The following is a 49,890-nucleotide window of genomic DNA, read 5'->3' on the forward strand; positions in this document are numbered from 1 at the left end:
CTGTGTTGGCCCGCGGCGTTCACGCAGTTTGATCGGGAAGTAGAACATCAGAATTTGTCCTTACTGTTGTGATATTCCTCGGGGAAGAAGCTATGAAACGCGATACCGCCCACACCAAGTAAAGCTATGCCTAGGCCTGCGATAGCAGTAGCGCCACTGGCAAGGCCCGTTGACGCCCCTGCCACAACCAGAGCCTTTTGCACGGCGGATACCGAATTAAAGGTCGAGTTCATCATTAAGGCTTCTTTCCCTGCATCGACGCCAAATTTCAGCGGAGTGTATTCAGTATCACGGCCGGAACGTAAACGTCGCCAGGCCGTTAATATATTGCCGCCTTGTAATCTTCCAGAGCCTATCAGTTGGTCTGGGTTCAGGCTGTCGTAATATTTATTATCCCGGTCGGTCGTAAATCCGAGGGTTACCGCTTGTTGTTCAAGGGCCGGGGCGCTGGTGGTCGCGCCTGCGAGATATAACCAGTGGCCTTTCATATTAAGCTCCTGTCCGCCCTTCATCATTAAAGCCTGATACGTAATGCCGGAGCCAGCCCCCTGAGTTATCCACTTAACCTTACCTATACCCTGAGCGCTGAGCATCAGGTCGCGGACGATAAGGGCGGACTCCCTCATTGCTGGGTCTTTATCCGCTTTGCGGGAATTAATCCGGCGATTCCCCCGGAATGAGTTGCTATCACTGGGTGTATGAACAAAGCAAACATCTTCCGCATCGGCAATTTTCATTGCTTTGACATAATGAATCGCCGCTTGCCGAGCTTCGTTAATGGTAGGCTGTCCGCCACAGATAACAACGGTCTTTCTGTCCCGAGTCTTTGTGATGGTTTGCTTGGGCTCTGGAGCAAGTTGTCCTCTTTCGTTGTACTCGAGCTCAAAATAACCCGGCTTCTTACCATCGTTCTGCATCTGCGCATAGTCATCACTGGCCTGAATCTTCAGAATCAACAGCTCACCATTCGATTCATGGCGTACGTAGGCTTCACACCCCGGCATCACGATTTTAAACAGCGTCCGGCCATCGGCGTAACGGTTGTCGACCGAGACATAGACGTTATCACCGTTGTAGCCGGAGGCCAGCGAGCGCAGGGTATTGATCGCTTGCACGGCCCAATAGTTATCGCCTTCTTTGGCAGCGTCGCTAAGCTTCGTAAATTGTTCTTCGATTATTTCGTTCTGTGCGCGAACGCGAAAGCCAGCGTTGTGGCCGGCGAGTAGCTGTGACATGAAAGATCCTTTTGGCAGTGTATCCTGAAAGGCCGCATTATGAGCCAGATGAAAGTATGAGACAAACTGGCGTTTTGTGTCTGGTCATCGCTTCAGCAGTAGCTTAATTCCTTAATCGGGGGGGCGAATCTGAAGCGTTTAAAAGCCGTAATACTCCTTTGCGGCTCTTTGCGCTTCGGCAAGTTCTGCGGAAAAGCGTTGTGCGGTTTCTTCCCCGTGAATTGTTCTCACGCTGCGGATCCAAAGACAGTCTTCGTCATCAATCATTGAAACTGAAAAAATGCACGATGTTCCATTTAAGTATGGTTTTAGTGCATCACAGTCCAGTGCTTCATTGACGGCTTTACTGATTAACTCCCAGCAGTCTTCATGAATTTCTCTCAGATAGTCGCAATATTCTGTGATATCCCCGCCGTTTTCCTGTTCGTCGAGGCAGTCGTAGAGCCGCTCCAGTGGTTCTTGGATAGGGCGAATCAGCGCGTTATATCTCGGATCTTCCAGGTGAGGAGTATCGCCCCAGATTGACCAGCGTAGATGAGGGTGTTCGAGGTTTTGCTCTGAAGAGAATGTCAGTGCGCAGGATTGAACGTCACCGTCAAGAGTAAGCCCAATGTGGTAAATGTCTAGCTCGGGATTCTCTGTGATTACGGCTGTAAAGAGGGTGCGTAAATGCTCAGGATATGTATCACTGATTTCTTTAAATATTGTTTCGTGTTTCATTTTAACAATCCTTGTTAAATCTCGGAGCAGTTCCGGGGCAGGTGGTATTTACCAACTGATGTGATGAAGGGATTTTGTGGTGGGCAGTGCCCACCACAAAATTCGTTACGCGCTGGCTTTGATTTTCTCAACCAATTGGTTAGCAAACTTACAGGCAAAGCCGTAAACCGACAGCTGTGGGTTTGCACCGATACTGGTCGGGAATACTGAACCATCAATCACGTAGAGGTTGTCGAGGTAATGGTATTTACCGTTACTGTCGACGACGCACTTATCCAGGTCTTCACCCATGGTCATACCACCCATAACGTGCGCACTCCCTACGGTGAATGCGTTTGAGCGATTGTCCAGGTTGTTGATGCCTTCGCGTGCTTCTTCAACGGTTTCGTACCAGGGGGCGTCCAGATGCGAAGGTCGAACGCGTTTCGCACCCGCAGCAAACTGAATTTCAGCCATTGAGATCATGGCACGCTGGAATGCATCCCAGATGTAATCGTTAACCGGGTAATCCACAATCGGCGAACCATCGCTGGCCAGTTCGATACTTGCGCCGGGGCTCTCTTCATCGAAGCCGTCACGGATCAGTGCCAGCAGCAGGTTGGTGTTGGGCAGATTGCCCATGTCTTCATAATGACGACCGCCGTGCCCCAGGAAGAGTACCGCTGCCAGGCCCGGATGCAGAGGCGTTGCCTCAAGCTTGTAGCCCGCAGGGCCTGTGACGTTGAGCCATTGGTAATGGTCACTGTAAATAGACTGAGGTGCACCGTAATACGGATCGATCAGCTCGTCGAACTGAGCGAAGTTAAAGGCTACCGGGTGGAAGAAGGTACGCTTACCAACGCGCTTCTTCGGGTCCGGAGCATCTGAACGCAACAGCAGTGCAGGGCCGTTGATACCACCACAGGACATCACGACGTGAGGTGCTTTCACCGAAAACGTATTGCCGTTCGGTTTGTAGTCGCTGTTCAGGGCCGTCACTTCAACGCCCAGAACTTTTTTACCTTCAATGATCAGGCGCTCTGCACGAGCATTATAAATAAGGCCAGATTGCTTATTCAGTGCCCCCGGAATGGTGGTAACCAGCATGGACTGTTTCGCATTCGTCGGGCAACCGGTACCGCAGTAACCCAGGTTCCAGCACCCGGAGACGTTACGCGGAATGACGTGCCATTCGAGATTCAGGGCTTCGGCACCACGGCTCAGAACAGCGTTGTTCGGGTTAGGTGGTACTGGCCAAGGCGCAATCTGCAGACGCTCTTCCATACGTTCAAACCATGGCGTCATCTCTTCTTTGCTGGCGCCTTCGAGTTTGAATTCATTTGCCCAGTGTTCGAGTGTCTGTTCTGGCGTATGAAAGCTCGAAGTCCAGTTGATGACTGTTGTGCCACCCACGCAGCGACCCTGTAAGATCGACATTGAGCCGTCTTTGCTCATGCGGCCGGCGCTTTCCTGATAGAGATCGTGGTAGGCCTCACGCTCATCCATCTTAAAGTCATTGGTGCTTTTAAGCGGACCTTCTTCCAGCATCAGTACATTGAGGCCAGCTTCGGCAAGAATTTCTGCGGTAGTGCCACCGCCTGCACCTGTGCCAATAATGACAACATCTGCATTGATGACGCCGCCGTCGGTAACGTCGGCTGCATCCTGAACGTTCCAGCCGCCTGCGATACCCTCCAGAATCGGATCAGGGATACCCGCAACCATTGGAATGTGTGGTGTACGTTTCATCGTGTTCTCTCTATCGGATTCTGTCGTTTTATTTGCCAGTGGCGGGGTATGGATATGGCACTTTCACCGGTGGCCCCGGATAGCCGCTGAGTGCGTAGTTTTCTGGCTGTGAATACCAGCAAATACTGATCAGCTTACACAGTCCCTGATACCCCATGCGTTTGATCGGCAGCCAGGAGTCACGCCAGCTTTCAAGAAATGCCTCGGCTTCTTCAACGGTGGCTTCCTGCCATGGATGAAGCGGCGCACCAACGGCAACACGGGTGACCGGTGAACCCATCAGATCAAATGCCATTTGTAACTGACTCAGAGCGTGCCCCTGAAGGGTCGTCATCAGAGTGTCCAGTGACTCCAGCAGGCGCTGACGTGCGTCTTTGCCGAGAGCACCGGGGTAGCCTTTGGTGGTCAGTACAGCGGGTGCAAGAGCACCAAGAAAATAGACATCCACTTCACGCAGTGTCTTAAATCCCTCTGCCGGAGTCTGCTGTGACGAGCAGCCAGTCAACATGGCTGCTCCTGAACCGATTGTCAGTGCAGCGGTGCCCATGGCACCTAGCTGCAGAAATCCACGGCGGGATGTTTTCATTCTTTTCCCCTTACCGGATGAAGAGTTTATAAACCAGATTGTGCAGACGTGTGCCATAAGGCGGATAGATCACTTTACCGCTATTAATCCGCCCTTTGCGGTGCACAGCTTTCGCTTTGGATAACGTCACAAAGCCTTCTTTACCATGGTAATGGCCCATACCTGAGGGGCCAACACCTCCAAAAGGCATGTCATCCTGCGCGATATGCATCAGGGTGTCATTGACTGCAACGCCACCTGCGTGGGTCTGCTCAAGCACTTTCTTTTCAGTATCGCGATTATAACTGAACAGATACAGCGCGAGAGGTCTGTCCCGGTCAGTGATGTAGGCCAGAGCGTCATCAAAACTGCGGTATGTGACGATCGGCAGGATGGGGCCGAACAGTTCTTCCTGCATGACGGTCATGTCATCGGTACCGTTTTCGATGAGGTGTGGTGGCATTTTCCGACAGTCAGAAAAGTTCTCATCGCGCGGATTTATCTGGGTGATTTTGGCGCCTTTTTCGTCGGCATCTTTCAACCAGGAGAACAGACGCTGGTACTGACGGTCGTTAATGATGGCTGTGTAGTCATCATTATCTTTCATGGTCGGATACATTTTGGTGAATGCCTGGTGATAGCGACCAATGAACTCCTTTTCCTTCCCTTCAGGCACCAGGACATAATCCGGTGCGATACAGGTCTGACCAGCGTTCAGTGACTTACCGAAGCAGATGCGCTCAGCAGCGTGCTCAAGGTTGGCATCCGGGGCAATCAGAGCCGGTGATTTTCCGCCCAGTTCAAGCGTCACTGGGGTCAGGTTTTTAGCGGCGGCGGCCATGACGTGTTTGCCGACAGCGGTGGAGCCAGTGAAGATCAGGTGGTTCCAGGGTACCTCTGAAAAAGCGCTGGAAACATCAACTTCACCCTCGATGATAGCCACTTCATCTTCGTCGAATACCGAAGCCAGCATGTCTTTTAGCGCGCGGTTGGTTGCGGGCGTAAATTCGGACATTTTGACCATGGCACGATTGCCGGCAGCGAGTGCCGTTGCAATCGGTACCAGTGCCAGCTGAATCGGATAGTTCCAGGGCACCATGATGCCAATGACACCGAGAGGCTGATAAACAACTTCATTCGATGCCGGAGCGAACAGCATATTGACGTGACGACCTGATGGGCGCATCCACTTGCGGACGTTCTTAACCATGTAGTTGAGTGCCTGCACGGTCGTCATAATTTCTGCAATCAGGGTGTCTCCCTCGGCGCGGCAGCTGAAGTCTTCGTTTACTGCTTTGACGAGAGAGTCCTGCTGTTGCACCAGGGCTGTTTTCAGTTTCCGTAACTTTTCGATTCGCGCAGCGGCGTCCGGCATAGGGTCTGCGCGAAATGCCTCCAGTTGCTGGTGGTGCAGGGCATGAAGGCGCTCAATTTCCTGAGCGGGCGAATGCAGGGTAGAAACTGTGGCAACCATGGGTGCCTCCGGGTGGTTAACAAATAAACAGATTCTATTATTAGAGTTATTACTCTAATTCGTCAAGAGGTGTCGTGCGTAGACAAGAAGATTGTCCGTATATACCTTTACTCAGGTTAAAGTAGAGACATGATTATTCTGGAGCGATGTTATGGGCACCCGCGAACGCATCATTGATGTGGCCTTAGAGATGTTTAATGAGAATGGTGAGCGGGCCGTTACAACCAATCATATTGCCTCGCGGCTCGGGATTTCGCCGGGCAATCTCTATTATCACTTTCGCAACAAGCAGGCGATCATCGCCAATTTGTTCGATCGTTACGAGCAGAGAGTTCTGGAGATACTGGCGTTACCGGAAGGGCGAGTCATCGAAACTCAGGATAAGCTGCGTTACCTGACCGACGTCTTCAATGAGCTCTGGGCATACCGTTTTATGCACCGGGATATGGAGCATCTGCTGAGCGCAGACCCGGAGCTTCATGAGCGCTATCGTGGTTTTTTCAGTCACTGTCTGAGGCAGATCGAGAACATCTTTCTGGCGCTCAGTGGTGCGGGGATACTCTCTGCTGATGAACAGGACTGTCAGGATCTGGCGTTGAATACCTGGATTGTCGTCACCTCATGGTTTTCGTTTCTGCAATGCAATCTGTTGTCGGGGGATGAGAGTGTGATCACGCAGGATATGTTGCAGGGCGGAATTTATCAGGTGTTCAGTCTTGAACGTCCCTATCTTACTCCAGATCATCGGGACGACGTACTTGCACTGCAGCGGGCATTTATCCCACGCCCGGACTGGATGCAGCGCCGGTGAAGTCGCTGCGTCTTGTTCTCACCCTGGTTATTGCAGTCGCGCTTTGTGGCTGCTCAGCAGGTGAGCAAGCCGCACTTGATGATTATCTCGAGCGCCTCGGTCGTGCACTACAGGTTGAACCGCCCGAGTCTGATGGTGAGGCACTTCAGGCAGTGCTCGTCGACTTGCCCGGGCGTCGCCAGTTGTCAGTCAACGAGCCCCAGTTAAGCATTAATCTTCTCGACTTTCTCTCACTCTCCTCGTGTGAGTTGGGACGTGTTCTAGGGGCTAACAACAGCTCTCTCGGTAAGCTGGCAGCGCCCAGTCAGAGACTTCATCTACAACGTGACCTGATGCTAAGTGCGCCGGAGTGCATCGACGTTCTGGGGGAGGATGATCCCGAGCTTGCTGAGAAGTTACGTCGCCTTCTGCAGCAGAAATACGATGCCAGAATGACGTATTGGTGGAATGCCTGGTTTTCGTCCGAGGAGTGGCAGGCTTTCAGTTCGCGTTCAGAGGGCTTAATTCCAATATCAGACGCTTCGTCTCAGGAAGCGGCTACATTGTTAGCAGCAACCCAGGCACTCGCGTATGTCGTGCAGCAGGGGCAGAGCTGGCAGGCTGGTGACTGGGAGTACGATTCGGCAGTGATGGAGTCTCATCAGCAACAGATGTTAGCGACAGCGGCCATCGGGCGCTGGCGTTTAACCAATCGAGCACTTATGGATGTCAGCATCAAGGGGGAACGACTTCTTGAGCAGCGTCTTGGCGAGCGCCCGCTGTGTCCGGCGGGCCGTCGCACTCCTCAGGCCGAGATTCTGCAGAACGTCTTTCATAAATATTACGCCGGTGTGCTTCAACCCTATCTGAGTAAATCAGACCGCTTCGGTGCCGAGCTTATCGGTTATCTGAGTGTCATTTCTTCTCTTGCCCCAACCGGTGTTGTCGATGTATGGCAGGTGGATGTCACAAATGTTCTGGAGGAAGAGCGGGCCGCTATGCTCAATGCCCACCGCAGGCATGTTACAAAGTGGCAGGACATTCTGGCTCAATGTGCCATGATGCCCGGTTCACAATAACGCTAAGCTGACCCAGAATAGGCCTATGAAGATAAACAGCATGCAGCGCGCAGTATCCGCCGTTTTGTTTATGACGGTGTTCGCCTCAGGTGCTCAGGCGTTCAGTTACCCCAGTCATGCGGTGGTGTGCGATCTTGCTTATCAGTATGCGGCACCTGAAACGCAGAAAATGATTTCCGGGCTGGTTCAGCAGTCGCGGGAGGCTCGTTCATTCGCGCAACTTTGCGGCTGGCCTGACCGGGTAAGAAAGATAGACGACTACAAGCACACCTCGGTGTGGCACTACATCAATGTTGCGCGCAAAGATACCTCCGTGCACCGTGCTCATTGTCCGGGCAAGGGATGTGTAACGGAGGAAATACGCGCAATGCAGAAGCGTCTAAAGAAGGCTCCGGATACCGACTGGCAAGCATTGGCTTTCCTGGGGCATTTTGTCGGCGACGTACATCAGCCATTGCACGTCAGCTACTCAGATGACCGTGGCGGTAACCAGACGCGGATATATTATCGGGGCGAGCGTACTAATCTCCATGCGTTCTGGGATCGAGATGTTCCTGGCCTGTCGGGAACTTTAACGAAAGACAGGAATCTTATCGCGTCTTTTCCTGTTGAATTGCTGCGCGAGAGTAGTCCGGAAGACTGGGCCAATGAGTCGCTGGATAAGACCCGGGAGATCTATCGGAACTATAGGAAAGGCGCCCGTTTCGAAGATGATGATATCGCTGCTGATCGTCATTGGGTCCGGTCGAGACTGCATCTTGCTGCTCGTCGGCTAGCGAAATTGCTGGATCAGTTGGCCCCCGTCAGCGGTGCAGGTTAATCAGGGAAGAATATGAACATAATAAGAATACTCCCTTTATGTTTCTTGGCGTCATTCGCAATGGCGGCAGAAGAAGAACGTACTGTCTGCGAGAGTGGAGAGGTATGGCATGCTATTCAGGTGGTATATCCACAAGGCTGGAGCTTGCCGTGTGAAGTGCATTTTACGACACCAGAAGAAAAACGGGTGGTCTGGAATGCAAAAACAGCAGAAGGATTTTGTGAGCGCAAAGCGCGGGAGATTGTGCAGCGTCGCAGAAGCGCAGGTTGGCAGTGTCACACCGAAACCCTGGTAGACAGCCCTGCTTTGACAGAGAGTAGCCTGATATCGGATTTGCCACCGATGCGGTAAAGAACAGAGACAGCGGCATGGATGCATCAACTTTTACAACGACGCTTAAAACGACCCGCCCCCCTTTTTTGATCCTGACCCCCGTTTGCCTGCTGTTGGGGTTTGCTGCTTCAGGATACTCTCCTCAATTTAATCCTGATCTGATCTGGGTTGTGATTGGTGCCTTGCTCGCGCATATATCTGTCAATATGCTCAATGAATATCAGGACTTTAAAAGCGGCCTTGATCTTGTCACCGACCGCACGCCTTTCAGCGGCGGAAGCGGAGGTTTGCCTGAGCATCCGCAGGCGGCAGGTTGGGTACTGGCCGGAGCTGTCCTGTCATTGTTGTGCGTTGTCATCATCGGTGTTTATCTGTCATTAGCATACCCCGCCTTGTGGCTGTTGGGCGGCATAGGTGTGCTTCTTGTGTGGTTTTATACCTCGGTCATTAATCGTTTACCGTATCTTTGTTTGTTTGCTCCAGGGTTGGGATTCGGTGTTTTGATGGTGACAGGGACGGCTATTGTCGCAGGGCTTGAACAGCCGGTTTGCGTGGCTTTCGGCGCGGCAGTGGTCTTTCTGATGGTAAATAACTTGCTGCTGGCCAATCAGTTTCCTGATATCGAAGCCGATAAAGCACATGGTCGAGAGCATTTGTTGATTCGGTATGGCGTTTCTGCGGGAATTCGGGCCTTTAATATCATGACCTTTTCAGTCGCCGGGTTAATTGTGATGGCGGCTATGTCAGGTGTGTGGCCACAATGGGTCTTGCTGGCACTCATTCCATGGGCGCTTACGCTGAAGACGCTGACAGCTCTGAATCAGGAACGTGAGAATATTGCAGCGGCACCGGAGGCCCTGGGTATGAATGTGATGGCGACACTGCTGACGCCTGTCGTGTTAGCGTTAGCTTTGCTGCTGAGCCGCTAAAAAGATCGCTTTTAATCGGCCTCAGAAGTTTCTTCTTCCTGTGTGCGGATCAGGCGTGAAGCAAGAACCCCTGCCTCAAAGAGCAGATACATCGGCAATGCCAGAATAGTCTGTGAAATAACATCGGGCGGTGTCACCAGCATGCCTACGACGAAGCAGCCGAGAAAAATATAAGGCCGCTTACCACTGAGAGATTCCACTGTGGTCATGCCGCTGAGCACCATCAGAAAGGTGGCGACCGGAATCTCAAATGCGATACCAAAGGCAAAGAAAATCTTCAGTGAAAAATCGAGAATATTGCTGATATCGGGCATAAATGAAATGCCCTCCGGCCCGATCCCGGTAAAGAAACCAAACACGAGTGGCAGTACTACAAAGTATGCGAAGGCAATACCTGCATAGAAGAGAAAAATACTCGACAGCAGGAGAGGAATAGCGAACTTTTTTTCATGCTGGTACAGACCCGGCGAAATAAAAGCCCATATCTGGTGCAGTATAAAAGGCACTGCAGCCAGAACGGCTAAAACAAAGGTCAGCTTGAAAGGTACAAGAAAGGGCGATGCAACACCCGTGGCGATCATCTGTCCTTCGACCGGCATCAGTACCGACAGCGGCTCAACCAGGATCAGGTAGAGATCGTTGGCGAAATAGAACAAGCCCGCAAAAATTACCAGAACGAGGAGCACCGCACGCAGCAGGCGGTTGCGCAGCTCAACCAGGTGGGCAATAAGGGGTAGTTCTTGATCGGTCATTGAGGTTTTTCTTCAGATGGCTTCTTCGAAAGCTCAGGTGTTTTTTCTGGAGCTTGGTCAGTCAGCTGTTCAGACGCGGTCTCAGTCGATGCAGGCTCTTTTTCCTGCGATGCTTCCTGAGTCACGTTTGGCTTTCTCATGGACGCAGGGTTCAGAATGTCTTCATCAAGAAAGGTTGCCGCTGGATCACGAAGTTTGGCCTTCAGCTCTTCGGTGCGGGCTTGTCTTTCAAGATCTTCCTGAAAGTTGCTGACAGAGCGACGCACACGACCAATAATCAGCCCCATCGTGCGGGCTGCTTTCGGCAGCCGCTCCGGGCCGAGTACCAGCAATGCAAGGACGCCGATTACCATCAGCTCCATGAAGCCCATATCAAACATCAGGCTTTATCCTGATCCTTGGTCTTGCTGAATTCTGCGTCTTTTTCCGGAGCTTTCTCAGCCGACTGGCTGGTCAGCGATTCCGGCTTCTTATCGTCCTCGGACACGTCTTTTTCGTCCGGCTTTTCATTCATTGCATTCTTGAAACCACGGACCGCGCCACCCAGGTCGCCGCCCATATTACGTAGCTTCTTAGTGCCGAAAATCATAATGACGATCGCCAGAATGATCAGGAGTTGCCAGATACTGATACCGCCAAGCATAGTTATTCTCCGTTATTTCTTTGTACGAGAGGCTTTTTCTTCTAAGCCTGACATGTTGAACCGGCGCGCCAGTTCGTTAACGACCGCTTCAGGGCGCTCACCCAGTTTCGCCAGTGCGACCAGGCTATGAAACCAGAGGTCGGCCGTTTCGTATATTACGTCTTTGTTGTCACCGCTGGTTTCAGCATCTTTTGCTGCCAGTATGGTTTCGGTGGCTTCTTCGCCCACCTTTTCCAGAATTTTGTTCAGGCCTTTGTGGTACAGGCTGGCGACATAAGAGGAGTCAGCCTCTGCACCTTTGCGTTCTTCCAGAATATCACCTAACTGCTGAAGAATATCGCTCATAAGAATCTCAGTATATGTCACTTGGGTCTTTCAGGACGGGATCTACGTCGACCCAGTCGTTATTGTCGTACACCTTGTAAAAGCAGCTTTCACGTCCGGTGTGGCAGGCAATGCCACCAACCTGCTCAACCTGCATGACGATAACGTCGCTGTCACAGTCTAGGCGCAGTTCGTGAAGTTTCTGTACGTGGCCAGATGATTCACCTTTGCGCCAGAGCTTCTGACGCGAGCGCGAGTAGTAAATCGCGCGCTGCTCCTTTGCGGTCAGTTCGAGGGCTTCACGATTCATCCAGGCCATCATCAGGATACGGCCGGTGGCATGATCCTGGGCAATGGCCGGTACTAATCCATCGTTATCCCACTTCACTTTATCAAGCCAGTTCATCATTCAACCCTGTTTCATCTGTTCTGAAACGCGAAGGATACCGTAGAGCGACGACTGTGCCTAATGCCAAGTCTGCGCTTGTGAATCCCTTTGTCAGCTCTTGAGTACCAACCAGATCAGGCCGGCAGCGCCAATACTTAATCCTGCAATTTCTGGCAGCGCTAATGCGTAAGACTGCCACCACAGCAGGCCGCCAGTAATGGTAGTCATGATCCCCAGTGTCTGGTGACGCTTTTGTAAACGCTGGGCTTCTAGGGCGGCGTTCAGAACTTCCAATTGTTCCTGCATTCTCAACTGATTCTCATCGAGATGGTTGAGGCGGGTCAGGGCACCGTGCATCAGGTTAGGGATTTGCGGCGCTTTTTCTACCCAGCCGGGTAGCTGACGCTTCAACTCTTTCCAGGCGGCTTTCGGGCCGAAGCGCTCACGCATCCAGCGTTCAAGGTAAGGCTTGGCCGTTGTCCAGAGATCAAGGTCCGGGTACAGCTGTCGGCCCAGCCCTTCGATGTTCAACAGGGTTTTCTGCAGGAGTACCAGCTGCGGCTGAACTTCCATATTGAAGCGTCTGGCGGTCGCGAACAGCTGAATCAGTACCTGCCCGAATGAAATCTCTGACAGAGGCTTCTCGAAGATAGGCTCACAGACACTGCGAATCGATGCGGCGAACTCATGAACTTTTGTCGTTGGCGGCACCCAGCCAGAGTCTACATGCAGCTGCGCGACCTGATGATAGTCCTGGTTAAAGAAGGCCATCAGGTTCATCGCCAGATAGTGCAGATCTTCGTCGGTGAGGCTGCCAACGATACCGCAGTCGATGGCGATATATTGTGGGCTTGATGGGTTTTCGCGCGAAACAAAAATATTGCCTGGATGCATGTCGGCATGGAAGAAACTATCGCGGAATACCTGGGTGAAGAAAATCTCTACACCGCGTTCGGCGAGTAATTTCATATTGGTGTTCTGGGCGTACAGCTCGTCGATGTTAGCAACAGGAATACCGTAGATTCGCTCGCTGACCATCACTTTGTTGCGCGTGTATTCCCAGTAAACCTCCGGCATGTACAGCAGCTCGGATTCTGAGAAATTGCGTCGTAGCTGAGTTGCATTAGACGCCTCAATCTGGAGGTTCAGCTCACCGTAAATGGTGTGACGGTAGTCTTCAACGACTTCAACAGGCTTTAAACGACGGCCCTCAGCAGAGTACTTAACCAGCAATACAGCCATAAACTCCAGCAACTGCAGGTCGCGCTCAATGGTGTCCTCTATGCCCGGACGGACGACCTTAACCACGACTTCTTTACCGGCTTCTGAATTCTCGCCAAAGAGTCGCGCGGCATAGACTTGTGCAATGGAAGCGGCCGCGAGCGGCTTTTCGGAGAACTCGGCGAACATCTCGCTGATTGGCTGGCCAAGTTGTTCTTCGATCAGCTTGAGTGCGGTCTCAGTAGGGAAAGGTGCAACGTTGTCCTGCAGGTTTTTCAGTTCTGCGACAATGTCTTCCGGGATCAGATCCGGGCGGGTGGATAGAATCTGGCCGAATTTAACGAAAATAGGGCCCAAAGCTTCCAGCGCAAGGCGTAAGCGTGCGCCGCGGCTGAGTTTGCTCGGCACCGGGCTCAGTCGCCATGGCGCCAGCCACAGCAGAATGCGGATTTTGAGTGGTAGCTGATCCGTTGGAACCAGAGCATCCAGCCGGTAGCGGGTAAATATGAAGAGTATTTTCCAGAGTCGCCAGAGGTTGCCCACGCTCAGTCCTCAGTCTTTTTCTTGTTTTCCAGACCGGCAATCCGGGCTTCTATACGATCTATCATCAGGCGCAGGTCATCTGTCTGTGTTGCAAAGTCATCGAGCATGGCCGAGGGTGTTACCGCCTGTAGCTCGTCTTCAAGGTATTCTTTCGCGGCGGTGCGATAGGTTGACCCGGTGTCACGGCTCCAGCGACTGAGGCTACGTAATCCCTTGCCGATCTGATGAGCGAGCAGGCCTCCGGTCAAGGGTTGTATGGTGGCCTCCCAGTCGATATCTAACGCTTGTACGGTGCGGGTCAGATAGAGCGCCAGTTCGGTGTCACCATCCATATCTATGTCACTGTTGATCAGCTCATGCGCTTTATCATCAGCGCGGGCCAGCTCAAGAAAATCCGCCAGCTTGCCACTCAATACCACCTCAGCGTCGGAGTCGGGTGTCATGCTCAGAGCGATGCCATCGCGCAGCAGGCGAATATTGAAGCGACCCAGCCCCTTTATATCGGCGGCGGCCATCCGCCCTTCCTGACGCGCCAGTCGTGAAAGTGTTGCCGCGTCCTGGCGAAGCGCACGATTAATAAGCCCTTCAACGGGCAGGCACATCGCCTGACTGAATACCGCCGATATCATCAGGGTTTGATTCCCCGGTGCAGAGCAACAACGCCACTGGTCATATTGTTGTAGCTGCAGCGCACAAGACCTGCGTCTTCCATCATACCTTTCAACGTTTCCTGATCCGGATGCATACGAATGGACTCAGCCAGATACTTGTAACTTTCAGAGTCGTTCGCAACAAGCTTGCCCATAAACGGCAGAGCGCTGAACGAGTATAGATCGTAGGCTTTGCTCATGACCGGGTTCGTCGGCTTGGAAAATTCGAGGATGAGAAGACGGCCGCCTGGCTTAAGTACACGCGCCATAGAGCGCAGTGCTTTGTCTTTGTCGGTAACGTTACGCAGGCCGAAGGCCATGGTGATTACATCAAAGCTGTTGTCTTCAAACGGCAGACACTCGGCGTTTGCCTGAACGTATTCGATATTACCCACGTACCCCTGATCGGTCAGGCGGTCGCGGCCGACGTTCAGCATGGACGAGTTGATATCAGCGAGTACCACCTTGCCCTGTGGGCCGACGATGCGTGAAAACTTACGCGTCAGGTCACCGGTGCCACCGGCGAGATCAAGAATCTGATTGCCCGGGCGGGCACCACTCATATCGATGGTGATGCGTTTCCAGAGGCGGTGGACGCCGAATGACATCAGGTCGTTCATTACATCGTATTTCGCAGCGACAGAATGAAATACATCAGCCACTTTTCCAGCTTTTTCGTCGACCGAAACGGTCTCGTAGCCGAAATGAGTTGTTTTATTGTCGGACATGCCTACCTCCCAATCTGGACCGACATTCTAACCAGCCGGCGTACGAATGTCTGCTTTCATTGGCAATGCAAGGTGGCACAACCGCACCTGTGCAACCGAAATAGCATCAGGCAATCTGCGTCATCATACTTTTCTGACTTCTGGTCAGAAGTTAACTAAGACTTTGCGGGAGCAATAAATGAATACCGTAGCTATGAAAGCGGCAACATTCTTATTCTGGGTACTGGCGATTACTGCGTGGCTTCAGGGCTGGGATGGCTTACTCGGCTACCTGCCGACCATCGGTCTGATTGTCGCGGGCATCCACGTACTTGAAGTGCTGCTTTTCTGGGTGGCTTTCCGCAAAAAGAGCACCAACGTAAAGCTGGACGCTGTGCAGGTCTTTATATTCGGTATGTTCCACCTGCAGCGTTTTATGCCTAAGTCCTGAGCTGGTTGGCGCAGAACACAAAGCGCAGAACAAAAAAAGGGAGGCCTGAGCCTCCCTGATAATCTACGGCGAACCGTTATTCGACGGTCAGTTCAACGCGACGGTTGAGCTGGCGGCCTTCTTCGGTAGTGTTATCAGCGATCGGCTGAGAATCACTCATCGCTTTCAGTTCAATCGCATCTTTGCTGACGCCACGCGCCATCAGATAGTTACCAATGGTTTTTGCACGTTCCATCGAGATGAACTGATTGAATTCGTCACTGCCAGTCTCGTCGGCATGACCTTTTACGATGATCTTCAGGTCTTTGTCTTCTTTCGCCTGAGCGGCAATCTGATCCAGGTAAGCCGTTGCTTTGCCTGGCATGCCCGCTTTGTTCAGCGGGAAGCGCAGCAGAGCTTCGACGGTTTTGATCAGGTCACAACCATTGCTGCCAACCATAGCTACCTTGCCAGTATCTGCACACTGGTCAACGCTGTCAGCAACGCCGTCGTTATCGCTGTCTTCGAAAGCTGATTTTGCAGGGATGCCCGCCGCGGTTGCTGGCAGATCATTGACTTCTTCCGCGGTCAGCTGGCTGTCGTCAGTCATGTTGTTGCTGGCGACCGTACTGCCTGCGGCCGCAGCAGATGCTGTCGCGGCGGCGGCTGAGCCAAAACGGTAACCCACTTCGATGACATAATTCATGTGCTCTGGGTATTCGTTGATCATGTCGTCATAACGAAGTTCTGCACGGGCAAAAACACGCTCAGAAGAATCGTATTGCACACCTGCGCCCACTGATGCGAGGGCATTTGAAACACTGCCACCGTCGGTGCGCATTTCTTCGAAGCCCAGACCTGCGGTCAGATAAGGCTTGAGAGCGTCGTCAGACAGGAAGTACAGACTGCTGAAGCGGAACTGCTCGATGTCTGCGCGTGAGTCGTCCTGAATAACAGACGGAATTACGAAGCTTCCTTCCAGCGCGAGGCTGTCTTTCAGCATATAACCAAGAGCGATTTCGTTGGTGTAGCTGTGCTTCATGTGGTCGCCGAAGTGGTCAACACTGATTTCGTTTTCAGTGTGCGCCGCGCCAACGGTAAAATAGTACGGAAGGTCCTGAGCCATCAGTGGCATGGACGTGGCAGCCAGAATAGCCGCGCTGAGTACAGAAGGTTTCATAATCAATCCCCCAATCGATTGCACACGAACTTTACCTAAGCTTGCAATTCAAAGCTACAACTGAGGAGGGTTTGCTATACATCTGGCAGGCACTTCGCAAGGAAGTTGGTCACAAAGCTGGTACTTTATTCGTACTTATTAGAAAAGCCTTAATTACCCTTCGGGCATTAATCGGCCTTTGTCGTTTGCTGACCTGATGATGAAATACTCTGAGCGCCATAACGATAAGAACTGGTACTACACCCATGGACTCCGTCACCCTGCCTTTGCGGATACCCTACATACTCCGGGCCGGAATAATCATTACGCTGGGCATCGGTGCCTGGGCGGTCGCGGCTTATATTGTGCTGGCGGAATGCCCGCCCGAGCAGCGACAGCTGGCCTCTTCGCTGGTCGCCATCAGTGTCTTCTGTTTCTGTGCACTGGCCTTTTTCGGCACTCGTGAGCTGTTAATGAACAACCTTGCCTGGCGTGTTGATAACCGGGACTGGCGATTCTGGTTGTTTCTGGTGGGGTCACATCTGTGCTCGATTATTCTCGTCGGTGTTGCTGAGGTCCCATCAGAGAACGCACCGTATGCGGTTCTTATGGTTGTGAACTCAGCCTCACTGGCTGTCCGCTTCTCGCCTAAATATTCACTCAGCTTTAATACGCTGGTGGCGATGTTGTTTGCGATCCAGTTTTCACAGGATCAGTGGCTGATCTTCTACCTGTGTGTGCTGATGCAGCTGGTACTGTGGAGCTTCGGCCTGAGTATCGTGGTGGAAATCAGTGAGGTAAGGCGGTTACGGGTAATGGGCGATGAGCTGCGCATGGCACAGGCTCAGATTGCCGAGTCGGAGCGCATGCTGGAGCGGCGTAATATCCGCCATAACCTGCACGATAATATGGGGCATGAACTGGCGACGCTGCATATGAATCTTCAGATTCTGGAGCAACAGGCAAGCCGTCTGGAGTTGTCCGATGATGTCGTTGCACCACTGGAGCGCTCCCGTGACGCCAGCAGGAAGATGTTCGCGGTTCTGGATGACATTGTATCGGGCTTGCGTCAGGTACCTTCGGCCCATTTTTACGACGCGATGACAGACCTTGTCGATCAGGCGACCACCCTGAAAGTGAAAACCTTCTGGGATGAAAAGGTGAAAATATCTGATCCTAAGTGTTGCGAGACTCTGCTTTCAGTTGTGCGTGAGTTTCTGACCAACGTCATGAAGCACTCTGCGGGGCGCGAAGTCGAAATCCGCAGTTGTTACAGTAATGGCTATATAGAGTTAACGCTCCGGGATCTTGCGGAATACACAGGGGAATTCAGTTATGGCAACGGACTCTCTGGTGTTGAGGAGAGGATTGCCGCGATGGATGGACGCTTTTTGGTATCAATGTCCGATGACAATGAGCTGACCTGGAACATCACTCTGCCGGAGGCCAGCGTATGATGAAGCTCGTTCTGGTTGATGATCAGGCGTTGGTTCAGCAGGGCGTAGCAACCCTGCTGGAGATGTCGGGGGCGTTTAAGGTCGTTGCTACTCTTGAGTCAGGGCAGTCATTGAAAGACTGGTTAGGCGAGCACCCTTCCGGGTGTGACCTGGTATTGCTTGATTTCCATATGCCCGGTCAGGACGGCATAGAAACCCTCAAGTCTCTGAAGCCAGCACTGCGCACTCCTGTGGTCTTTCTCTCGACCTTCGCGGATGCGGCGCTAAGTCGTGAGGCGCGCCGTAATGGTGCTTCAGGCTGGTTGGCAAAGAGTGTGGAGATCAGTGAACTGGTCTCGGCGCTGCAGGCGGTGGCCACCGGTGAGCAGGTATTTCCGGCCTTGAGCCATCACCCTCAGGATTGGGATCTGAGCGCCCGGGAGTTTGAGGTGGCACGCTGCCTGGTCGCCGGTATGACGAATCAGCAGATCGCAGATCAGTGTTGCCTGAGTCTGGGGACAGTGAAGAACTATACGTCCAATCTTTTCAGTAAACTTGAAGTGGCAAATCGTGCTCAGGCGATCGCGTCACTGCGGGAGCGCGGTATTTCCTGATATGAGGTGACCTGAACTGTACCTTGTCTTCTGTATTGTTTGTGTATAGCTTTTGTATATATAAACTATGCAAACAGATCTGGAGATAACCATGCAACGTCTTACCCGCCTGATTCTGCTCACTCTGACGGCTGTATCTCTGTCAGCCTGCCGTATTGTTGAGACTGTTCCTTTTGTTGATATCCCCCGTTACATGGGGCTCTGGTACCAGATCGCTGCCAATGAGGTCTCATTTAATGAGGGGTTGGTTGGGGTAACGGCGGAATATACTCTGCTCGAAGATGGTTCTGTTGAAGTGCTGAACAAGGGATATCAGGACACTCTCGACGGCGAGCTTAACCAGATCACAGGCAACGCAACCATCTGGGATGACGAGACGAACTCCAAGCTCAAGGTGGTGTTCCCAGGCGCACCAGATCTGCCATACCCGAACTATCTCATCGTTGTTCTGGATGAGGCGGGTTACGAGTATGCAGCGGTCACTGATCCGTTTGAATACACCCTCTTTATACTGAGCCGCTCGCCAGAGATGAGCGAGAACACATACTCAATGATTCTTGGTCAACTCGAAGCACTGGGCGTGGATACGAGCGAGCTTGTTATTACTCCGCAGGCGTTGTCTGAGGAGTAATCAGCTTAATCACTTCGGGCGCGACATTATCGGCCAGTGTCGGTTGCGCCTCTGTTGTAGGATGAATGCCATCGTCCTGCATCATGCCATCTACTGTTGCCACGCCCTCCAGCAGGAAAGGCACCAGACCTGTGTTGTAACTTCCTGACAGTTCTATATACAGAGTTCTGAAGCCCTCTGTGTATGCTGGCCCATAATTAGGCGGGATCTGCATGCCAGCCAGAACAACCTCCGAGCCTGATTCCTGCGTGGCCTCAATCATGGCCGTCAGATTATTTCTGACCAGCGAGAGTGGTGTACCTCTCAACGCGTCATTGCCGCCAAGTGCCAGCAGGGTGACGTCTGGTTTATGGCGTTCCAGCAGGGCGGGTAAGCGGCTACGGCCGCCTGAAGTCGTGTCGCCGCTTATTGCTGCAACGACAACAGTGAGTTGCGGAAACCGGTCACGCAGTTTCTGTTCTAATAATAGAGGCCATTGTTCTTCGACCGGGATGCCAAAGCCCGCACTGATACTGTCGCCAACGATCAGCAATTTTGGCTCTGTCTGCTTTTGAGCATGCACTTGTGCCTGATCCTCAGCGTGCACCTGAGAGCAGGCGAAGCCTGTCATGATCAGAAGTGCAAAAACTGACATTAACGATTTAACTTTCAGGAAACCATTCGGTATGCCGGACAACACAGATACTACCTCTCTCAGTGCCGATCACTTAGTGAAAACAGTTCGCAGTGGTGAAGAACCTCTGACCATCCTGAAGGGAGTTTCGTTGCATATCAAGCGCGGAGAAAGTGTGGCGATCGTCGGCGCATCCGGCAGTGGTAAGTCGACCTTGCTGGGTATTCTGGCCGGGCTCGACCTGCCGTCAGAAGGTGAAGTCACGCTTTTGGGGCAGGCCATGAGCGGGTTGGATGAAGACCAGCGGGCGGCTATCCGCGCGGGCGGTGTGGCGTTTGTATTCCAGAATTTTCATCTGCTTCAGGGACTGACCGCTCTGGAGAACGTGATGCTGCCGCTTGAGATCGTCGGCAAGAAAAACGCAGATAATGAGGCGACTGAGCTGCTTCATTCTGTTGGTCTGGCGGATCGGCTGACGCATTATCCGAGTCAGCTATCTGGGGGCGAGCAGCAGCGTGTGGCTTTGGCCCGTGCCTTTGCCGGGCAACCCGACATCCTGTTCGCGGATGAGCCTACCGGAAATCTGGATCGTGCGACGGGTGAGCAGGTCGAGTCCCTCCTGTTCAGGCTTAACGAAGAATCTGCCACGACACTGGTACTTGTCACACACGACGAGCGCCTTGCGCAGCGGTGTGACCGGCGCCTGAAAATGACCGATGGGGTGTTGGAGGAAATCGCCTGATGAAAAACGCAGCAGGCAGATCCACAGAAGTCAGACTCGCACTCAAATTGATGAGCCGCGAGCTGCGTAGCGGCGAGTTAACGCTGATATTTCTGGCACTAGTGCTCGCTGTGACAGTGACCACGGCGATTGCGTTATTCAGCCAGCGACTGGATCTGGCGATGCAGGCCAGCGCCAATGATATGCTGGGCGCTGATCTGCGAGTTCGTTCGACCACTCCTCTCGAAGACGAATGGTTGGCAGAGGCAGATTCCCTTGGCCTGGATCGGGCCCGGGCACTCACTTTTCCCAGCGTGGTCGTCGCCGGTGATCAGATGACGTTGTCTGCGGTGAAAGCCGTTGATGATGGTTATCCGTTACGTGGTGAACTTCTGGTCTTGGGTGTCGACGATAAGGTTGCATCATTGCGTCAGTCAGGCCCCGAACCGGGAGAAGCCTGGGTCGAGGCGCGCCTGCTGTCGTTGTTGAATATCGGCTTGGGCGATGAAGCGGATCTGGGGGGCAAAACTTACCGGATCACCGGCCTTATTGAGAAGGAAAGTGACCGGGGAGGTAACTTCTACACCTTATCACCGCGCATTATGGTGCATTGGAGTGAGCTTGAAAGCAGTCCGATGCTAGGGCCCGGCAGCCGCGTGCGTTATCGGTTGATGCTCAGCGGTGATGACGGTCTGTTGGAGCAGTTTCAGAATTCGGTAGAGCTGAAAGCCAATCAGTCGTTTGAGGCTCTGGGGGATGGTAATCGGCAGATGGCTGCCTCACTTGACCGGGCGCGCCGGTATCTCGGTTTGGCGGCTATTCTCGCGGTGGTTCTGGCGTGTGTTGCCGTCGCAGTCAGTGCCCGTCGCTACGCCGAGCGCCACTTTGATATCAGTGCTCTTATGCGTACCTTCGGCTTACCCCGAGCATCGGTACTGCGGATTTTTCTCGCCCAGCTACTGATTCTCGGAGGCGCAGCTACTCTGCTTGGCGCCTTTTTCGCCTACCTTCTGCAGCTAGGGTTATTGCAGGTACTGTCGGGCCTGATTCCCGAGGGCTTACCGGCTGCAACACCGAGTGCATGGGCTCTTGGGCTCAGTGCGGGTTTGTTAGGCTTGTTTGGTTTTGGTGTGCCACATTTGCTACCTTTATCCTCCATCAGTCCGTTGAGAGTTCTGCGTCGGGATCTGGTTCCTGTGCCGCTTAAGGGCTGGCTGATTTACGCCTTAGCGTTGGGATCGCTGACACTGCTGCTCTCTCTGCTGACGCAGGACATTATGCTCAGTGGTGGTCTGATGATCGGTGGTGCTGCGACCTTGCTGCTTTTACTTCTACTGTTACGCGGAGGACTGAGGTTTGCCGGGAGTTTGTTGCGAAACAGAAAGCTTCCTCTCAGCCTCAGGTTTGCCTGGCAACATCTGAGTCGTAGCCATACCGCGACGGCAGGGCAGCTATTGGCGTTCGCCATGACTCTGATGGTGATGTTAATTATTGGTATGTTGCGCACAGACCTGTTGGCCGATTGGCAGCGCAGCATGCCGCAAGACGCCCCTAATATTTTTGCTTTGAATATTCAGCCTTTTGAGCGTGAAAGTTTCTCTGAATCTCTGGTGAATCACAGCATTGAGACTCAGGCCCTGTATCCCATGATTCCGATGCGTCTGGTGAAAGTAAATGGCATGGCGGTAAGTGAGATGGATATTGCTGAGGACCGCTCGATCAATCGTGATCTCATTACATCCTCCGCAGAAACGCTTCCCGACAATAATGAAGTCGTCGGTGGCGACTGGTCTCAGACGGCTGCAGGCCCGGGGCAGGTATCCGTTGAGCATGAGCTGGCTGAACGCCTGGGGCTGGGGTTAGGTGATGTGCTGACTTTCCGTGCGGCTGGCGTCGACCTTGATGCTGAGATCACCAGCTTGCGTCGCCTCGACTGGACGGCGATGACGCCAAACTTTTTCATGATGCTGTCGCCAGACCTGACGGAAGAGTTACCTATGGGCTACATGACCAGCTTCCACCTTGCCGATGAGAATGAAGGCGCACTGGTTTCTCTGATCCGGAAATACCCGGGCATTACCTTTATTGATACCCGCGCGATTCTTTCGCAGGTGCAGACCTTGCTGCAACGACTGACGACCGCAGTCGAGTTAATCCTGGTGTTTGTATTGCTGGGCGCTGTTCTGGTGATGTTATCTGTATTGCTGACATCGACACGCGAGCGACTGACTGAAGGGGCTGTGCTGCGTACTTTTGGTGCAGCGCGGAAACAGCTGCGTCAGGCACAGTGGGTTGAGTTCGCACTCCTGGGTGTACTGTCAGCCGTGTTGGCCTTAATCGGTGCGGAGTTAGTGGCGGCGGGTTTGTATATTGGCCTGCTGGATATTCCCTACAGCAGTCTTGGCTGGGCGTGGCTCTGGTTGCCGCCGGCAACGGCCCTTGGATTGGCGATTCCGGGCAGCTTGATGCTGCGCAGAGTCAGTCGGGTTCCGCCGCTGACCGTATTGCGGGAAGGCTGAGCTGGATTTGTCTGATTTGAGAACACCCGCTCAGTCGATCAGCTCAGCCGGGTTCTCGAACATGCCGAGCGGAGTTTCCAGAATAGCGCCCAGGGTGCGTATCATGTCGCGCTCTTCCATCGTGATTTTGCCGTCATGATGCACACACACAGAAATGGCGCGCATGACCCGCTCCCGGACTTCCGGTGCACTTGCGATCAGAGCACTCAATGCTTTATTCAGCGGTTTCAGACTTTTGTGCGGCGCGTATTCCGGGTTGCAGTCCCGCATCAGTAGTTGCTCTGATGTAATTCCCGCTTCAAACGCAAGCACCGCAGCCTGATAATTTTTCGTTCCGGCGTGGGCGACGTAGGCCAGTACAACAGCAATATCGTCGGCGAGTGCGTGGGCAGATTTACGCTTCTGACGGAAAGCCGGGAGGGTGCCGAAGTGGCGTCCGAGGTATTGCAGAATCAGCCGGTACAGACACCACTCGAACAGGTCGATCTTGTTATCCAACTGAATCATGCTGACCAGGGTCTGATTCATCGTGCGGTACTGCTTGAGGGACATACGACGCAGTGCCGGCATTGCCCGCTCGACCAGCTCAAGGCGCACCTCTTTGTCTGAGCGTCTGGCTTCATTCAGGTAGCGCAGGGCTTCGCGGAAGGTGTCATTGCCATGCCTTTGCTGAATCATATTCTGCTGCTTACGCGCCGTATCTTCGGTCGAGCCACTCATCAGCAGCGCAAACACCAGAGCCTCTGCTGACATCGCGTTAATGATCGCGATTTCACTTCTGAGGAATTCTTCACCGCGTGCTTCGTAAGGTATCGCTTCATATCCGGTATCAGCGTGAGCCACTGCAGTATCTGTACTATCGACGTTTTCAGGTGTCTCGCCATGTCCGGCAGAGAAGCCGCTGATGGCGTCGCTGTCGTTGTAGGCAAAGTCCCGAACTTCGATATGCTGCATTCGTGGCTTCAGATAATGCCCGTCCCAGCCCGGCTGAATCTTCTGAATGCGTTCATCCAGCGGCGGGTGCGTTGCAAACATGGTGCGGCGAAAGCGCATGACCGGACCAAAAAAGAAGTGCGATACCTCCAGCGCCGACGGTGAACCAACGCGGGAACCCGCGCCGTAGCCGATGACTTTGAGAGCGCCACTGATACCATCCGGATTACGGGTAAACTGCACAGCGGATGCATCCGCAAGAAACTCACGCTGGCGACTGACCGCCGACTTGATCATGCGGCCGAAAAATTCGCCGCCGTAGCCAATCGCCATCAGTGCAAAGCCGAAGGCGGCAGCCCGTGGGTCTGTGCGACGTGTCGTAAAACCGCGGTTGTGTGAGCCGCGGACAATCATGCGGCCGATCTCACCGATAAACACGATGCCATAGATGATACCGGTAAGGCGCATGTTCATGCGCATATCACCGTTAAAAATATGACTGAATTCGTGGGCGATAACCCCCTGAAGCTGGTCACGTGTGAGTGCCGATATTGCGCCTCGTGTGACACCAATAACGGCATCACTGGGCTGGTAGCCTGCGGCAAAGGCGTTAATGCCGGAGTCTTCCATGACGTAAACATCCGGAACTGGCATCCCTGAGGCGATGGCCATCTCTTCAACGACATTCAGTAGTCGCCTTTCATCTGCTTCGCGACTGCCGGGGTCCAGAAGTGTGGCACCCAGAGAGTCTGCCACATCACTTCCTTTGCTCAGCGATAGCTGCCTGAAAAAGCTCGAAATCAGGATCACAGCCATCGTCGTGAAGCTCACCACTGCCCAATGCTCAGCATCATAAATCTCAAAGACCCGTGAGCCCTGGCCCTCTGAATAGGTCGCAAAATGAATACCGGCAATAAACAGCAGGTTAACCGTCAGGACAACGGCGATGACGGCGAGGCTGAACAACAGAATGAGGCGCCCGGTGTTACGGCGCGCCTCTTCCTGATGGCGAAAGAAGTTCATACGTTACGGCGGGTCTCAGAAACTGATCTTGGGTGCGTCTTCCAGAACTTCCCGGTTTTCGAATTCCAGCAGAGTGGCGTCTTCTCTGTGGCCGAAAGCGCCGGCAACGACGACGGCTGGAAAGCTCTGGCGGTAGGTGTTGTAGTCCATGACAGAGTCGTTATACGCCTGACGGGCGAAGGCAATGCGGTTTTCGGTACTGCTCAGTTCTTCGGTGAGCTGCATCATATTCTCGTTTGCCTTCAGCTCCGGGTAAGCTTCCATCACGACATTCAGGCGGCCGAGTGCGCCAGCCAGTGCGCCTTCAGCACCCATTAACTGAGCCATGCCTCCACTGTTCGCAGGGTCGCCACCAATTGCCTTGAGGCCAGCGGCGGCTTCGTTGCGCGCGCTGATCACGGCTTCCAGAGTATCCCGCTCGTGACGGATATACTCTTTCGCTGTTTCAACCAGGTTAGGAATCAGGTCGTAGCGGCGTTTTAATTGCACATCGATCTGAGCGAAGCTGTTCTGAAACCGGTTTTTAAGAGCGACCAGTTTGTTGTACACACTGACCAGTAAAAGAATAAGTCCGGCGATTACTGCCAGTAGAATGATGCCTGTTGTTGTCATTGTCCGTTCTCCGTATGTTCAGGTCAGGGCGTTATCGCTGCCACTGACCTGAACCGTCCATGTAAAATTCGCCGCTGCCCTGAGCTTTTTCAATCAGTTTTTCACCTGCAATCCGCTCGATGTTGACCAGTTGCGTGTTCTGCTTGTTCGCGATTTCCTGATAGCGGGCTTTACGCTTGGCGTTGATATCGACCACCAGAGCGGCCGCTTCGGGGCTGTTTGCACTGATGAGGCCGAGGTAACCATTGGGTTGCTCACCGACAAGGCCCATGTTTTTCGCATCGTCCAGTTCCAGGGCCAGTGCAGCAACACTGAACAACAGGCCAGCGACGAAGGTTGTCATTTTGCTGAGTTTCATCGTCTTCTCCTTGTTCAGAACAGATCGTCTTCGGATTCAAACAGTTGCTCGAGGTCCTTTTCGACCTTTACCCGGACTTCGTGCTCAATTTTGACGTTAAGATTGATGGTAATCGGCTTTTCCGGGGCGGCTACCTTAAGCGTGCAGGCTGTCAGTGGTGCCAGCAACAGCAGAATCAATAGAGGGTTTTTCATGGTCAGAGTCCTTACCTGTCTCAGGCTTACTCTATCTCACGGGGCATGATGTGGGAACGGGCGGGCGTAAGGTTTGGTATAAGAATCACGAAAATAACAGCCTTCAGAGAGCCTCTGAGGCAGAATACTTGCGCTGAATCATGTCCAGTCGTTCAAACCCGGACGATTTGTAGCTATAATGCGTGCACTAAAATTACGACAAGCCTGATTGGCACTGGATGAGGACATCTTCGTGAAGCAACTGAAAGCATTGATTCTGGCGGCCGCCACTCTGGTCATGGCTCAGGCATACGCCGAGAGCGACGCTCAGATTGAGAAAATCCGCGAGCGCATCGCTCCGGTCGGTGAGGTATGTGTAGGCGCTGAATGTGGTGGCGTTGCAGTGGTTGCTGGTGAACCTCGCACGGGTGAAGAAGTTTACAACACTGCCTGTACAGCCTGTCACGGTGCTGGTGTACTGGGCGCACCTAAGAAAGGCGATACCGCTGCATGGGATGATCGTCTGGCGAAGGGGATGGATGAAACACTCCAGAATGCCATCAAGGGTATTAACGCTATGCCTCCAAAAGGTAACTGCGCGACCTGTTCTGATGATGAAATCCTGAACGCGATCAAGTACATGGCTGGACGTTAACCGTCATAGTCTGTTTCAAGAGAAACCCGCTTCGGCGGGTTTTTTTATGTCTGCTGTTCTTATCAGAAAGTGTGATTGCTGAAAGCCTGTTCGTCGGGAATATTGCACCCAGGATTCTCTGGCAGTGACTGAAATCCGGCTTTGATGTTTTTTTTGTTACCAATGGTTAGCGTTGCTGGAAGCGGCGTCCGTCTTGTCTATAAGTATTCCCATCAAATGAACACCGCTGAAAGAGGGATGTCTTATGGCACATGATGACGATCTGCACGAAGATGAGTTTAACGATCAGGATTCGCACGAGGAATCTGGCGAGCAGGAAACCGGAACAAAAGAGGCCGCCGCCTCAGATGATGATATTGAGTATGGCTCTCAGGCTGCTCGCGAAGCGCTCCGTGAGGCTATGGCGTCAGATGTCGAAGCCTTCCTGGCACGTGGCGGCCGAATTCAGGAAGTCGCTTCGGACGTGATGGGTGATCCTCCACGTAAGCCTCAGACCAACTACGGTAGCCGTCCCATCTGAATCGACTCGTTTGCTATGAGTCTGTCATGCCAGTCGCATAGAACGGATAATTCTTTTTATGTGACTGGTCGTTTTCTGAGCAAGTGCTAAAATAGGCAGGCAAGTTGATTCGCAAGGATGCAGAAACATGACCAGCCATTCCAGAAAATACCGCCGCCGTTTACACGCCTTACCCGCTGCACTGGCCCTGTTCGTATTCGCCGCTCTGTGGCTATACAGCAACACCACGTCTGCTGATGTACTGCTTTCCGCAAAATCCATCGACGATTGGAACAAAGACTGCCGCCATTGCTCTATCGAGCCTCACTATGACGTTATTAAGGGCGAAATCGTACGTCTGGAAAGCCGGATGGGGCGTGCTCTGTTAAGTCGCCCGTTTGTCAGTGAAGGGGCGAGGCCTCAGCTAAGCTGGCAGTGGTCACTGGATCAGTTTGATGAAGAAACAAGTGCGGCGCTGATGCGCGTGACAGTGGACTTCTCAAGCACAGAAGCCGATCAGACCTATCGCCTGCATTATGTGTGGAACCCTGCGGAGCGCACGACACATCGTGAAATAATCGAAGAGAATGAATTCGTCTGGGTAGTCAGCGGTGCTCAGCAAGCGCCACGTCGCTGGTATTCTGTCGTGCGTGACCTGAAGCAGGATTTCGGCAGGTTGGCTGAGGATGTACCTGAGGATATTTCCGTCACCCGTATTGAAGCGGGCATAGGCGAGCCGGATGGGCGCAAGGTCCGCAGTGGTGGTTACATCAGCGAACTGACGGTCAACTACCTTCCAGAGCCTTTATCGCTTGAACCAGTTGCGACCAGTGACTGAATTCTCCATCGGGCTGACAATCCGCTAACGGCCAGTCAGTCTGCTTATCATGAAACCAGAGAGTCTTCATACCTACGGCCTGCGCTGCCGCGACGTCCTGCTCCGGGTGATCACCAATGTGCAGTGCCTGTTGAGACTCAACGCCTGCGTGCTCAAGTGCAGCCTCGAACATTTCCGGTGATGGCTTGGCTTCGTAGTCATCGGCTTTCAGGTGACGATCAAAGAGATGGGTATGCCCAGCGATATCAAGATCAGCATTGCCGTTCGTCAAGGCAATCAGAGGGTAGGACGCTTTCAGCTCTGCCATTACTTCAGTAACACTTTCAAACAGTATTAAGTCGGTGCTGCGCGCCTGATAGAAGGCTGCAAAGGCATCCTGCGCCATGCGCCGGGCGCTATCAGAGTCGTGGCCGGACTGCAGGAAGATGCGGCGCAGTAACTGAAAGCGAAACTCGGAGACTTTGCCCGTCAGCTCAGGATAGGCTGCCGCCAGATCTTTCTTGTAGGCGTGAAATTTTTCCGGCGGATAAAATTCAGCGGTCACTGGAGAGTGCTCACTGATCCAGTTGAACATTGCGCGTTCTGCTGCGATCAGTGCATTGGTCGGGTCCCAGAGTGTGTGATCCAGGTCGAAAGTGATGAGCCCAAAGGTCATGCTCAGCTGACCGGAATCTGCGGTAGTCGCAGCGCCAGCACGTCGGCAATGAAGTCGAGGAACAGGGTGTCCACAGAGCTACGATAGTAACCCGGATCTTCACTGGCGACCGTCAGTATACCGAGGTTGTCTTTGCCGCGGATATGCGCTGCAGCGACAGAGCGGCAGGCGGATTCATCGACGCCCAGAAGTTGGGCAATATCGGCTTCGGGCAGTTGTCCGCAAATGGCTCTGTGGCCTTTAAACAGGCGGTGCACTGAGCGTTGTACTTCACTGCTGTGAATCGCAATCAACGGTGGCTCAAGCTGACGCTCGGTAAAGTGCAGCATGGCCCAGGCATCGACCGAAAAATCTTTACGCAGAGAGTCATCCAGAGCAGCCTGAACGTCTACCCAGGTCGTGGCCTCTACCAGCGCCAGTACCAGCCGTTTGCTCTTTTCGAACAGCTGGTCGTTACGGCGGGCGTTTTCAAGCAGGTCAGACAGGCGCTGTCTCAGTTCAACGTTGCGTTCACGGTGCACGGCAAGCTGACGTTCAACAAGGCTGGTGGCCGGACCGCTATTGTGTGGAATCCGCATACCTGCGAGCAGGTCGTCCTTCCCGATAAAGAAGTCGGGATGATCTTCCATATATGCGATTACGTCGGCTTCGGTCAGTCGCGGGGTCTGGCTCATGTCTGTCTGTTCCTTAGAGGTCAGAGGTTTACTTTACCTTCGAACACCCGTTCAGCCGGGCCTGTCATTTTCACTGCGCCTTCGCCGTCCCAGTCGATGAACAGGTCACCGCCCGGCAGGCTGACTTTGACGCCCTGATTCAACCAGCCGCGAAGCTGGCCTGAAACTACCGCGGCGCAGGCACCGGTACCACACGCCAGGGTTTCACCTGAGCCGCGTTCGAACACCCGCAGGCGAATATGATGTGGATTCACAATTTGCATAAAACCGACATTGACGCGGTTCGGGAATTCCCTGCAGGACTCCACCGCCGGGCCCCAGGTTTCGACCGGAGCAGTATCGACGTCGTCGACGCGGATCACGGCATGTGGGTTACCCATAGAGACTGCACCCAGGTTGATAATACCGACGTCAGGCACATCAATGGTGTACTCGGTAGCAAAACCATCGGCAATAAACGGGATTTTCTCCGGGGTCAGCTCAGGTTTGCCCATGTCGACCATGACCTGTCGGTCGTCGGTCAGGTGCAGCTCCATGATACCGCTGGCTGTCTCAACACGAATATCGCGTTTGCCTGTCAGGTTCTGGTCGTAGACGAAACGGGCAAAACAACGTGCTCCGTTGCCACAGTTTTCAACTTCACTGCCGTCGGCATTGAAAATCCGGTATTGGAAATCGACATCCGGACGGGTTGGCTTTTCAACGACCAGCAGTTGGTCGAAGCCGATACCAAAGTTACGGTCCGACAGTTCGGCAACACGCTCCGGGCGAATGTTCGCACTCTGCGTAATCAGATCAACGACAACGAAGTCGTTACCGATACCATGCATCTTGCTGAATTTAAGCCACATATACTGTCTCTTTATCCGGGCTGATATTAATCGGGTAAGCAGCTTTCGCCAGCAAACAATGACGCGACGGTTTCGCGTTCACGGACGACAAACGCCTTATCGCCGTCGACCATAATCTCAGCGGCACGGCCACGGCTGTTGTAGTTTGATGCCATGACAAACCCGTAAGCACCTGCCGACATTACCGCGAGCAGGTCTCCGGCAGCAATTTTCAATGGACGATCTTTGCCCAGAAAATCTCCGGTTTCGCAGACAGGGCCGACGAGGTCGTAGGTGCGCTCTGGCTCAGCGGAAGTCTCGGATACCGGAACAATGGCCTGCCATGCGCTGTAGAGGGCAGGACGGATCAGGTCGTTCATTGCGCCGTCGATGATGGCGAAGTTCTTGTGCTCGTTGAGCTTCAGGAACTCGACCTGAGTCAGGAAGACCCCGGCGTTCGCGGCAATAGAACGGCCCGGCTCAAAAATCAGTTTGAAGGTGCGATCGCCCAGACGCTCTTTTACCGCGGCAATGTACTCTGCCGGAGTAGCAGGCTGTTCATCCTGATAACGCACGCCGAGACCACCACCAAGGTCGAGGTGTTCGATGGTGATGCCACGCCCGCTGAGTTCGTCGACCAGTGCAAGAACGCGGTCGAGTGCATCAAGGAAGGGATCAATTTCAGTGAGCTGGCTGCCGATATGGCAATCGACGCCCTTTACGTCCAGGCCCGGGAGGCCTGCGGCTTTTTCGTAAATGCGTACGGCGTCGTTAATATCGATACCGAACTTGTTGTCTTTCAGGCCGGTAGAAATGTATGGGTGAGTCTGTGCATCAACATCAGGATTCACACGCAGGGATACCGGTGCTGTTTTTCCCAGTTCTGATGCTACGGCGCTCAGGCGCTCAAGCTCGGCTTCAGACTCAACGTTAAAACAGTGAACGCCCACTTCGAGCGCACGCTGCATTTCATGGGCTTGTTTGCCAACACCGGAGAAAACCACTTTCGAAGGATCACCGCCAGCCGCGATAACGCGCTCCAGTTCACCGATGCTGACGATATCAAAACCAGCGCCCAGTCGTGCCAGTGTGTTCAGAACCCCCAGATTAGAGTTTGTTTTGACCGCGAAGCATACCAGATGAGGCCACTCACCCAGAGCATCAGTATAGGCAAGGTAGGCTTGTTCGAAGGCACTGCGCGAGTAGACGTACAGAGGCGTGCCGTGTTCTTTAGCCAGTGCGGCCAGAGAGACGTTTTCGGCATGCAGGCTGCCGTTCTGGTATGAAAATGCTGACATGGGCTTACTGCTCTTGTTCTTGTTCGGAGTCTGGAAGATAGAGCGGACCTTTCTGACCACAGGCACTGATGCCAATTGCGAACAGCAATATCAGAGACACACAGGCGATGGTTTTCAGGTTCATAGCTACCTCCCACAGAATGCCACGCATTATACGGGCAATGGTGTGCTATGTCTGCGCCTGAGCGCGTCCTTTGCGGGCCGGGGAAGAGGGGGCGGATGACGGATGGTTTAACAGGTGCTCTAGCCGTTGCCTGAATTGCAGATGGCGGATCAGGTGGCGGTTGTCATCGATAGTTATATCGCTTAACCAGACAGGTTGGGCATGGTCGTGGGCTCGTGCAGCAATGATCGCTTGCCGTGCCTCCTGCAATAACTTAGTGCCAGACGTGGCTTGTGACAGCGTGAGGCCATTGACAGATATTTCCAGAGCCGATTTGGTGCGCGATTGAGCGCTGACTTCAATGGTTGCAGGCTCACGGGCTTCTACGGGGATACGGCGACGTTCCGCACTGAAAGACAGGGTTTCGCCATCGAGCAGCAGTTCGCTCAGGTGTAGGGGCCAGCGCTCTTGTTGCAACTCATCAGCCCAGCGTTGATTCAGTCGACGGATGAATCTCAGTAAAGGCACCAGGGTTGAACGAATATCTGAGCCACTTTGCTCCTGATAATGCAGAGAGCCGTACTGGTCCATCACATAAAGGAAAACTTTACCTTTCTGGCGCCAGTACCAGACGTGCCATTGGTCGCCTTCGCCCTGTTCCAGAATCAGACGCAGCGGGCTGCTGGGCAGCGCATGACTGTCGAGGTGCCATCGGCGGAAGCGGGGGCGCGGACGAGCGAGGAGCTTTATCAGCGCTTTGAGATTCTCAGCGTGGTGACTGACGACCTCTCTGCGGCGGTATTCAATGAGATGGAAGCTGTCCCCTGTCTGGAGCAGATAAGGCGCAGGTTTAGTCTGTGACAGGTGATCAATCAGATCACTCAGCAATTTCTCCAGGCGCTTCTGAATCGCAACCGAACGCACCTGACAATGACAATGAATGTGCCATTCTGGCCAGGCCTGGGTATCCGCTTTACTGCGGAAATTGAGTACCTGCAGCATTGCCTCGTGCACGGTATCAGCGCCAGAGTAGTAACTGACCTGCCATTCTCCCCAGCTGGTGATGGTGAGAAGTTCAACCGACTGCACCAGATTCTCGCGACTCGAGCTGAAGCCCAGAGCATCGTCACGGTTGCTTATTTTCTGCATGCCTCGCCGTGACAGTGATTGCTGAGGATTAACGCCCGGATTGACGAACAAATGCCAGCGCAGAGGCGTCTGGTCACTGGTGAAGTCGATGCTCTTTTTGCCCGGCAAGGGGATCTCCATAATGTCCTGCAGCAGAGATCTGAGCTCATATTGCGTCACTGGGTTATGCGCCGGATACAGTGCGACATGGGAGTGACTGGTGAGCATGCCGTTACGCCGGGCAAATACCAGGGCCTCTATGATTGAAGGCGTTTGTATCAGTACGGCACTGTCGTCTCCCGGACGCCAGCTGCCCGGTATCAGTTGCCAGATGCCTTCTTTGAGATTGAGGGTGAGCTTTTCCTCTTCCATGTCGCTGCGGATTTTGGGGTTGATGTCGATGATCTTCCCCGGCTCGGCCCTGAACGCAGCAAATAGCTGATTGCCGAGCACTCTGAGGTCGCGTTCTTTAATGTGCAGGGATTGAGCGTGTTCCTGCGAGAAGGTCGCGAGCGCCCGGTAGCTGTTCAGCATCTGGGTCACCAGTGCATTGCGCTCATTCATGACCTTACGTGCTGGCCAGCTTTGGCGACTGTCCAGCTCATCCAGATAGGTGTAGGTCCATCCCCACTCTTTGATCTGCTCTTCAAGCGCTTTTACCCGGCGCTGTTGGCGCTGGTTACCGATCAGTCGCGTCAATTGAACGCCTGATTTGAAGTAGAAAGCCCTGCGCATAAGATCACGCAGATCGCCCTCATCTTCGCTCAGGTGAGACTCAAGCCGGTGCAGCATAAGAAGGTAGGGGTCGGTATTTAAGAGGTCGGCGTTCCCTTCCTGAACCTGTTTGCGGAAATCCCAGGCCAGAGGCCGGATGTCCGGGTATGCAGAGGCATATTCCCGGTTGAGCAGGAGTTTCAGTAGTGACTTATACGGGTTGGTGAGGCCTTTGTTGAGCTGCCATAGTCCGGCGCCAACGAACTCACCCGCAGGGATGGTTGGCAGGCTGCCGACGTCCAGCCAGTCGGCGACATCGATGAGATGGTTTTCTGTAAGTTTCGCCCAGTAGCTGTCGGCCTGATATTCCAGTGCTTCGGGCGTTAACCACCAGCGCGGGGTTTTTCCTGCGAGCCACAGGGCGCTGCGGTAGAATTCATCCAACAATAGCAGGTGTTGGCTGCTGCCGCAGTCCTCGCCATCGGCCGACTGGCTCTGACCGTCGCGGAAGTCTTTAAGGTTCATCAGAAAGAAGTGGACTTCCGTGCCTTGTGAGTCGGCCCACTTTTCAATGCGTGTGCACTTTTCCTGAAGAGCGCTGACCTGATGATCTGTCATCAATTCGTCGTGGCATAACCACACATCAAGGTCGCTGTTGCGGCTCTGGGCAACACTGCCAAGGCTACCCATGAGGAAGACGCCTTCAATGCAGCGTTGCCCCGGGTCTCTGGGGATCTGAGCACCACGGGCAAACTGGTGCAATGCTGAATGGTGCTCAAGTGTCGGAGTGTACCCTGTGATTCCGCACGGAGTGTGAGGCGCGACATAGCCGGGTAAGCGGGAACCGTTGCAGTGCAACAGAAGCGGCAGAACATCCAGCACGGCCTGCTGTCGGGGAGAGAGTTGTTCTCGCGCGGACGCCAGCTTCTGAGCGTTGAGGTCGAGAAAGTTCTGACGCCAGCGATTCAGAGTGCTCTGGTCCGGAATAGAGTTGGCCGGGTTCATCACTTACTGCACAAATTGGGTGTGTGTTTCAGTATAGATGCCCCGGCGTTTTTCGCCGTTTTACCGTTTCTGTCAGAATCAGCTGATCCGGCAGCCCTCCAGAAACACCTGTGCGACTTTACCCGAGACAGTTCGGTTCAGCAGTGGGTGGTTGTGGCCCCCGGAGGCAATTTCTGACGCAGTGAGTGTGTACTCGTCTCGCGGGTCGTACAGGACGGCATTAAAATCCGCTCCTTCCGTCAGGGATTGTGACAGCCCGAGAACATTGGCCGGTGTTAGCGACAGAGCGCGCACGAGCTGTTCAATCGTTAACTCATCGCGAGCGACCAGCGTCATCGCTTGTGGCAGGAAGGCGTCATACTGGCTCATGCCCGGCTCAGCATCTGAAAATGGCGCTTTCTTAGCAGCAATTTCATGAGGGCTATGGTTTGAGCTGATGGCCAGTTCACCACGCGCTACGGCCTGTACCAATGCCTCACGGTCACGTTCACTGCGTAACGGTGGCTGTACATTGTACAAACTGTCGTAGCCTGTGACCGCTTCGTGGGTGTAGAGCAGGTTAGCTAGTGGTGTGTCTGCGGTAACGCGCAAACCGTTTTCCAGTGCCTGCTGCAGCATGCTAACACTGCGGCGGCAGGTAATCTGGCTGATATGAGCGCGTACACCGGTCTGCTCTACCAGGAGGAGAATCTGCGCGAGGGCGATGGTTTCTGCCGTTTCAGGTATCCCCGGCAAGCCCATACGGGTCGCCACAGGACCTTCATGCATGCAGCCGCCATCGGACAGGCTGAGATCATTAGCATTGAGGAAAAGGGGAATATCGTACGTTGCTGCGTATTCCATCAGGCGGCGCAGCACGTAACTGTTTTTGACCGGGCGGCGGGCGTTACTCATGGCGACCGCGCCAGCTTCTGACAATGTGTACATACTGGCCAGTTGCTCGCCGGCCAGATCCTGTGTCATAGCGCCCAGTGGCAGTACGCGGCTGAAACCGGCTTTGCTGGCTTTTTCCAGAATCAGTTTGACCACCGCGGAGGTGTCCGCGACGGGTTTAGTATCCGGCAAGCTGCAGATATGAGTGAAGCCACCGCGGGCGGCCGCTTCTGTTTCGCTGGCAATGCTGCCTTTCTGACTGTAACCAGGTTCTGGTAAGTGACCGCCAAGATCAATCAGACCGGGCATTAACCACTGACCCGTGGCATCGATCGTGTGTTCAATTTCACCGGCATCGGGTCTACGACCAAGTGTCGCAATGCGGCCATCAGCGACAAAGATATCGGTGATCTCATCTGTCTGGGTCTGAGGATTGATTACCCGCGCATTCGCAATATGCAGATATCTCATCAGGCAGGCTCCTCACTGTTCACGGGTGTTTGCTGGCCACTCATGGCCATCGCCATCACGGCCATACGAACGGCAATGCCGTAGCTGACCTGATTCAGGATGACGGACTGGTTGCCGTCGGCGACGGCGGATTCAATTTCAACACCGCGGTTGATCGGGCCCGGGTGCATGACGATGGCATCCGGCTTGGCAAATGCCAGTTTTTCTTTCGTCAGACCGTAGAGTTTGAAAAACTCACCTTCTGATGGCAGGAGTGCGTTCTGCATACGTTCTTTCTGCAAGCGCAGCATGATCACAACGTCGCAGTCGGCAAGGCCGGCTCTCATGTCGTAATAAGGAACAGCACCCATGCTTTCGATATCCGACGGCAGAAGTGTTCCCGGACCAATGACCCTGACCTCTGCAGCCCCTAATGTGCGCAGCGCATGAATCTGCGAGCGGGCAACCCGGGAGTGCAGAATATCACCGACGATGGCGACGATTTTGCCCTCGATATCGCCTTTGTGGCGGCGGATGGTGAGCATATCAAGCATGGCCTGAGTCGGGTGCGCGTGGCGGCCGTCACCGGCATTGATAATGGCGACGTTTGGCGTTACCTGTTCGGCAATAAAATGCGCAGCCCCTGAGTCGGAGTGACGAACGACGAACATGTCGCTGTACATAGCCTCGAGGTTCCAGAGAGTGTCCATCAAGGTTTCACCCTTAGAAGTCGCCGAGCGTGCGATATCCAGATTAAGGATATCGGCGGACAGACGTTTTGCTGCCAGTTCAAACGTTGAACGGGTCCGGGTACTGTTTTCGAAAAACAGATTCACCACGGTTTTACCGCGGAGCAATGGAACGGTTTTTACGGCACGTTCCTGCGTACTGATAAAGGAATCGGCGGTATCCAGTATTTCTGTGAGTAGCTCGCGGCTCAGGCCTTCGGTCGTCAGAAAGTGCTTCAGGCGTCCGTCTTCGGTGAGCTGGACTGTGTTGGGATCAGTCATGTGGTGTTCCTGTTCAGGCCAGAGTCAGAACTAAGGGGCGCGGGCCGGTCAGCTTGACCAGCTGGCCATCGTTTAATGCCAGAGTTGCTCCGCAGAGATCTGGCTGAATCGGTAATTCGCGTCGGCCAATATCCAGCAGGCATACCAGGGTAATACTGGCTGGGCGGCCATAATCAAAAAGCTCATTCATGGCTGCGCGTATGGTGCGGCCGCTCATAATGACGTCGTCGATGAGGATAATGTGTCGGTCTTCAATCGAATCCGGCAGCTCTGACCCCTGAACTTTCGGGTGCAGGCCGTGGCGGGTGAAGTCATCACGGTAGAAGCTGATATCGAGCGAGGCGACATCGTCGGTGCACTTCAGTGTGTCGTTGAGGCGCTCGGCTACCCAGACACCACCTGTTCGGATGCCAACCAGTAACGGATTATCGAGTTGGCGTTCGGTCATTAGCTCAGTGAGCTGCTCTGCAAGGTCCTGAGTGATTTGTTCTATATCCGGCAGATTCATCATTGCTCTCCTGCTTTCGGGTGTTCTGACATCCAGCTTTCCAGAATCAGGCAGGCAGCAAGGCCGTCTACCGAGTAATCACCGAAGTTCTGGTGTCCGGATTCTTCGATGACCATACCTTTTGCTTCGTAACTGGTCAGGCGCTCGTCCTGAGTGTACGAAGGACGATGGAAACGTCCTTCCAGACGGCGGGAAAATTTTGCCGCTCTTCGACTCATTTCTGAAGGGGTGCCGTCCATATTCAGTGGCAGGCCAGTGACAAAGGCGTCAGGTTGCCACTCATTAATGATGCGTTCCAGTGCGTCCCAGTCGGGCACTCCGTCTTTCGCTTTGATGGGTTCGAGCGCATTGGCACTGTCGGTCAGGCGCTGGCCGATGGCGATGCCGATGCGGCGCGTGCCGAAATCGAACCCCATGACGGAAGTAATGCGATCAGGAATCTGAGGAGAATCAGGCATGGCCCGACTCGTCACTGAGAAATTCGGCGCTGACGCCCAGCTTGCTGAGTGCGACGTCGTATAAGTCGCGCTGATCGAGACGGAACAGGAGGTCGGGGGTGGCTTCCAGGGTGAGCCAGGCATTCTCACGCAATTCTTCGTCTAACTGACCGGCACTCCATCCAGCATAACCAAGGCCAAGACTATAATTCTGCGGGCCCGTGCCTTGAGCAATCGCGCGCAGAATATCCTGCGACGAGGTGAGGTGCGCTCGTTCCGTGATGTTCATGGTAGCGCCCCAGTCACCGGTTTCTTCGTGCAGGATGAATCCTTGCTCCGGACTGACTGGTCCGCCCTGAAGAATGGTGGGTGCAATATGGCTGCGGCGATCAATGTCCAGCTGTTCACAGATGTCACTGAACTCAATGCTGGAGGGTTTGTTGAGCACAAGGCCCATGGCGCCGTCGGCGTTGTGTTCGCACAGGTAGGTCACCGTGCCACCAAACCAGGAGCCATCAAGCCCCGGCATGGCTATTAACAGGTGATTGCGAAGGCTGTTCAGCTCAAGCATCAGTTTGACCCCGACAGGTAACGATCGCCGGTGAACTGCCAGGTACGGATGATTTCCAGTCGATCCATCTCGCGCCGCATTTCGTTGGTGAAGGGGGCGAACGGAGCCGCAAGTCGCACAATGCGAGTGGCGGCTTCATCGAGCACTCTGCGGCCCGAAGACTCCAGCACTGCAAGCTCGTGAATACTGCCATCAGGATTGATGGATACCAAAATCCGCAAGCGGCAATTGTCGTAGCAGTTTTCAGCTTCCCGAGGGTAGTTGATTGCCCCCATTCGCTCGATTTTCTGACGCCACAGGTTTACGTAGTAAGCGTCAGCGGCTTTCATAGTCGAAGCTGCGGTCAAACGGTGAACCCGTGGCATACGTGCGTAAAGCTGTCGCTCGGTATCCAGTTTTGCCTGCAGGCTGGCAATTTCCAGGCTGCGCTCCAGCAGAGTTTGCTGAGGGCCCTCCGGAATATCGGGTGTCGGGGCTTGCGGATCTTCTATCTGCTGCTGTTGCTTGGTGGGACTGCGTGTTGTTGATATCACCTGAGTGTGCTGGCTGTCCTGAGTGCGCGGTGCTGTTGGCATCTGCTCTTCACGAACATTTTCGCGGATATCGTTGGCGTGGAAATCGGCCTCGACATCCGTGGTCTGCATCTCAGCTTCGTCCAGGGTGCCGCTGCCCTGCTGATTTTCCTGGGCCAGAAAGTCGGCATCCTCTGGGGCTTCTTCACTGCGGTAGCCCGCGAGTGTTACGTCCAGCGTGGAGCTGAAAGCCGGACTTTCTTCGGCACTGAAGCTGATGCCCAGTACAAGCATGGCATGCACCATGAGCGCGACAAATATCGCGAACATCATGCGGTCGTTGCTTGATACGGTCTGGGCACTCATGGTCTGTCAGGGTCTCCGTCTTTGTGCGCGCAAGTCTGCTCTCACCTTCAGGAATTGTCCACACTGGAACGGCGGATTTCCAGTAGTGTGTCGATCAGTTGTCCGGCAACGTCGATACCGCTGTCGCGTGAAATCTCGCGAACACAGGTCGGGCTGGTGACGTTGATCTCAGTCAGACAGTTGCCTATGACGTCGAGGCCAACAAAATATAAGCCGCGCTTTTTAAGCTCTGGGCCAATGATGCTGGCGATGCGATGGTCATCCTCCGAGAGCTCCTGCGTTACACCACGGCCACCGGCGGCCAGATTGCCACGGGTTTCACCCTGGGCCGGAATACGCGCAAGACTGTAAGGAACCGGCTCGCCGTTAATCATCAGGATGCGCTTGTCTCCCGAGGTGATTTCAGGGATGAATTTCTGCGCCATTATCTGTTGGGTGCCGTGAGCGGTCAGCGTTTCAATAATCACGCTGACGTTGGGGTCATCTTTTTTCAGGCGGAAAATGGAAGAGCCGCCCATGCCATCGAGAGGCTTGAATATGACGTCTTCATGTTCTTTGTGGAATGCTTTAAGCAGGTCTGCGCGGCGCGCAACAATAGTTGGCGACATCAACTCAGGGAAGGCTGTCGCAAATACTTTCTCGTTGCAGTCCCGCAGGCTCTGAGGGCGGTTGGCGACTAATACGCCTTCTTCCTCTGCGCGCTCCAGAATATAGGTACTGTAGATGAACTCGCTATCAAAGGGCGGGTCTTTGCGCATGATAATGATGTCGAGCTCGGCCAGTGGGCGATCCTCGAACTCGCCAAGGTCGGCCCACTGCTCTGGATTCATTGCTACCTTCAACGATGCCATACGACCGTAGGAACGGCCTTTCTGTATGGAGAGGTCAGACTGCTCCATATACCAGAGTTCGCAGCCGCGCTCCTGTGCTGCATTTAGTAACGCAAGTGAAGTGTCTTTCTTGAAGTGGATCTCCTGAATGGGATCCATGATTACGCCAAGTCTGATAGTCATTGCGTCTCCGCTGCGTGGTCAGCCGCCATTCTGGCGGGAATAATTAATCGTCCGATTGTAACGTATCCTATTTGGCTTTTTCAGCGTTTTGTCTGACCTTTGTCAGCGACAGTCTGTTGCATCAGGCAGGGTTCCCGGTATGCTCTCTAGCCTGTCCGGGCGGAGTGTGATACAAAAGCGAAGCGTCCCGGTGGCCCCGGGGAAACGACTGATTTTCTGTATTCTTTCTATAGGACAGTCGGGGGCTCTTGCCGGTCTGAGGGTTGAGTCACAGAACTCTCTGGCCAATCAGAGTAAAACAACAACAGATAATTGGATGGTGAAAGGCCTGTCGTATGGACGATAATTTTCAAGATGTAAAGGTCATGGTGATTGACGACAGTAAGACGATTCGTCGTACTGCCGAAACCCTGCTTAAGAAAGTTGGTTGTGAAGTGATCACTGCCACAGACGGTTTCGATGCCCTGGCTAAAATCGCCGATACCGACCCGGATATTATTTTCGTCGATATCATGATGCCGCGCCTGGACGGATATCAGACCTGTGCCCTGATTAAAAATAATTCCAAGTTTAAGTCTACCCCGGTCATCATGTTGTCGAGCAAAGACGGCCTGTTTGATAAAGCCAAAGGTCGCATCGTCGGGTCTGATGAATACCTGACCAAACCATTCAGTAAAGAAGAGCTGCTCGGTTCTATCCGTCAGCACGCGAAATAAGTAAGGGGTAAGTAGCATGGCACGCATTCTTGTGGTGGATGACTCACCAACGGAAACCGAGGCTTTCCGGGCGGTGCTCGAGAAAAACGGCCACGAAGTGTTGAATGCAGAAAACGGAGCTGATGGTGTCGCTGTTGCTCGTCAGGAGCTTCCGGATCTTGTTTTGATGGATATTGTTATGCCTGGCTTGAATGGCTTTCAGGCAACCCGTCAGTTAACACGAAGCCCTGAGACTAAGAATATTCCGGTCGTGATTGTTACTACCAAAGATCAGGAGACTGATCGGGTCTGGGGTAAGCGTCAGGGCGCGTCGGGCTATCTGGTTAAGCCCGTCTCTGAAAGCCGTCTGCTGTCAGAAATCAACGCTTTGATCGGCACAGAAGAAGGCTGAAACCATGACACCGTTTGCTCTGCTCACCGAGATGGAAAATCGCAGCCGCCGCTTTGCGTCGCCGCTGCCACAACAGGTTGAAACGGTATCAACCTGGCGCGGAATCGGATTTCTGCTGGGTAACGAGCAATACGTCGCCAATATGGCCGATGTCGTGGAAATTCTGCAGATGCCAAAAGTAACCCGGGTTCCTGGTGTGAAAAACTGGGTGCTTGGTATTGCTAATGTCCGTGGGCGTATGGTGTCTGTGATGGATCTTAATGGTCTGCTTGGTCAGCCGTCTCGTGGTAACTGGCGTAGTCAGCGCGTTCTGGTGATTGAGCAGGATGAATACCTTACCGGCCTGCTGGTGGATGCAGTGCTTGGTATGCAGAGTTTTCCGGTAGACCGGGAGGTGCCTGTACCGCAGGTGCCTGAGGCTCTCGCGCCTTTTGTGGCGAAAGCTTTTGAACGCGATGGCAGGAACTGGCCAGTCATGGAATTTGGTGAGCTGTTGAGATCACCTGAGTTTATGAATATCGCCGTATAAACACGGAACGGAAAATAATAACAATTTACTGGCCCGTCGGGTCGGATCAGCATGCAGCGAGTTTGGAGAGGACGGCATGAGTGGAAACACAGTAAATCAGGGGAAAAAGAGTAACTTCAGTGCCATCGTACTGATGTTCGTTTTCCTGATCGGTTTCATTGGTATCACCATTGGGGTCAATATCCTGGCCACAAAGGATGAACAGTATCTTGAGCACTCGGGTGAGTTGCGGGTTTTATCTCAGGAATTGGCGAAGAACGCGGTAGAGGCCGCTGGTGGTAAACCAGATGCATTTACCCAGCTGCGCCAGGCGCGAGATAACTTTGATAAGCGTTGGGGATATCTTGTCGCCGGTGATGATTCGAAGAGTCTGCCTCCTTCAGAGGATGCCGCACAGTCGGGTGTTCAGGAAACCTGGAACAGCGTTCGTGAAGATGCTGACCAGATTATCCGCTCTGAGCAGATCGTACTTTCGGTTCACGAAGTAGCCGAGCTTCTCTCTGAAACCATTCCTCAGCTGCAGGTTGAGTACGACGAGATCGTTGATATCCTGCTTGAAAGCGGCGCACCTGCTGATCAGGTTGCGGTTGCTCAGCGTCAGTCCTGGCTTGCAGAACGTATCGTACGTTCGGTAAACAAAGTACTGGCGGGTGGTGATGATGCCGTTATGGCCGCCGATGCTTTTGGTCGTGACGCCTCGCTGTTTGGTCGGGTACTGAACGGTATGATACAGGGCAACATTGCCATGAACATCTCTCAGGTAACGAACGAAGAAGCAGTTTATGCACTGGCTGAAGTTGCTGAGCTGTTTGAATTCGTATCAGGCTCTGTTGACGAAATTCTGGAAACCTCTCCTGAACTCTTCCAGGTTCGTGAAGCCTCCGACAATATCTTCCAGAATTCACGTGTCCTGCTTGAGCAGACATCGGTTCTGACGAATGAAATTCAGAACAATGCCGAAGAGCGGAACATGATTCAGCTTGGTGGTTATGTTCTTGCGTTTATTGCTCTCTTATTTGCCTACATTTACTTCCGCACCGAGTCTAAGAGTGCTCGTGAACGTGAAGAAGACGCTCAGCAGCGAGAGCAGGATACCCGTCAGACCAACGAACAGAACCAGGTGGCGATTCTGCGTCTTCTTGACGAAATTGCTGACCTTGCAGACGGTGACCTGACAGCATCAGCGACGGTGACCGAAGACTTTACCGGTGCGATTGCCGACGCGATTAACTTCGCGATCGACCAGATGCGCGTACTGGTATCGTCGATTAACGATACTGCGGTACAGGTATCGTCGGCGGCTCAGGAAACTCAGGCGACGGCAATGCACCTTGCTGAAGCATCTGAACACCAGGCTCAGGAAATTGCCGGTGCATCCGCAGCGATCAACGAAATGGCGGTGTCGATTGACCAGGTATCCGCCAACGCCTCTGAATCATCTGCGGTTGCGGAGCGGTCGGTTGCGATCGCGAACAAAGGCTCTGAGGTTGTACAGTCGACCATTAGTGGTATGGATAATATCCGTGAGCAGATTCAGGAAACATCTAAGCGTATTAAACGTCTGGGTGAATCGTCCCAGGAGATTGGTGACATCATCTCCCTGATTACCGACATTGCTGACCAGACCAATATTCTGTCTCTGAACGCTGCAATTCAGGCATCGATGGCGGGTGACGCCGGTCGGGGCTTCGCGGTGGTTGCGGACGAAGTACAGCGTCTGGCAGAACGTTCTGCCGCGGCGACCAAGCAGATTGAAGCGCTGGTTAAGACGATTCAGAACGATACTAACGAAGCCGTTATTTCGATGGAGCAGACCACTACCGAGGTGGTACGTGGTGCTCGTCTGGCACAGGATGCGGGTGTGGCGCTGGAAGAAATTGAAAGCGTATCGAATAACCTGGCAGAACTGATTCAGAACATCTCCAACGCGGCACGTCAGCAGGCGTCGTCTGCGGGCCATATTTCTAACACGATGAACGTTATTCAGGAGATTACCTCTCAGACGTCCGCTGGTACCACAGCGACCGCGAAGTCGATTGGTAACCTCGCTGAAATGGCGAACATGCTGCGTGAATCTGTGGCCGGCTTTAAGCTGCCAGAGACTGTGAGTGACGCAGAATTTCATGAAGAAACCGAAGAAGAGCAGAGCACTCTCTGAGGGCTCTGACGCAACGGTCTGATACATGAGCCAGTCAATCCGAAATGGTCTGAGTACGGTCCCTGAGCTTGACGATGTGCAGTTTAATCGTTGGCAGGGGTTACTGGAGGAGCGCACGGGGATGTTTTTACCCCAGCAGCGACGCTCCTTCTTACAGACCAGCCTGGGGCTGCGCATGCTGGAACTCGGCATCCGCGACTACGGAGAGTACTACGACAAGATTCAGGATGGCCCTTCTGGTGTGATGGAGTGGTCGACTCTGGTCGATCGGCTTACCGTCCAGGAGACGCGCTTTTTCCGTGATCCGGATGCGTTACAGCTGGTTGTCGAGCATATGCGTCGCCAGCGTCCGCGCCTGCAGGCTCGTGAAGAGACTATGGAGTTCTGGAGTGTCGGTTGTTCTTCGGGTGAAGAAGCTTACACGCTGGCTATGCTTGCCGAGGAAAACCTCGCGCCGACAGGTCTGAAGTACTCTATTACCGGTACGGATATCTCCACGATTGTTCTTCGCAAAGCACGCAGCGGCCGTTACCCGTTGCGAGCGCTTGAACGTATTCCGGTTGAGTACCACAACTGGGCCATTGCGCCGCTGTCTTCACAGCAGGTAGAAGTGGCCGCTCAGTTACGCCGTCGTTGCTGCTTCAGTCAGGTAAACATTCTTAATCTGAAGAACTGTCCTCTGCAGTCGCAGCATGTGATTTTCTGTCAGAACGTTCTTATTTATTTCCGTCGTTGGCGTCGGCGGGAAATTCTTGATGCTCTCGCGCAACGTCTTGCGCCGGGGGGCTTACTGGTTATCGGGCTCGGTGAAATGGTGGACTGGGAGCACCCGCTATTAGAATCGGTGCACAGTGGTCAGGTGACCGCGTTTGTCCGCAAACAATCCACATCGACAGGGGAGAGTGCAAGGCGATGAGTCAGGACTACATCGCCCTGGAATGGGTAAAAGGGGAAATTCAGGATACGCTGCAACAGGCTCAGCAGGCACTTGAAGCGTACGTTGAACATCCCGAAGACAGAAGTCGTCTGCGCTTCTGTTTAAGTTACCTGCACCAGGTGCATGGAACATTGCAGATGGTGGAGTTCTACGGAGCTGCGCTGCTGGCTGAAGAGATGGAAGCGGTTGCTCTGGCATTGACTGAGGGTTCCCTGAGTAATGAGCGGGATGGCCTTGAGGTACTGATGCAGGCCATTATTCAGTTGCCGCATTATCTTGAGCACGTGAAGGTCGGGCGTCGTGACCTGCCTGTGGTGCTGTTGCCAATCCTGAATGAACTGCGGTCTACCCGCGGTGAAAACTTCCTGTCTGAAACGTCACTGTTCACGCCTTACGTCGAGCACAACGCCCCGTTGACGGGAGCGCAGAAAAACCTGTTTACCCAACCCAATTTTTCGCCATGGCTGCGCAAAACGCGTCAGATGCTGCAGGCGGCTACTCTCCAGTTGCTGCAGGATCGCGACCCGGACCTGGCGAAGCACTACATTAATAAACTCTTCGCTAAGCTCAATAAGTCTATGGGTGGCACCCCTCAGGGGATTGTCTGGTTGCCTGCGCTGGCATTCAGTGAGTGGCTGCTGAAACAGGATAGCTTGCCGAAAAGTGCGAAGGTTCTGCTGCGCCAGCTTGATCAGCTTCTGAAAACAGGCCTCGATAAAGGGGTAGCGGCGATTAACCGTCCACCTGCAGAAGAGCTGCTGAAAAATCTGTTGTTCTATGTTGCCCGCACTGATGCGCGTGGTGAAGCCATTCGTCTGGTGCAGAAGCGTTTCCGGTTGGCTGAAGCTCTACCTAATGCGGAAGACGCGGAAGATCATGCGATGGGAGCTGGCTCGGATGCTGTGTCCGGTGCACTGACTGCTCTGATCGAAGAAATTTCCACGGTGAAAGATGAACTTGATCAGGTTGTTCGTGGTTCTGCTGAACGCGAGCCTGCTCTGAGCTCCATCCGCAGTACAGTCCGTCAGGTCGCCGATACTATGGGGATGCTGGGGCTGGGCATGCCACGCCGGGTGATGCAGGAGCAGGAAAGCGCGATTGTTTCCATGCTCGAGGCTGATGCCACCGACGAGAACGACGCCGGGTTGCTCGATGTCGCGGGTGCGCTTCTGTACGTCGAAGCGACGTTAAACGGAATGATCCGTGATGGTGACACCAGCAAGTCCGTCAGCGACAGTGCGATGTCCGACGCTCAGCGTGCTGTGCTTCGTGAAGCGCGTAATGTCCTGGAGCAGGTGAAGGACGGGGTCGTATCTTATATTGCTCACCAATGGTCAACCGAGAAGTTGCAGGAAGTCCCGGCACTTCTGCACTCGATTGAAGGCTCATTAAATATGATTCCAATGCCGCGCGTCGCGGTATTGTTATCGAATCTCTCAACATTCGTCCAGCAGGCGCTGCTGGCCGACCGCCCAGCGCCGGAATGGGGCGTTATGGATATGGTCGCGGAAGTTCTCAGTGGTGTTGAATACTATCTTGAACGTTACTCTGACGAGTCAACGTCTACTGATATCGCGATTATTGAGCGCGCGGAAAATACGCTGAGCACGTTGATGCAGCGCTGCGGTATTGAATCTGCGGCGTCTGAAAATCTCTCTGATGTTGAGTTACCCGAAGGATTTGCGGATGAAGCCGTCGATGTTACCAGCTTCTCTGAAGCGCTCGGTCTCGACGATGAACTGATAGAAAGTAATCAGGATCTGATCTCCAATGTTGCCGAATCAGACGTGTCCGAATCCGATGAACTGCCAATTATTGAGCTCGAAGAGGATCTGGACGAAGAACAGCCGGCAGAGACTCTAAGCGAACCTGCAGATAACGCATTAAAAGACGCTGACGATGACTTCATTGATGATGAAATCATTGAAGTCTTCCTCGAGGAAGCAGAAGAAGTTACCGAGACTCTGGGCGAGTTCTGGCCTGCTTACCGTAAGAATCAGGATGACAGTGAAGCGCTGACCACCGTAAGACGTTCTTTCCATACTCTGAAAGGCAGTGGCCGCATGGTGAAAGCGGATGATGTCAGCGAACTGGCATGGTCCGTAGAAAATATGTTCAACCGCGTGCTCGATGAGACGATTTCTGTCAATGATGACATGATTGCGTTCGTCGATCGTGTGATTGAACAACTTCCCGGCCTCATTGAAGATTTCCGTGCTAAGCGTGCTGCTTCAATCGATGTTCAGCCATACATGGACTATGCCTTCGCCACGGCTGAGGGCAACCAGCCGGCGACTCTGCCGGGCTCATCTGCTGAGGACGATTCAGCAGATCCTGTGGAAGAAGCTGAATCAGACGTCGAAGCGGATACGCGTATCGTTGAGGATGGTACCGCTGAGAGTAATGACGTTGAGAGTAGTGCAGACGATGCTATCGGCGTGGTGGAAGAGCTGGCCAGCCCGGAAGCGACGCAGGATACCGATGCTCAACAAGAGGCAGAAGATCGTGCCGCACTGCTGGAAATCTTTATTGCCGAAGCTGAAGCACACCTCGCGGTTGTCGATGAGTTTGTTACCGAGTCGAATGAAACGGCGTGTGGTAACCAGATCAGCGATGCACTGCAGCGAGCCCTGCATACTCTTAAGGGCAGTGCGCACATGGCAGAGCTGGCACCGCTTGCCGATGTCGCTTCTGTTATTGAAAAATTAACCAAAGAGCTTCGTGCTTTCCGTTTACCGAATACTCCAGAACTGGCGTCGTTGCTGAACGATGCTTCTGTGGCTCTGCGTTCTTATCTGACTGTCGATCAGCTTATGTTGCTCGAAGATATGCCAGAAGCACCCGCTTTAATCGAGCGCGCGGCTGCTATTGAAACTGAGCAGCTTCAGCCTATGTATCAGGGCGAATCGGCAGCGGGCATATCGACCGAAGCAATCAGTCACTTCCTGGCTTCTGGCATGGATTCGCTGATTGAGGCCGATGAGCTTCTGCAGACGTGGCAGGAAGAAGATAGCTCTGAGGTGCTCGACACTATTTCGGCAGATCTGTCATCAGCAGCACAGGCCGCAGAAGACGCAGGTATCCCTGCAGTGAAAGAAATGGCGCTGGCACTGCATCATTTTTATCAGGGCGCGCGCAACGCGGCGGCGCATCCTGAGCCTGAGTTAGTGGCTTTTATCAGCGATGCGCATGAAGAGCTGCTCAATATGATGGACTGCCTGGCGGCAGGTCAGGATCTTCCTGACGTGTCGGACACCGTTCGTCGCGTTCGTGATTGGCAGTTCCCTGAATCGCAGTTGCCTGATGAGCAAGCAGAAGAACAGCTAGATGAGCAGACAGAAGAACAGCCAGATGAATCCGCCGGGTCTCATGCTGGTGAGTCTTCCGTTGTGGAGGGGATGCTTTCTCTTAACGATGAAGAAACACCCCCGGTTCCTGAGGTTGATGAGTCCTCCCTGAGTGAGCTAGAGCAGGCCGATATCGAAGAGCAGGAAGATGACCTGATTCTGGATATCTTCCTTGAGGAAGCTGAGGAAATCACCGAAGCCATTGAGTCCATCGTACAGAAGTGGGAAAAGACCCCAGAAGACCTTCTGCCGGTTGCTGAACTTCAGCGTGAGCTGCACACCCTCAAGGGTGGTGCACGTATGGCCGAGTTGCCAGAAGTTGCTGATTTATGCCACGAGCTGGAAACACTCTATGAGCGCCTGAATGATGGGGTGATTGATCTTTCCGAAGATACATTACCGCTGGCACAAAGTGCTCACGATTTACTGTTTACACAGCTGCAATCTGTGAGGGAAGGCAAGGGCCCAGAAAATCCCGAGCGCATGATTGAGGCTCTCAAAGTGGCATCGCAGCGCAGTGGTGCTGAGTCGAGCCCTGTTCAGGATACTGCGGAAGCGGACTCGCGTGCCTATATGGTGCAGTCCGAAACCGCGGATGAGAGTGACCGCGAAATCGTCGGTATCTTCCTTGAAGAAGCTGGTGAGTTGATGGAAGCGTTGGATGAAGGCGTTGAAGCATGGCGTGCGGAGCCTTCGTCAACTCAGGGCGCAGACGAACTTCTGCGTGTGTTACACACTTTGAAAGGTGGCGCTCGCCTCGCTGGGTTATCAGTCATCGGTGACACAGCCCATAACTTCGAATCAGATATCCAGAAGGCGTTGTCGCGCAAAGCCCGCTTTGACGACACCTTCTTCATGCACCTCAATGAACGGCAGGAAAACCTGCAGTCAAAGATTGATGATGTAGCCAGCCTGCTCGACAGTGATGGCGTGCTCGTGCTCGGAGAAAAAGAGCTGGTGGTCGATGCTCCAGTGTCTGCTCAAGACGTTGTTGCAGATACCGGCGGACAGGCGGATGCCCCTGTTTCCCTGAGCGATGATCTGTCCGACGAATCACAGGCCGACACTGAAGGCGACGAGGGATCATTAGCCGTTGTACCTCTGCCCGGTAAAGAGGTTGAGATGGCGCCGGAACGTCCGGCTCCGGCGATGGCACAACAGCGAAAAGCACCTACTGAGCTGGTGAAAGTTTCAGCTGATCTGCTCGACAGCCTCGTCAACCTGGCCGGTGAGACAGCGATTGGTCGGGGGCGTCTGGAAGAGCAGGTCAGCGATTTCGCGGGGACTCTCTCAGAAATGGATCAGACGCTGGACCGGATGCGCGACCAGCTGAGACGTCTGGATATTGAAACTGAAGCTCAGGTGCTGTTCCGCCAAGAGCGTCATGGACCAGATTACGAAGACTTTGATCCTCTGGAAATGGACCGCTATTCGGCGATGCAGCAGCTTTCGCGAGCATTGATGGAATCTGCGTCCGACCTTATCGATCTGAAAGAAACCCTCTCGGGCAAAACCCGTGACGCTGAGACACTTCTGCTGCAACAAAGCCG

Annotated in this window: 52 protein-coding genes; 20 read left to right on the plus strand and 32 right to left on the minus strand. The window is 53.6% G+C overall.

Annotation, left to right across the window (positions count from 1 at the left end):
* Positions 1 to 47: 47 nt before the first annotated feature.
* The 5 genes from B2067_RS06035 to B2067_RS06055 all read right to left on the minus strand — a co-directional run bounded on the left by B2067_RS06035 (position 48) and on the right by B2067_RS06055 (position 5,722).
* Positions 48 to 1,235: a hypothetical protein gene (locus tag B2067_RS06035; protein ID WP_301387787.1), complete on the minus strand. Its 1,188-nt coding sequence runs from the start codon at positions 1,233 to 1,235 to the stop codon at positions 48 to 50.
* Between the two features lie 138 nt (positions 1,236 to 1,373).
* Positions 1,374 to 1,955, minus strand: a complete 582-nt coding sequence (locus B2067_RS06040; RefSeq protein ID WP_301387788.1) for a hypothetical protein — start codon at positions 1,953 to 1,955, stop codon at positions 1,374 to 1,376.
* 105 nt (positions 1,956 to 2,060) lie between these two features.
* The gene (locus tag B2067_RS06045) at positions 2,061 to 3,683 is read right to left on the minus strand and encodes a GMC family oxidoreductase (protein WP_301387789.1); all 1,623 of its coding nucleotides are present in this window, start codon (positions 3,681 to 3,683) and stop codon (positions 2,061 to 2,063) included.
* A gap of 28 nt (positions 3,684 to 3,711) precedes the next feature.
* On the minus strand, positions 3,712 to 4,269 hold the full coding sequence (locus B2067_RS06050; RefSeq protein WP_068436943.1) for a twin-arginine translocation signal domain-containing protein: 558 nt from the start codon (positions 4,267 to 4,269) through the stop codon (positions 3,712 to 3,714).
* Positions 4,270 to 4,279: 10 nt separating this feature from the next.
* Positions 4,280 to 5,722 carry a coniferyl aldehyde dehydrogenase gene (locus tag B2067_RS06055; protein ID WP_301387791.1) on the minus strand — a complete coding sequence of 481 codons (1,443 nt, stop codon included), beginning with the start codon at positions 5,720 to 5,722 and terminating at the stop codon, positions 4,280 to 4,282.
* 151 nt (positions 5,723 to 5,873) lie between these two features.
* Between B2067_RS06055 and B2067_RS06060 the strand changes: the two genes are divergently transcribed.
* From B2067_RS06060 to B2067_RS06080, 5 genes are read left to right on the plus strand one after another with little or no spacing between them, the layout of a single operon-like run.
* Entirely contained in the window at positions 5,874 to 6,533 is a 660-nt protein-coding gene (locus B2067_RS06060; RefSeq protein WP_076516850.1) for a TetR/AcrR family transcriptional regulator, read from the plus strand.
* The gene (locus B2067_RS06065; protein ID WP_301387792.1) at positions 6,530 to 7,591 is read left to right on the plus strand and encodes a DUF3080 family protein; all 1,062 of its coding nucleotides are present in this window, start codon (positions 6,530 to 6,532) and stop codon (positions 7,589 to 7,591) included. The genes B2067_RS06060 and B2067_RS06065 overlap by 4 nt, the downstream gene beginning before the upstream one ends.
* A gap of 25 nt (positions 7,592 to 7,616) precedes the next feature.
* Complete coding sequence (locus B2067_RS06070) at positions 7,617 to 8,411, plus strand: S1/P1 nuclease (RefSeq protein WP_068440214.1); 795 nt, start codon at positions 7,617 to 7,619, stop codon at positions 8,409 to 8,411.
* A 60-nt stretch (positions 8,412 to 8,471) separates the two neighbouring features.
* Positions 8,472 to 8,762, plus strand: coding sequence for a hypothetical protein (locus B2067_RS06075; RefSeq protein WP_301387793.1), 291 nt, complete (start codon positions 8,472 to 8,474; stop codon positions 8,760 to 8,762).
* A 17-nt stretch (positions 8,763 to 8,779) separates the two neighbouring features.
* Positions 8,780 to 9,673: a prenyltransferase gene (locus tag B2067_RS06080; protein ID WP_068440207.1), complete on the plus strand. Its 894-nt coding sequence runs from the start codon at positions 8,780 to 8,782 to the stop codon at positions 9,671 to 9,673.
* A gap of 11 nt (positions 9,674 to 9,684) precedes the next feature.
* On the opposite strand, the gene tatC is transcribed toward B2067_RS06080, so the two are convergent.
* From tatC to ubiE, 8 genes are all read right to left on the minus strand, one after another.
* Positions 9,685 to 10,425: a twin-arginine translocase subunit TatC gene (tatC, locus tag B2067_RS06085; protein ID WP_068440205.1), complete on the minus strand. Its 741-nt coding sequence runs from the start codon at positions 10,423 to 10,425 to the stop codon at positions 9,685 to 9,687.
* Complete coding sequence (gene tatB, locus B2067_RS06090; RefSeq protein WP_068440202.1) at positions 10,422 to 10,805, minus strand: Sec-independent protein translocase protein TatB; 384 nt, start codon at positions 10,803 to 10,805, stop codon at positions 10,422 to 10,424. Before tatB ends, tatC begins: the two co-directional genes overlap by 4 nt.
* Positions 10,805 to 11,068, minus strand: a complete 264-nt coding sequence (gene tatA, locus B2067_RS06095; protein ID WP_068440200.1) for a Sec-independent protein translocase subunit TatA — start codon at positions 11,066 to 11,068, stop codon at positions 10,805 to 10,807. Before tatA ends, tatB begins: the two co-directional genes overlap by 1 nt.
* Before the next feature lie 12 nt (positions 11,069 to 11,080).
* Positions 11,081 to 11,413 (minus strand): phosphoribosyl-ATP diphosphatase, encoded by a 333-nt coding sequence (locus B2067_RS06100; protein ID WP_301387796.1) that lies wholly within the window; start codon positions 11,411 to 11,413, stop codon positions 11,081 to 11,083.
* A 7-nt stretch (positions 11,414 to 11,420) separates the two neighbouring features.
* A complete protein-coding gene (gene hisI, locus B2067_RS06105; RefSeq protein ID WP_301387797.1) occupies positions 11,421 to 11,801 on the minus strand; it encodes a phosphoribosyl-AMP cyclohydrolase in 381 nt (126 codons plus the stop codon).
* Positions 11,802 to 11,891: 90 nt separating this feature from the next.
* The gene (ubiB, locus tag B2067_RS06110; RefSeq protein WP_301387799.1) at positions 11,892 to 13,544 is read right to left on the minus strand and encodes a ubiquinone biosynthesis regulatory protein kinase UbiB; all 1,653 of its coding nucleotides are present in this window, start codon (positions 13,542 to 13,544) and stop codon (positions 11,892 to 11,894) included.
* A 2-nt stretch (positions 13,545 to 13,546) separates the two neighbouring features.
* Positions 13,547 to 14,173 (minus strand): ubiquinone biosynthesis accessory factor UbiJ, encoded by a 627-nt coding sequence (locus tag B2067_RS06115; protein ID WP_301387800.1) that lies wholly within the window; start codon positions 14,171 to 14,173, stop codon positions 13,547 to 13,549.
* Entirely contained in the window at positions 14,173 to 14,922 is a 750-nt protein-coding gene (ubiE, locus tag B2067_RS06120) for a bifunctional demethylmenaquinone methyltransferase/2-methoxy-6-polyprenyl-1,4-benzoquinol methylase UbiE (protein ID WP_068440186.1), read from the minus strand. The genes B2067_RS06115 and ubiE overlap by 1 nt, the downstream gene beginning before the upstream one ends.
* 178 nt (positions 14,923 to 15,100) lie before the next feature.
* On the opposite strand from ubiE, the gene B2067_RS06125 reads away from it, so the two are divergent.
* Positions 15,101 to 15,352, plus strand: a complete 252-nt coding sequence (locus B2067_RS06125) for a DUF1145 domain-containing protein (RefSeq protein WP_301387802.1) — start codon at positions 15,101 to 15,103, stop codon at positions 15,350 to 15,352.
* Positions 15,353 to 15,428: 76 nt separating this feature from the next.
* On the opposite strand, the gene B2067_RS06130 is transcribed toward B2067_RS06125, so the two are convergent.
* On the minus strand, positions 15,429 to 16,511 hold the full coding sequence (locus B2067_RS06130) for an OmpA family protein (RefSeq protein ID WP_301387804.1): 1,083 nt from the start codon (positions 16,509 to 16,511) through the stop codon (positions 15,429 to 15,431).
* A 245-nt stretch (positions 16,512 to 16,756) separates the two neighbouring features.
* Here B2067_RS06130 and B2067_RS06135 point away from each other — a divergent pair, with 245 nt between their 5' ends.
* The 3 genes from B2067_RS06135 (at position 16,757) to B2067_RS06145 (ending at position 19,171) form a co-directional block, all read left to right on the plus strand.
* Complete coding sequence (locus B2067_RS06135; protein ID WP_301387806.1) at positions 16,757 to 17,947, plus strand: sensor histidine kinase; 1,191 nt, start codon at positions 16,757 to 16,759, stop codon at positions 17,945 to 17,947.
* Positions 17,944 to 18,540, plus strand: coding sequence for a response regulator (locus tag B2067_RS06140; RefSeq protein ID WP_301387807.1), 597 nt, complete (start codon positions 17,944 to 17,946; stop codon positions 18,538 to 18,540). Before B2067_RS06135 ends, B2067_RS06140 begins: the two co-directional genes overlap by 4 nt.
* Before the next feature lie 91 nt (positions 18,541 to 18,631).
* Positions 18,632 to 19,171 carry a lipocalin family protein gene (locus B2067_RS06145; RefSeq protein WP_301387810.1) on the plus strand — a complete coding sequence of 180 codons (540 nt, stop codon included), beginning with the start codon at positions 18,632 to 18,634 and terminating at the stop codon, positions 19,169 to 19,171.
* Here B2067_RS06145 and B2067_RS06150 read toward each other — a convergent pair.
* A complete protein-coding gene (locus B2067_RS06150; protein ID WP_301387811.1) occupies positions 19,143 to 19,805 on the minus strand; it encodes an arylesterase in 663 nt (220 codons plus the stop codon). The genes B2067_RS06145 and B2067_RS06150 overlap by 29 nt on opposite strands.
* Positions 19,806 to 19,836: 31 nt before the next feature.
* On the opposite strand from B2067_RS06150, the gene B2067_RS06155 reads away from it, so the two are divergent.
* Positions 19,837 to 20,526 carry an ABC transporter ATP-binding protein gene (locus B2067_RS06155; protein WP_301387812.1) on the plus strand — a complete coding sequence of 230 codons (690 nt, stop codon included), beginning with the start codon at positions 19,837 to 19,839 and terminating at the stop codon, positions 20,524 to 20,526.
* Positions 20,526 to 23,024, plus strand: coding sequence for an ABC transporter permease (locus B2067_RS06160; protein WP_301387813.1), 2,499 nt, complete (start codon positions 20,526 to 20,528; stop codon positions 23,022 to 23,024). The genes B2067_RS06155 and B2067_RS06160 overlap by 1 nt, the downstream gene beginning before the upstream one ends.
* A 30-nt stretch (positions 23,025 to 23,054) precedes the next feature.
* Here the strand turns inward: B2067_RS06160 and B2067_RS06165 are convergent, their stop codons facing one another.
* From B2067_RS06165 to B2067_RS06180, 4 genes are read right to left on the minus strand one after another with little or no spacing between them, the layout of a single operon-like run.
* On the minus strand, positions 23,055 to 24,980 hold the full coding sequence (locus tag B2067_RS06165; RefSeq protein ID WP_301387815.1) for a M48 family metallopeptidase: 1,926 nt from the start codon (positions 24,978 to 24,980) through the stop codon (positions 23,055 to 23,057).
* Between the two features lie 15 nt (positions 24,981 to 24,995).
* Positions 24,996 to 25,592, minus strand: coding sequence for a LemA family protein (locus tag B2067_RS06170; RefSeq protein WP_301376667.1), 597 nt, complete (start codon positions 25,590 to 25,592; stop codon positions 24,996 to 24,998).
* 31 nt (positions 25,593 to 25,623) lie between these two features.
* A complete protein-coding gene (locus B2067_RS06175; RefSeq protein ID WP_301376666.1) occupies positions 25,624 to 25,950 on the minus strand; it encodes a YdbL family protein in 327 nt (108 codons plus the stop codon).
* Between the two features lie 14 nt (positions 25,951 to 25,964).
* The gene (locus tag B2067_RS06180) at positions 25,965 to 26,144 is read right to left on the minus strand and encodes a YnbE family lipoprotein (protein WP_068440156.1); all 180 of its coding nucleotides are present in this window, start codon (positions 26,142 to 26,144) and stop codon (positions 25,965 to 25,967) included.
* Between the two features lie 232 nt (positions 26,145 to 26,376).
* On the opposite strand from B2067_RS06180, the gene B2067_RS06185 reads away from it, so the two are divergent.
* The 3 genes from B2067_RS06185 to B2067_RS06195 all read left to right on the plus strand — a co-directional run bounded on the left by B2067_RS06185 (position 26,377) and on the right by B2067_RS06195 (position 28,115).
* Positions 26,377 to 26,778: a c-type cytochrome gene (locus B2067_RS06185; protein ID WP_349676792.1), complete on the plus strand. Its 402-nt coding sequence runs from the start codon at positions 26,377 to 26,379 to the stop codon at positions 26,776 to 26,778.
* 244 nt (positions 26,779 to 27,022) lie between these two features.
* Complete coding sequence (locus B2067_RS06190) at positions 27,023 to 27,298, plus strand: hypothetical protein (protein ID WP_301376665.1); 276 nt, start codon at positions 27,023 to 27,025, stop codon at positions 27,296 to 27,298.
* Between the two features lie 127 nt (positions 27,299 to 27,425).
* Entirely contained in the window at positions 27,426 to 28,115 is a 690-nt protein-coding gene (locus B2067_RS06195; protein WP_068437634.1) for a DUF3047 domain-containing protein, read from the plus strand.
* Here B2067_RS06195 and B2067_RS06200 read toward each other — a convergent pair.
* From B2067_RS06200 to gshB, 13 genes are all read right to left on the minus strand, one after another.
* Positions 28,063 to 28,770, minus strand: a complete 708-nt coding sequence (locus tag B2067_RS06200; RefSeq protein ID WP_301387817.1) for an HAD family hydrolase — start codon at positions 28,768 to 28,770, stop codon at positions 28,063 to 28,065. The two genes, B2067_RS06195 and B2067_RS06200, sit on opposite strands and share 53 nt — an antisense overlap.
* A 2-nt stretch (positions 28,771 to 28,772) precedes the next feature.
* The gene (locus B2067_RS06205; RefSeq protein WP_068442994.1) at positions 28,773 to 29,444 is read right to left on the minus strand and encodes a DUF484 family protein; all 672 of its coding nucleotides are present in this window, start codon (positions 29,442 to 29,444) and stop codon (positions 28,773 to 28,775) included.
* 20 nt (positions 29,445 to 29,464) lie between these two features.
* On the minus strand, positions 29,465 to 30,295 hold the full coding sequence (dapF, locus tag B2067_RS06210) for a diaminopimelate epimerase (protein WP_297531727.1): 831 nt from the start codon (positions 30,293 to 30,295) through the stop codon (positions 29,465 to 29,467).
* A gap of 26 nt (positions 30,296 to 30,321) precedes the next feature.
* Entirely contained in the window at positions 30,322 to 31,572 is a 1,251-nt protein-coding gene (lysA, locus tag B2067_RS06215; protein WP_068442988.1) for a diaminopimelate decarboxylase, read from the minus strand.
* 4 nt (positions 31,573 to 31,576) lie between these two features.
* A complete protein-coding gene (lptM, locus tag B2067_RS06220; protein ID WP_414716529.1) occupies positions 31,577 to 31,690 on the minus strand; it encodes an LPS translocon maturation chaperone LptM in 114 nt (37 codons plus the stop codon).
* 51 nt (positions 31,691 to 31,741) lie between these two features.
* Positions 31,742 to 34,522: a class I adenylate cyclase gene (locus tag B2067_RS06225; RefSeq protein ID WP_301387818.1), complete on the minus strand. Its 2,781-nt coding sequence runs from the start codon at positions 34,520 to 34,522 to the stop codon at positions 31,742 to 31,744.
* Positions 34,523 to 34,600: 78 nt separating this feature from the next.
* Positions 34,601 to 35,866 carry a dihydroorotase gene (locus tag B2067_RS06230; RefSeq protein ID WP_297531732.1) on the minus strand — a complete coding sequence of 422 codons (1,266 nt, stop codon included), beginning with the start codon at positions 35,864 to 35,866 and terminating at the stop codon, positions 34,601 to 34,603.
* Positions 35,866 to 36,855, minus strand: coding sequence for an aspartate carbamoyltransferase catalytic subunit (locus B2067_RS06235; RefSeq protein ID WP_297531734.1), 990 nt, complete (start codon positions 36,853 to 36,855; stop codon positions 35,866 to 35,868). Before B2067_RS06235 ends, B2067_RS06230 begins: the two co-directional genes overlap by 1 nt.
* A gap of 13 nt (positions 36,856 to 36,868) precedes the next feature.
* Positions 36,869 to 37,363: a bifunctional pyr operon transcriptional regulator/uracil phosphoribosyltransferase PyrR gene (pyrR, locus tag B2067_RS06240; RefSeq protein ID WP_297531781.1), complete on the minus strand. Its 495-nt coding sequence runs from the start codon at positions 37,361 to 37,363 to the stop codon at positions 36,869 to 36,871.
* Positions 37,363 to 37,821 (minus strand): Holliday junction resolvase RuvX, encoded by a 459-nt coding sequence (gene ruvX / locus B2067_RS06245; RefSeq protein WP_068442969.1) that lies wholly within the window; start codon positions 37,819 to 37,821, stop codon positions 37,363 to 37,365. The genes pyrR and ruvX overlap by 1 nt, the downstream gene beginning before the upstream one ends.
* Complete coding sequence (locus B2067_RS06250) at positions 37,814 to 38,371, minus strand: YqgE/AlgH family protein (protein ID WP_297531736.1); 558 nt, start codon at positions 38,369 to 38,371, stop codon at positions 37,814 to 37,816. The genes ruvX and B2067_RS06250 overlap by 8 nt, the downstream gene beginning before the upstream one ends.
* Positions 38,371 to 39,249: an energy transducer TonB gene (locus B2067_RS06255; RefSeq protein ID WP_297531738.1), complete on the minus strand. Its 879-nt coding sequence runs from the start codon at positions 39,247 to 39,249 to the stop codon at positions 38,371 to 38,373. Before B2067_RS06255 ends, B2067_RS06250 begins: the two co-directional genes overlap by 1 nt.
* A gap of 47 nt (positions 39,250 to 39,296) precedes the next feature.
* Positions 39,297 to 40,262, minus strand: coding sequence for a glutathione synthase (gene gshB, locus B2067_RS06260; protein WP_297531739.1), 966 nt, complete (start codon positions 40,260 to 40,262; stop codon positions 39,297 to 39,299).
* A 335-nt stretch (positions 40,263 to 40,597) separates the two neighbouring features.
* Here gshB and pilG point away from each other — a divergent pair, with 335 nt between their 5' ends.
* The 6 genes from pilG to B2067_RS06290 all read left to right on the plus strand — a co-directional run.
* The gene (gene pilG / locus B2067_RS06265; protein ID WP_068442958.1) at positions 40,598 to 40,978 is read left to right on the plus strand and encodes a twitching motility response regulator PilG; all 381 of its coding nucleotides are present in this window, start codon (positions 40,598 to 40,600) and stop codon (positions 40,976 to 40,978) included.
* Between the two features lie 16 nt (positions 40,979 to 40,994).
* The gene (gene pilH, locus B2067_RS06270; RefSeq protein ID WP_301181494.1) at positions 40,995 to 41,369 is read left to right on the plus strand and encodes a twitching motility response regulator PilH; all 375 of its coding nucleotides are present in this window, start codon (positions 40,995 to 40,997) and stop codon (positions 41,367 to 41,369) included.
* A 4-nt stretch (positions 41,370 to 41,373) separates the two neighbouring features.
* Positions 41,374 to 41,898, plus strand: a complete 525-nt coding sequence (locus tag B2067_RS06275) for a chemotaxis protein CheW (protein WP_301376659.1) — start codon at positions 41,374 to 41,376, stop codon at positions 41,896 to 41,898.
* Between the two features lie 76 nt (positions 41,899 to 41,974).
* Entirely contained in the window at positions 41,975 to 44,056 is a 2,082-nt protein-coding gene (locus B2067_RS06280; RefSeq protein ID WP_414716528.1) for a methyl-accepting chemotaxis protein, read from the plus strand.
* Between the two features lie 25 nt (positions 44,057 to 44,081).
* Positions 44,082 to 44,972 carry a CheR family methyltransferase gene (locus B2067_RS06285; RefSeq protein WP_297531743.1) on the plus strand — a complete coding sequence of 297 codons (891 nt, stop codon included), beginning with the start codon at positions 44,082 to 44,084 and terminating at the stop codon, positions 44,970 to 44,972.
* Positions 44,969 to 49,890 (plus strand): Hpt domain-containing protein (locus B2067_RS06290; protein ID WP_301387819.1); only part of this gene is annotated, 4,922 nt, incomplete at its 3' end. The genes B2067_RS06285 and B2067_RS06290, both read left to right, overlap by 4 nt.

Source organism: Thalassolituus sp. UBA2590, assembly GCF_002339775.1.
Lineage (GTDB): Bacteria > Pseudomonadota > Gammaproteobacteria > Pseudomonadales > Oceanobacteraceae > Thalassolituus.

Bases quoted from the DNA above. Each gene is read 5' to 3' on its own strand.
- B2067_RS06035 (WP_301387787.1), bottom strand. From the start codon at position 1,235: ATGTCACAGCTACTCGCCGGCCACAACGCTGGCTTTCGCGTTCGCGCA.
- B2067_RS06040 (WP_301387788.1), bottom strand. From the start codon at position 1,955: ATGAAACACGAAACAATATTTAAAGAAATCAGTGATACATATCCTGAG.
- B2067_RS06045 (WP_301387789.1), bottom strand. From the start codon at position 3,683: ATGAAACGTACACCACACATTCCAATGGTTGCGGGTATCCCTGATCCG.
- B2067_RS06050 (WP_068436943.1), bottom strand. From the start codon at position 4,269: ATGAAAACATCCCGCCGTGGATTTCTGCAGCTAGGTGCCATGGGCACC.
- B2067_RS06055 (WP_301387791.1), bottom strand. From the start codon at position 5,722: ATGGTTGCCACAGTTTCTACCCTGCATTCGCCCGCTCAGGAAATTGAG.
- B2067_RS06060 (WP_076516850.1), top strand. From the start codon at position 5,874: ATGGGCACCCGCGAACGCATCATTGATGTGGCCTTAGAGATGTTTAAT.
- B2067_RS06070 (WP_068440214.1), top strand. From the start codon at position 7,617: ATGAAGATAAACAGCATGCAGCGCGCAGTATCCGCCGTTTTGTTTATG.
- B2067_RS06075 (WP_301387793.1), top strand. From the start codon at position 8,472: ATGGCGGCAGAAGAAGAACGTACTGTCTGCGAGAGTGGAGAGGTATGG.
- B2067_RS06080 (WP_068440207.1), top strand. From the start codon at position 8,780: ATGGATGCATCAACTTTTACAACGACGCTTAAAACGACCCGCCCCCCT.
- tatC (WP_068440205.1), bottom strand. From the start codon at position 10,425: ATGACCGATCAAGAACTACCCCTTATTGCCCACCTGGTTGAGCTGCGC.
- tatB (WP_068440202.1), bottom strand. From the start codon at position 10,805: ATGTTTGATATGGGCTTCATGGAGCTGATGGTAATCGGCGTCCTTGCA.
- tatA (WP_068440200.1), bottom strand. From the start codon at position 11,068: ATGCTTGGCGGTATCAGTATCTGGCAACTCCTGATCATTCTGGCGATC.
- B2067_RS06100 (WP_301387796.1), bottom strand. From the start codon at position 11,413: ATGAGCGATATTCTTCAGCAGTTAGGTGATATTCTGGAAGAACGCAAA.
- hisI (WP_301387797.1), bottom strand. From the start codon at position 11,801: ATGATGAACTGGCTTGATAAAGTGAAGTGGGATAACGATGGATTAGTA.
- B2067_RS06115 (WP_301387800.1), bottom strand. From the start codon at position 14,173: ATGATATCGGCGGTATTCAGTCAGGCGATGTGCCTGCCCGTTGAAGGG.
- ubiE (WP_068440186.1), bottom strand. From the start codon at position 14,922: ATGTCCGACAATAAAACAACTCATTTCGGCTACGAGACCGTTTCGGTC.
- B2067_RS06125 (WP_301387802.1), top strand. From the start codon at position 15,101: ATGAATACCGTAGCTATGAAAGCGGCAACATTCTTATTCTGGGTACTG.
- B2067_RS06130 (WP_301387804.1), bottom strand. From the start codon at position 16,511: ATGAAACCTTCTGTACTCAGCGCGGCTATTCTGGCTGCCACGTCCATG.
- B2067_RS06135 (WP_301387806.1), top strand. From the start codon at position 16,757: ATGGACTCCGTCACCCTGCCTTTGCGGATACCCTACATACTCCGGGCC.
- B2067_RS06140 (WP_301387807.1), top strand. From the start codon at position 17,944: ATGATGAAGCTCGTTCTGGTTGATGATCAGGCGTTGGTTCAGCAGGGC.
- B2067_RS06145 (WP_301387810.1), top strand. From the start codon at position 18,632: ATGCAACGTCTTACCCGCCTGATTCTGCTCACTCTGACGGCTGTATCT.
- B2067_RS06150 (WP_301387811.1), bottom strand. From the start codon at position 19,805: ATGTCAGTTTTTGCACTTCTGATCATGACAGGCTTCGCCTGCTCTCAG.
- B2067_RS06155 (WP_301387812.1), top strand. From the start codon at position 19,837: ATGCCGGACAACACAGATACTACCTCTCTCAGTGCCGATCACTTAGTG.
- B2067_RS06160 (WP_301387813.1), top strand. From the start codon at position 20,526: ATGAAAAACGCAGCAGGCAGATCCACAGAAGTCAGACTCGCACTCAAA.
- B2067_RS06165 (WP_301387815.1), bottom strand. From the start codon at position 24,980: ATGAACTTCTTTCGCCATCAGGAAGAGGCGCGCCGTAACACCGGGCGC.
- B2067_RS06170 (WP_301376667.1), bottom strand. From the start codon at position 25,592: ATGACAACAACAGGCATCATTCTACTGGCAGTAATCGCCGGACTTATT.
- B2067_RS06175 (WP_301376666.1), bottom strand. From the start codon at position 25,950: ATGAAACTCAGCAAAATGACAACCTTCGTCGCTGGCCTGTTGTTCAGT.
- B2067_RS06180 (WP_068440156.1), bottom strand. From the start codon at position 26,144: ATGAAAAACCCTCTATTGATTCTGCTGTTGCTGGCACCACTGACAGCC.
- B2067_RS06190 (WP_301376665.1), top strand. From the start codon at position 27,023: ATGGCACATGATGACGATCTGCACGAAGATGAGTTTAACGATCAGGAT.
- B2067_RS06195 (WP_068437634.1), top strand. From the start codon at position 27,426: ATGACCAGCCATTCCAGAAAATACCGCCGCCGTTTACACGCCTTACCC.
- B2067_RS06200 (WP_301387817.1), bottom strand. From the start codon at position 28,770: ATGACCTTTGGGCTCATCACTTTCGACCTGGATCACACACTCTGGGAC.
- B2067_RS06205 (WP_068442994.1), bottom strand. From the start codon at position 29,444: ATGAGCCAGACCCCGCGACTGACCGAAGCCGACGTAATCGCATATATG.
- dapF (WP_297531727.1), bottom strand. From the start codon at position 30,295: ATGTGGCTTAAATTCAGCAAGATGCATGGTATCGGTAACGACTTCGTT.
- lysA (WP_068442988.1), bottom strand. From the start codon at position 31,572: ATGTCAGCATTTTCATACCAGAACGGCAGCCTGCATGCCGAAAACGTC.
- B2067_RS06225 (WP_301387818.1), bottom strand. From the start codon at position 34,522: ATGAACCCGGCCAACTCTATTCCGGACCAGAGCACTCTGAATCGCTGG.
- B2067_RS06230 (WP_297531732.1), bottom strand. From the start codon at position 35,866: ATGAGATATCTGCATATTGCGAATGCGCGGGTAATCAATCCTCAGACC.
- B2067_RS06235 (WP_297531734.1), bottom strand. From the start codon at position 36,855: ATGACTGATCCCAACACAGTCCAGCTCACCGAAGACGGACGCCTGAAG.
- pyrR (WP_297531781.1), bottom strand. From the start codon at position 37,363: ATGAATCTGCCGGATATAGAACAAATCACTCAGGACCTTGCAGAGCAG.
- ruvX (WP_068442969.1), bottom strand. From the start codon at position 37,821: ATGCCTGATTCTCCTCAGATTCCTGATCGCATTACTTCCGTCATGGGG.
- B2067_RS06250 (WP_297531736.1), bottom strand. From the start codon at position 38,371: ATGCTTGAGCTGAACAGCCTTCGCAATCACCTGTTAATAGCCATGCCG.
- B2067_RS06255 (WP_297531738.1), bottom strand. From the start codon at position 39,249: ATGAGTGCCCAGACCGTATCAAGCAACGACCGCATGATGTTCGCGATA.
- gshB (WP_297531739.1), bottom strand. From the start codon at position 40,262: ATGACTATCAGACTTGGCGTAATCATGGATCCCATTCAGGAGATCCAC.
- pilG (WP_068442958.1), top strand. From the start codon at position 40,598: ATGGACGATAATTTTCAAGATGTAAAGGTCATGGTGATTGACGACAGT.
- pilH (WP_301181494.1), top strand. From the start codon at position 40,995: ATGGCACGCATTCTTGTGGTGGATGACTCACCAACGGAAACCGAGGCT.
- B2067_RS06275 (WP_301376659.1), top strand. From the start codon at position 41,374: ATGACACCGTTTGCTCTGCTCACCGAGATGGAAAATCGCAGCCGCCGC.
- B2067_RS06280 (WP_414716528.1), top strand. From the start codon at position 41,975: ATGAGTGGAAACACAGTAAATCAGGGGAAAAAGAGTAACTTCAGTGCC.
- B2067_RS06285 (WP_297531743.1), top strand. From the start codon at position 44,082: ATGAGCCAGTCAATCCGAAATGGTCTGAGTACGGTCCCTGAGCTTGAC.